This is a genomic window from Alteromonas marina, assembly GCF_000808575.1.
Classification (GTDB): Bacteria; Pseudomonadota; Gammaproteobacteria; order Enterobacterales; family Alteromonadaceae; genus Alteromonas; species Alteromonas marina_A.
The window spans coordinates 1-57,671 of record NZ_JWLW01000006.1; the positions used below are offsets into that span (position 1 = coordinate 1).

Sequence of the window (57,671 nt, forward strand, 5' to 3'; positions counted from 1 at the left end):
ACATTCACTAGAAGCTTTGCTTCTTAGTGACTCACCCTGTTCGAGTGAGGTGCGCATTATACGCTGGAAGTTTTTGTTGTCAACACTTTTTGAAAATTTATTTTCTGAAGCGTTTCTTCTAAACTCCCGTCTTTACTGGCCTATAAAGGTAGTAGAGACTTACTTCAGGAGGCTTGCTGTTTTGCTTTTCCCCCGAAGCGGATGCGCATTTTAGGGAAATGAGCGCTCACGTCAACAAGTATTTTAAAAAAATCCTTATTTTTCGATCGTTTGCATAAACAATGTGCAATACGTTCATAAAAACCACTAATTCACCGCGCTTTTCACGATCTATAAGGTTAGTTAATTGGTAAGTCACGCTGTGTACTATAAATTAATAGAACAGTATTTGAACGTGTACGTGGATTATTGAGGGGTTTGCATGAAGGTTTCTGAATTTAAAACCGCTGGAAAACTCATAACGGGTCTTGGCGCTATTAAAGCCCTCACGGATGAAATGGCGAGATTATCCATAAAGGAATGTGCCATCGTTACTGACAAGGGCGTTTCTTCATCTGGTCTTCTTGACCAACTACTCACACTATTACCCTCTTCACCCTTACTTATTATTGATGACATTCCACCAGAGCCTGAAGTGAATATCATAGAAGATAAGTTAGCGATACTTCGTGAGAAGCAAGTAGACGGAATTATTGCTCTTGGTGGAGGTAGCGCTATTGATAGTGCAAAAGTACTTGCAGCTACATACGATCATACTGGCCCCCTCAGTGAACTCTTCGGAGAAAATACGCTTTCGAAACGTCGTTTGCCTCTTATTGTTATCCCCACTACCGCCGGTACAGGTTCAGAAGTTACCAATATTGCTATCTTGTCAGATCCGATAGCACAGATGAAAAAAGGAATTGTTAGTCACTGCCTGCTACCCGATGTTGCGATTGTTGCACCGGAGATGACAAAAACATGCCCACAGTCCATTACAGCAGCAAGCGGTATAGACGCATTCGTTCACGCGCTTGAAGCCTATATAAGTGTAAATGCCAGCCCAATTACCGACGCATTAGCAGAGAAAGCACTGAAGCTTATCTTTAATTCATTACTTCACGCTTATAATAACGGTGAGAACTTATCAGCACGTGAAGATATGGCCACCGGCAGTTTAATGGCCGGTCTTGCGTTTGGAAACGCGGGCGTGGGGGCAGTACATGCCTTAGCTTATCCACTAGGGGGACGGTTTCATCTGTCACATGGCATGAGTAACGCTGTAATGCTACCTCATGTATTGAAAGTAAATGCGCCGTTCTGCCAAGACAAACTTTATTGTGTGGCTAAGCTTTTAAAGGTATGTGAGCGCCACCACTCAAAAGAGGAAGCTATTAAACTGTTATTAGTTGCTATAGAAAAACTGTGTCGCGACGTAGGCATTCCCGCTTCACTCACCCACTTTAATATTCCACCTTCTTGTGTAGGGGAGTTAGCAGAAGAGGCGAGTAAAGTAACTCGCCTTCTTCGCAATAATCCCAAGCAATTGAGTATTGAAGAGATTGAAGATATCTATCGGCTAGCTTTTTAAAGTGGTCTTACCCACATATTCTTAAAGCTTACTAAGTTACCGTGATCTTGTAATTGAAGCGGTGCGCATCCGTGAGCTTTGTACTTAGGCGCACCGATCCATTCTGTTGTACCTTGAATTTCCGTATGGTTCTGAACCACTACGCCGTTATGTATTACCGTAACATAGCCTCTCGTTGCTAGTTCTTCACCGTTAAAGGTTGGTGCTTTATATATGATGTCGTAGGTTTGCCATTCGCCAGGCGCCTTCATAGCGTTAACTAAAGGAATGGTTTGTTTATAAACACTTGCCGCTTGACCATTGGGATAGGTCTTATTCTGATATGAATCCAAGACTTGAATTTCATATCGCTGCTGCAGGAAGATACCGCTGTTATTGCGCTGCTGTCCTTCCATTCCCGCTTCTGGCTGCGGCGCTTTCCACTCTACGTGCAACTGTACATCACAAAACTCTGCTTTCGTTTTGATATCGCCTGTTCCCGGCTTCACAGTTAGTACACCGTTTTCCAGCGTCCACTTAGCATCACCTTCCTTTACTGAAGTCCAGTTAGACAGGTCATCACCAATTAAAGAAATGGCATCAGAGGGCACGCCTGCCTTATCAAAAGAAACCACTTCAGGAACAGGCTCCCATACTTCCGTTTTAGCAGCCTGCTGTTCGCGGGTTAAACGCGATTCGCTTTTTTCAGTTTGTGCATCTGCTGTAGCACATGCAGAAAGTGGCATGAGCAAAGCCACTGTTGAAGCGACGAATGTTCTATTCATAGTGTCAGTACCTTGTTTTATCCGTTATATAACTGTGTTGTGTTTGGCAGCTCGACAGCGCAGGCTCAAGTGGCCCACGCTTTATCGCCCTTCTTGTAAGGGAATGCACCGTCGTAGCGTCCAGGAATAGCCACATAACGAAGCACTTTAGTCGCGCCAACTTGAGACGTGAAAAAGCAATAAAGTGTTAGCTGTTTTAATAGCGTAAAGTAGTGAGGGGTTGGCTCATCGGTACCTGGCTCCCACTGACTTGGCTTTCCTGTTTCAACGCCTTGATAAACACCGTTAGCAAGGTTCGCCGCTTTCGCTTCTACATCCAGGTCGTTAAATAAAGTCTCTCGTTCTTGCTTGGTAAGCTGAACAAATTGTTTGTTGAAACGACTTTGACTTAACGAAGATATTTTCTTAATGCCATCAAGAAAGGTCTTCTGAAGCAAAGGTGTGTAGCAATCGGTTACCAGCACAGCCATTGTGGCACCAACGTTAGCCGCTTTTGCTCCAGGCGTGTCAGTTTGAGGAATGATCACTTCACCCATTTCATTCAGCGAGGCCACATCTTTTTCATTAAACAATGTGTCGCTAAGCGGTACAGCAGGCACATCTGTGTAAGCAAGCACATTACCTGCGAACAATGCTGTGCCTGTAGCAGTGGCTATGAGCTTAAGTAGTTCTCGGCGTTCCATTATAGATTTCCTCGCTTTAACTCTTCTACGGCAAAGTCTGCGGCTCTTGCCGTTAATGCCATGTAGGTCAGTGAAGGGTTAACACAGCTGGCCGATGTCATTGCCGCACCATCGGTCACAAATACGTTCGGTGCATCCCACACTTGGTTATGCGCATTAAGCACAGAGCTTTTTGGGTCTCTTCCCATACGCGCGGTGCCCATTTCATGAATGCCCATGCCAGGTGCGTAGTCAGCATCCCAGCCTTGAACATTTTTAAGGCCAGCCGCTTCAAACATCTCAATCGCGTCTTGCTGCATGTCCTTGCGCATCTTAAGCTCGTTTTCTTTAATCTCGACATCCATTGCGAGTACTGGTAAGCCCCATTTGTCGGTGACTTTTTTGTTCAAGTACACTTTGTTCTCGTGATACGGAAGAATTTCACCGAACGCTGTCATGCCTATTGTCCATGGACCAGGCTCGGTTATCGCATCTTTAAGCCCAGCACCTATACCAAGCTCAGCTATGTCTTTGCGCCAACCTGAACGGCTTGCGCCGCCTTGATAACCAAATCCACGCAGGTAGTCTCGTTTATCACTTCCCCAGTTTCTAAACCTTGGCACATAGAAGCCACTCGGCCTGCGACCGTAGGTATATTTGTCGTCAAAACCTTCAACTTCAGCTGAAGCACCGACTCTAAAGTGGTGATCCATAACGTTGTGACCCAACTCGCCGCTGCTGCTTCCTAAGCCACCGTCCCATACGTCTGTGGCAGAGTTCATCAGTACCCACGCCGAGTTAAGTGCTGACGCATTTACAAAGATGATCTTGCTTTTAAATACATAGGTCTCGTTGGTTTCTGCATCGATAATTTCAACGCCAGTCGCGCGCTTCTTGTCTTTGTCGAACAAGATCTCTTTTACTATCGAGAAAGGTCGAAGGGTTAAGTTACCTGTTTTAACCGCAGCCGGAAGCGTAGAGGCTTGTGTACTAAAGTAGCCACCGAAGGGGCAACCCAACCAACACTTATTGCGGTATTGGCAATGAACACGCCCTTCTTCAGGCTTGCTTTGTGTCATGTTTGAAGTGCGGCCATGTACCATGTGACGCGCGCCTTCATAGGCCTTTTTCACCCGCGCCGCGACACTTTCCTCTACAATATTCATTGGCATTGGCGGCTGGTAAACGCCATCAGGCAATACATCTAAGCCGTCGCGATTACCGCTGATACCTGCGAATTTTTCTACATAATCGTACCATGGCGCCAAATCTTCATAGCGAATGGGCCAGTCGACCGCAATGCCTTCTTTAGCATTGGCTTCGAAATCTTCTTTATTCAAACGATAGCTTTGACGCCCCCACAACAGTGAGCGCCCACCCACGTGGTAGCCTCTGTACCAGTCGAAGCGCTTGTCTTCGGTATAAGGATTTTCTTTTTCATTTGCCCACATGCCGTACGTTTTTTCATTTAGCGGGTAATCACGCTTAAGCACAGGGTAGTCAACTTTCATAGCCTGAGTAGGCAGATCTCGGTGAGGAAAATCCCAATCCTCTTTATGCGCATTTTTATAATCTTTAATATGCTCGATATTTTGGCCACGTTCTAACATGAGCACTTTTAGGCCCTTTTCAGTTAGCTCCTTAGCAGCCCAACCGCCACTGATACCAGATCCAATAACTATTGCATCATATTCGTTACTCGCCATAACACGTCCTTAAAACTTAATTCGTCGCTGTGCCTGTTCGCACGTTACACATCACAGATATGGATCGCTTGTTGTAGCGACGCTATTCTGTTGGCTTTGGTTTTCGGTGTGGGTATAAACTCTTGTGCTAAGTAGCCTTTAAATCCGGTCTCGACAATGGCTTTAGCTATTGCTTCATAATTGAGTTCTTGAGAAGCATCTATTTCGTGACGCCCAGGTACGCCGGCCGTATGGTAATGGCCAAAGTACTGATAGTTATCTCGAATAGTTCGGATGATATCCCCCTCATTAATTTGCATGTGGTAGATATCGTAAAGTAGTGAGAAGTGCTTAGAGCCTAGGCGTTTGCAAAGCTCTATTCCCCATGCAGAATTGTCGGCCATGTAATCAGGGTGGTCGACTTTACTGTTAAACAGCTCCATGAAAATCACTACATTGCGTTTTTCAGCATGAGGTAAAATGCGTTTTAACCCTTTAACCGCATTTTCCAGTCCGTCTTCTCGTGACATGCCTCGGGCATTGCCGCTAAAGCAGATAAGGTTTGTATAACCTGCATCAGCGACCAAATCGATGTGCTTTATATAACGCGCTTCTAGTTCATCGTGGAGCTCACTGTGAATGAAGCCGTCTTCAAGACTTATCTCGGCGCCGTTACACATAGAAGAGTCGATGCCGTACTGCTTTAGCACAGGCCAATCTTCAGGGCCTACCAAGTCAATGGCTCCAAACCCTAAATCCTTAACGGTTTGACACAACTCTTCAATGCTTAAATCGCCGTAGGTCCATCTGCTTACTGAGTGATTTACATTACCTTTAAGTGGCGTATTCACAGTATTACTACTGTTCGTTCCTTTTGTGCTCGCTACGGCGGGCATGGCAGTAACTAAACTAGCAGCAGCCAACCCTGTTCCGGCAATACCGGCTCCTGTCATTGCCATACTCTGAAGTAACTTTCTGCGGGTAATGTTATGCATCTGCATCCACCTTCTCTTTTCTGAACAGAATGGCGAATAGCACTAACACAACCGCGGCAAACCCTGCTGGGAATAACCAAACATGCTGCCAACTATGCGCACCTGTTTCCATCGTGTAGGTATCGGTAATTGCGCCAGCAACCGCGAAACCCACCAGCATACCTACGCCATATGTCGCTAAGGTAATTAGCCCCTGCGCTGCACTTTTTACGTTTTCTCCCGCCTTTGCATTGGTATAGATTTGCCCTGATACAAAGAAGAAGTCGTAACAAATACCGTGCAGTGCAATACCAACAATAAGCATGAACAAGCCTTCGTCAGCGTTTCCGAATGCGAACAGTGCATAACGTACAACCCACGCTGCCATGCCTATCACTAACGTGGCTTTAATGCCGAAACGGTTCAAAAATACCGGCAGGGCCAACATGAACAATACTTCGGAAACTTGACCTAGTGTCATTTTGCCCGTTGCATTTTCAACGCCTATTTCAGTAAGGAATGGGTTCGCATTCTGGTAGTAAAACGCCAGTGGAATACAAATAAGTACAGATGAAAGAAAGAATACAAAGAAGTTTTTGTCTTTTAACAGTGCCAACGCGTCCAAGCCAAGAATGTCGCGAATAGTTACCGCTTTACCGCTAGATTGAGGTGGCGTGTTTGGCAGTGTAAAACTGAATACGCCCAACATTAGCGAGGCAACGCTGCACAATAAGAACGTGTTTTTGAGCATACCATCGGCAATAGACTGGGCAGAATCCCATGAGAAGACATAGCTAATCATAAGGCCTGCCACAATCCAGCCGATAGTGCCCCACACACGAACTTTTCCGAACTCTTTGGATGGGTCAACCATTTGCCCGAATGACACTGAGTTAACCAAAGCAAGCGTAGGCATGTACGCAATCATGTATGCCAACACATAAGGGTAAAAGCTGGCGAAATCATTCGCTTGGTACATACAGTACATAAGCACGGCGCCAACAATGTGTAGTAAGCCGAGGATCTTTTCTGCATTAAAGAATCGGTCAGCAATAAGGCCCACTATAAAAGGGGCAATGATGGCGCCCCAACTTTGGGTTGAGAAGGCCATGCCAATTTGCCCACCATTGGCAGACAAGGTATTCGATAAATACGTGCCTAATGTTACAAACCAGCCTCCCCAAATGAAGAACTGAAGGAACATCATCAAACTAAGGCGTAGGGTTATCATAGTTATTGTTATCCTATTGATGGCGCTTAGCGCTCAAGGCCTAAAATACGATTATTCTTCGCTTCACTAACCTCTCCACCAGCAAAGTCGTCAAACGCATATTTGCTTGGCTCGATAATGTGTGAAGCGATAAACGGTGCACCTTCTGCTGCGCCTTGCGCACTGTCTTTTAAGCAGCATTCCCACTCAAGTACCGCCCAACCTGTGAAGCCATACTGGGTAAGCTTGCTGAAAATACCTTTGAAGTCGACTTGGCCGTCGCCAAGGGAACGAAAACGTCCCGCGCGGTCTTGCCAGTCTTGATAGCCGCCGTACACACCGTTTCTACCGTTCGGATTGAACTCAGCGTCTTTAACGTGAAACATTTTGATCCGGCTGTGGTAGCGGTCGATGAAGTCAAGGTAGTCAAGCTGCTGTAAAACAAAGTGACTTGGATCGAAAAGAATATTTGCTCGTGGGTGGTTATCTACAGCTTTTAAAAACTGTTCGAACGAAGCGCCATCGTGCAAGTCTTCCCCGGGGTGAATTTCGTAACATACGTCAACACCCGCATCGTCGAATGCATCGAGAATGGGTTTCCAACGCTTGGCTAATTCAGCAAAGCCTTGCTCGACCAAGCCAGCAGGACGCTGAGGCCACGGGTAAACCAAGTGCCACATTAATGCACCTGAAAAGGTAGCGTGAGCTTTCAATCCCAAGCGCTTACTGGCAATAGCCGCACATTTAAGCTGATTAATTGCCCATTCGGTTCGCTCTTGTGGCTTGCCGTGTAAATGCGCCGGCGCAAAGTTATCGAATAACTCGTCGTAAGCGGGATGAACCGCCACTAGCTGACCTTGTAAGTGCGTCGATAGTTCAGTAATTTCTACGCCAGCGTCTTTGCAAATTTTAGCGATGTTGTCGCAGTACTCTTGGCTCTCAGCTGCTTTTTCTAAATCAAACAGACTAGGATCGGTAGGTACCTGTATTCCCTTGTAACCAAGCGACGCTGCCCACTTCGCCATATTTTCGAGCGTATCGAACGGCGCTTCTTTTCCCATGAACTGAGCAAGGAAGATAGCAGGCCCTTTTATAGGTTGTTGATTAGTAGCCATAAGCGCTCACCTTTTTCGTTGTATGTTTTAATTGCATTACTGCGTTCCTTCCTGACTGACCGACTCCCATTTGGTGTCGCTGTCAGTACTGGCAAGCATGGCATCGATAAATACCATTCCGCGTATGCCTGAATTTATTCCTGGAACGCCATCAGCTTTGCCTTTTTGATTCGCGCGTACCGCTTTAGCAAAATCGGTATACAAATTTGCCATTGCTTCTAAGTAGCCCTCTGGGTGGCCAGCTGGAACACGACAACGTGCAGATGCAGCATCACATAACCCAACTTGACCCTGGCCGGCTCTAAACACTTGATAAGGGGCATCAACAGGGAGATAGATAACAGAGTTCGGCTCCATTTGACGCCACTCTAAACCGCCTTTGTCACCGTAGACACGGATCTTCAACGCGTTTTCTTCACCAGCACATACCTGCGAAGCAATCAGCACGCCCGACGCACCCTTCTTAGTTTTAATAAGCGCGGCGCCGTCGTCATCTAATCGGCGTCCTTCAACATGGGTGTTTAACTCGCCACATAGCGAGGTAACACTGTCGTTTAATACAAACTCAACAAGTCCAAAGGCATGAGTGCCGATGTCGCCCATTGCGCCCGTTGCGCCAGAAATTGCTGGATCGGTACGCCACTGCGCTTGCTTATTGTGCGTTTCTTCTTCGCCAGACAACCAGCCTTGCGGATACTCAACATACACTTTTCGAATTTTGCCCAGCTTACCGCTTTCAACGAGATGACGTGCTTGCCAAACCATAGGATAACCAAGGTAGGTATGAGCCAAGCCGTATAGCGATTCACTGGCGTGAATAACATCTTGAAGCTCTTTTACTTCTGCAAAGCTAACGCCTGCTGGTTTTTCACAGAAAACATGAAAGCCCGCCTTAATTGCGGCAAGTGAAATAGGTACGTGAAGATGATTAGGCGTTACGATAACCACAACCTGCATGCGCTGCTGCTCAGGTAATTTGGCTTCTTCTTCTAACATTGACTGCCAGCTATCGTATGTGCGCGATGTTGATACGTTCAATGCAGCAGCAGTACGCGTATTATTTTCTTCGTTGCGGCTAAATGCGCCACACACCAACTGGTAGTTCCCATCTAACCCTGCGGCATGACGATGCACGGCACCGATAAACGCGCCTTCCCCGCCTCCGATCATTCCCATTCGAATTGGTTGCATTGAAATTCCTCTGAGTGCAAACGCACTATTGGTGTTACTAATGCCACAAAATGTAACCCGTTACATTTTAATGGTCAATACAAAAAACAGCATTTTATTAATCTAAAGTTTACAAATAGCGAGGTAATACCGGGGCTTTACTACCTTTAACCGCCTATTCCTGCACCAAATTTGAACATAACACTAGCTCAAATTTACATAAATCCTACAAATAACCTTTGACGTTTTAATGAAAGTGCGTATTCTTTTGCTTAAAATGAAAACGGTTACATATTAATTTCACGTAAATTTTGAATTCGCTACCATCGTATAGACCACACCTCTACTGGGTTAGGTTTACAATGCGCGAGTGAATTAACAAACAACAATAACGTAAATGGCAAATATTAGAGATGTAGCAGATAGTGCCGGCGTGTCGGTCGCTACCGTATCAAGAACATTGCAACAACCTGAGCGTGTTTCTCCTAAAACGCGCAATAAGGTGATGGCCGCTGTTCAGGCAGTTGGATATAAACCTAACTTAATGGCAGTTAAGTTTCGTTCGGGAAAAACGCACAATTTAGTGGTACTGGTGCCTACGGTAGCGAACGTATTTTTTGCCCGTGTTATTAGCGGTATGCAGGAAGCGGCAGCCGAACTGGGCTATTCCATTTTACTTGCCAATACGCTTGGTAATAGTGAAATAGAATGCCATTACGCCAAGATGGTAAGTACTTCTCAGGCTGATGGGCTTATACAGTTACGTGCGCACAACCCATTTGATGCCACGATGATCAACGACAATGGCCTACTTCCCATGGTGAATGCCTGTGAGGTGATTGACGATGGCCAGTATCCTGTTGTGTCGTTAGACAACCGTGCTGCAGCCAAAGCAATGACCGAGCACTTAATTTCATTAGGCCATACCCGTATAGCCATGATCAAAGGACCTAATTCAAGTCCGCTTACCCAAGAACGCTTGGTTGGATATAAAGACGCATTAGCGCAAGCCAATATTGCCTTTGATGAGAGCTTGTTGTTCCCGGGGGATTTTACATTACAGGCCGGATACAACGCAGGGGAAACCATTAGTCACCTTGAAAGTAGACCCACCGCCGTATTTTGTGAGAACGACGAAACGGCTATTGGTGCCATGCAAGCCTTCAAGCAAGCCAACCTACATGTTCCTAATGACATATCGGTGGCAGGTTTCGATGACATTGCGTTTTCAGCATTTGTCGACCCACCGTTAACCACTATTGCCCAACCCGCAGAAGAGTTTGGCAGAACGGCAGTTACGCTACTGGTGGACTTACTCAACGGAAAAATTCGCAAGGCCCCCAAGGTTATTATGCCGTTTGAACTTATTGTGCGCGAGAGCACGGGCAAAGCTTTGGGTTAATTGATGATAGCGATGCGTCATCACCAATGTACCACTACAGAAAAGGAGCAAGCAGTGAATTTAAGTAAAACAAACTTAAGTAAAACAGCAATTTTAGACGCGGCCAGTAATATTGGCTCTGGCGTTTCAAGACGACAGTTCATTAAATATTCGTCTGGATTACTGGCGGCTATGAGCGCTCCTGCTGTTTTGGCACGTACTAGTTCGGTTCAGGGGCATGGCAGTGATAAAGGAGCTATGATGAAGGGCATGCATAAGAGTGCTGTTGGTCTGCAGCTTTACACGCTTAGAGATATTATGAAAGTAAGTGTGCCGGCTACGCTTAAACTGGTCGCTGATGTTGGTTATTCGGAAATGGAATTTGCAGGCTACTTCGACCACAGCGCAAAGGAAATTAAGCAACTTCTTGATGACAATGGCCTTACTGCGCCTTCGGCTCATATTCAGTTAGACGCGTTCGATACTAACCTGTCACAAATTTTAGATGACGCACAAACCGTTGGTCACAAGTACTTGGTAGTTCCTTGGCTTAGCGAAGCCCAACGTGGTACGGGCATTGCGCCATACCAAGCCCTTGCCGATAAGCTAAATACCATTGGTGAAGCGTGTAAGAAGGAAGGTATTACTCTTGCCTACCACAACCACGATTTTGAATTTGAAGTACGTGACGGTAAAACACCATTAGACGTGCTTATAACTCAGACCGACCCAGACCTTGTTGCCATGGAACTGGATTTATACTGGACGGTAAAAGCAGGTAAAAACCCCGTTGATTACTTTAAGCAGTACCCAGGCCGCTTTAAACTTTGGCATGTAAAAGATTTGGCTGAAGACGGCAGCTTTGCTGATGTGGGCACAGGCACCATTAACTTTAAAGAGATATTCGCGCACGGCAAGTTAGCCGGTATTGAACATAAATTTGTAGAGCGCGATCAAACCACCGACCGCATTGCCACTATTGAACAAGGTTTTAAAGCAGTAAGCGCACTTAATAAAGGCGTTAGCTAACGCTTTTGACCTTGCCGTGGTTATAATGGGCACACAGTAACAACATCATAATAGTAGTAATTTTATGAGTGAACTTTTCAGTGCCCTTTCTCGCGCCCTAAGCCCCTATTACACCGAAATGAGCATTATGCTTATGGCCACTATTTTAGTGGTGTACGGCGACCTGATTAACGGCCATGTGAAACGCATACTGGCACCTTACCATTTCACCATTCGCGTTAGTTTGTTTGTAGTGCTGTGTGCCTTTGGCTATGGTGCACTAACCTTGTACGGCGCTCCGTTCTTAAAACACACCCTAGCCTACTTGCCCTGGCAGTACCAAGGCGCAGGCTATGTGGCATCGTTTCTATTGATTGGCTTTTTGGCGGAGCGACGTAGGTATATTTAGTACTGTCAGATCTTGTCTTTACGCTACTGTTTTATTGTACTGTTCCACAAACTTTTTGGGCGGTAAGTTCATGACCTTTTTAAAGGACGTTGAAAAGTAAGCCGCAGTGCCAAACCCTACGTCCAAACAGGTATCTAGAATGCTATTGCCCTCGAGTAATAACGGAATGGATTTTTCAATTCTAAAGCGTGAAAGAAACTCGCTGAAGTTGTAGTCAAACAACTCTGACATCCGTCGGTTCAAGCTTCTTGGGCTTATCAATAACTGCGAGGCTGCCTGATCTCTATTGAATGACTCATTGTGATAGTTCTTTTCCAATACAGCGATAAAATTTAAATAGAACGCCATATCCTTTTCGTTATCAAACTCGGGAATTTTCAGGCATCCGAATTTAAATGCTGGCTCTTCACTTTCCTCTTCTTCTCGTTCTTTTGCTTCTCTGACCGACAGCAAATGCTCAACCCTAAGAGTAATTTCCTCATTAGATGCAGGCTTTGCCAAGAAATAATCCACCTTCTCTTCTAATGCTGATTTTTCTAGTTCAGCCCCTGTTTCAGCGGTTAGCATAAGTATAGGGATGTTGGCATAGCTAGTATTACTGCGAATTGCTTTTGTTAAACTCAGTCCATCCATTTCGTGCATCATTTGATCGGTGATGACTAAATCGACCAAGTAGTGCTGCATGACATCTAACGCCTGAACACCATTTCTCGCGACTAGACAGCGATACTTGCTAGAAAACATATCAAACAAATAAGAGCGAAACTCTCTGCTATCATCAACAATTAATAGTGATTTTTTATTCGACTTAGCGTTTGCTGGTGACAATTTTTCAGCATGTGAATTTACGTATTCAATATCGTCAATGGGTAAAATGACGGTAACTTTTGTTCCAACACCTTTTTGACTCTCTAAAGCAATTTCTCCTTGGTTCAATTCAACTAAAGTTTTGACCATTGCTAAACCGATGCCAAGACCTTCGTTTTCGCCGCTCCCTTTGGTAAACCTTTCGAATACTTTATTTTGTAGATGGTCTTCGATTCCTTCTCCATCGTCACTTACGATAATTTTAAGCATTTTGCTATCTTGTGTAGCAACGACTTTTATCGTGCCAAGCTCTGGAGTGAACCTAATTGCGTTTTGAATTAAGTTTGCCAAGATTTTCTCTAAACTGTCATTGATAAGGGAAATCTCTTTTTTCCCCTTAATGCGCACCTCCAAGCTCTGTCTTTTCTGCTTAGCTAATGGCTCCAATGACAATGCGATAAACTTTATATTATCTGGAGAGTAAGACCTGTAGTAGTCGGCAGCTGCCGAAGCCTTAGGCACATCCTGACTCATTTGATTTACTAACTGCTCAACTCTCTTCATGTTGTCCTGAACGCAAATTAGTTCTTTACTCGCTAAATTGGACGTATGAGACATGTTTTCTAACGAACCGTTGATGAGTTGGATAGGTGTGCGAAGTTCGTGAGTGATTTCGTTAATGAATCGCTCTTTACTACGGAGCATTTTTTCAAATTTTGATTGCCCATCTGTTATTTCGTAGCGGGTAAGATGGTTGTAGGCTTTGGTTGTTTTGAATTTCTCATATAGCTTACTTAACACACCCACTCTCCATAGGCATAAAACCACTGCTAAGGTAACCAAATATATTGTATACCCAATATAAGAAGTCCAAATCGGTGGTTCTATTTGGAAGTGAATTGTCAGCTCTTTTGAAGGCTCTTTATCAGTTGGAATGCTTACTTTGAGGGTATGAGTACCAGTATTCATGTCACTCAATGTTAAATTCATCGCTGGTTTGTTATGAAAAACCCAAGCGTCGTCATCCAATTTAAATTCAATGCCCCTACTTTTATTGTAGAAATCACTGACAACAAAGTTAAACGTTACTTCCTTAAAACTTCTGTCGAATTTAAAGTCGAAAGACTCAGGAAAATAAACGATATGTTGTCCTTCTCCATCGCTCCACTGAACGTAACTAAGAACAGTCGACACATCCATAGCTGAAAACGTATTGAGACTTTCAATTAGCTTTTTCTCATCCAGTAAGTAACTATATTTATCTCCTTTGACTAGCACTTTCTCATTTAACTGTTCGAAGCTTTTGTACTCAAAGTCTGTATCAAATAGTCCAAATTGAATACCTACTTTAGAAGCTGACTCACTGTGATGGGGCTTAATAAAAAGGCCCATATTAGATGCAATCCAAAGGTGGTTTTCTTCAGTAACCATGGCTCCTCTAATAAATCTTAAGCTTTCTAGGCCTGAAATCGCCGAAGTACTCACAGAACCGCTTTTCTTATCTATTTCTTTTAATCCAGCACCTGATGTACATAGTAAATATTGTTCTTCTAACTCTATTAAACACTGGAGTCCAAACCAGTGGCCTTCTTCAGCAGTAATCGTTCGCCAATTAAATTTAGATAACTGAAAATGGACGTCATCAAACTCATCAAATGCAGCGAGCTCTCCACCGCTCAAGAGGACACTGTAGACAACTCTCTTAGGTGCTTTAATGATGTCTTGTATAGTGTTATCAACGACATAGTAGTAATTCGCCTCCTCTCCATCATCAAAGTAGAAATAAAAGGCGTTTTTACTCTCGATGATAGAGTGTGCGAAGCTACTCTTACAGAGTAATGAAGGACTAAGTTCTTTTAGCTGTAGAAAAATTTTCTCTTCTCTGGAAGTGCAAAAGTTTGTGTCCTTTTTTTCTGAGAATTTATTTACCAATTCTCCATTTCGCTCGTTTAGCGTAAAAAGGCCATTCTCAGTTCGAACAACTGTTTCGGTTTCGTTTGTTGATGTTTTCTGAATATTTTCTCTTAAAACACTACCTTTAAATGACACTAAATTTGTCACTACCTTTGTTTTAGGTAATGAAATTAAACCTAATTGAGATGAAGCAATTAAAATTGAATTGAAACGGCCTATTGCTATCTTGGTTATCGATCTAATCGATTCAGACGTAAGTATTGGATTCATGAAAGAAGGGGCCGAAAACTTCTCGCCTTCTAGCATTAATAAACGACCATCGGAAACCCAAATCTTTCCATCATCGTCTTTGACCACATCATGAATGAAAGTCCCGCTAATTCCTTCGGTTGGAATATAACGCTCCTTTCTACCTAAAATATATAATCCTTCTGTACCGCCAATATATAACTCGTTATCTATAACCTTAATGAAGGTTGCACTAGAAAGTAGTGGTAGTGTATCGACCAGCTTAAATTCTTGAGGGCTATTTTGAGTCCCTTCAATTGAAATATAACCTTTGTCGGAAGCAATATAGACATCGCTGTTGTTGGCAAAAAGAGAGTAAACACTGTTCAATTTAAAGGTTTTTAGTTGAGAATTTATACTCGTTGACCGCCCTGTTTTTCTATCTACTTTAATAACATCGTCAATTAATGAAAAATAAAGGTGCGTGGGTGTCATCGCCATACTCCAAACAGAGCTCGACCAATCACGCTCGCTGAACATTTTTTGCGACTTTTTGGTTTTTAAATTAACTTTAAAAACGCCCACTCCGTACTCAACAATCCACAGGTCAGAGTCATTCATATGAATATCAGAGATAATTCCCGTAGCCTGATCGAATGTATTGAACTCTAACTTCTCGGATTCATTTCCAATTACCTCAAATACACCGTTTTCAGCAGCTACATAGACTACTTTATCGGATACCTCCAAATCGCGAATAACACCTGAAGGAATCCCATCGAATGAAGTCACTCCTTCCAAATTAATACCAATTGCCTGGCTCAATTTTGGAATAATTAGCAAACAAAATAGAAGTATTGAGACACAAGCGTGGATTTTCAGCCGAAATTGATAAACTGTCTCAGTAAACATGTCTTACATCCCTGTCCAACTATTACTTTATGAATGCTCACTCGAGCTTGAGAATCAATGATATAAAAAGGAAAAGACATGAATATCGAACAAAAAACAAACATGCAAGAGCTTGCAGACGAAGAGTATACTAAAGTATATGGTGGAGCCATTTCATCAGCATTTAGTAAAGACTTTTACGTGATTTTGCCGATAGGACCTATAAAACCAAAGAAACCGGAAGTTAATGATTGATATCTAAACCAAAAACCACTTCATCCCAGCATTCTCGGCGGCTTGCTGGTCATAAATAAAGTCGCCTACATACAGGCAGTCTTCAGGTTGAAGCTGCCATGTGTTCGCCACTATCAATAATGCGGTTGGGTCGGGTTTGGCCGGGGCATCTTCACGGGTTAGCACGTAGTCGATGGGAATGCCGTTATTGGCTACCTTAATGGCGGTGGCTTGTCGGCAGTTGCGGGTAACGATTGCCATGGGGAGCTTGTGTGCCTGCACCTTTTCCACCATGGCTTTGCCAATGGGTAACCACTTCGCATTTTGCGCATCGTCAAGTTCGTGCTGCAATATAGCTCGGTGTGCATTCGCTTTGGCTTCGGCGCAGCTAAGGGCATTAACAAAGGTAAGAATATCTTCGTTTTGTGGGCAGCCTACGTCGGCGCGCATTTGCGTGAAGTTAAGGCTAGACTCTACCAAGGTGCCGTCTAAATCGAATATTACACCTTTAATGCCGGTTAAGTTCATCTGCTCTACGCTCACGCTTTTCTCGTCCTTTTACTTCACTGTTATTCTTAGAGTTTGGTTAACGCCCACTCAATTGAGTACAGCGCTTAACTTACTCACGAATCTTACCGCCGACATAATGCCACGAAAGCCTTTAGCCTTCCGTTACGTTTGCTTAAGGCTTCAATATATTTCGTTAAAAACTACTGATGTGATTTAAGTTTACCCCGCCCACACCTTGCATTAGCATAGCCGCTCTTTTTGGCAAGCTACTTATTTACCCCAGCATTTTGGGGCAAAGTTTTAACAGGTAATTTATGGGTGTTTTTGCTGCGCTAGGTACAGCGCTTTGTTGGGCAATTGCTGCGCGTTTATTCCGTGGAACGGGTAACGCATTTTCGCCACTCACCATGAACTTTTGGAAGGGGCTTATTTCTATTGCCATTTTGGCAGTGGTTTTAGTAGTAGTTCAGCCAACGGGGCTTAGTACTCATGCTGTTTTGTGGTTATTGCTTAGCGGGCTTATTGGTATAGGCATTGGCGACACCTGCTTTTTTAAAGCCTTGCAAAGCATTGGCGATAGCCAAGCGGTGCTGGTCGCCGAAACCCTTGCGCCTTTATTCACTGCCCTTTTTGCTATGGCGTTTATTGGCGAATGGATTACCTGGCAGCAGTGGGTTGGCGTTGCAGTAGTACTGTTTTCGGTAGATATGGTTATAAAGGTACGCAAACGCAGCACTACACACGTGTTTGCAACCAGTGGCTATTTGTATGGTGTGGGCGCGGCGTTATGTCAGGCGGTTGGCGCCGTAGTTAGCCGCGACATTTTAAGTGCCGGTGAAATTGACGCGGCCAGCGCTGCGTTCTTGCGATTAGTTGGCGGTATGGTATTTGTGGTGCCATTTATAGCCATAACCAAAACGCGCTACATGCCCGTTATTAACTACCAAAGCAACAGTGGAAAACGGGTATGGCCTGCTTTTGTGTTAGCCACGTTACTTGGCACTACTGCTGCTATTTACCTACAAATGTTTGCGTTTGCTTATGCGAAAGCGGCCGTGGTTCAAACCCTTATTGCTACAAGCGCATTAATGTCGCTAGGGGTTGCATGGGTACTTGGTGAACGGGCGACTAAGGCAACTATTGTATGGTCTGCCGTTGCCTTGGTTGGAGTAGCTATATTAGTTAGTTTTGGGTCGCCTACCCATTAGCAATGTAGGGTAAATACTTAACACGTGCCTATATAGCCCAACGTTTTAGAGAATAGTAGACGCATTAAGATACAAAAAATACGTAACTTTTAGGTGCCCCGTGTAGTAGTTCTGGGCTCAAATCGATATTATGAAGAAAAAACAAAAACGTTATTTCTCATGTTTCAAAGGTTATCTTTAACAGTATTCTCTTTTTTGAGCGTTGCGCTAGCTTCTTTTGCCGCGTTGGCAAACGACAACATCGATGCCGTTATCGAAAAGGTACGCACGCCTTCGTATGATTGCCCTAATCAGTCTCTACTTCCAGAGCTTGAAGACACACTTGCTCTTGAGTCGCTTACATCACAACAACGTTTTGCCTTAACCGTAGCCAAAGGGCAGTTTTTAATTTGCCGTGGTAAGTACGAAGAAGCTGAAACTATGCTGCTTAAAGCCATTATGCAAAGCAATATTGATGAAAGCTCTTATGCGTTTGCATCGGCTATTTATCAAATTGGCTTTTCTTATGACGCCAGAGAAAACCCTGCACGCTGTAAGTACTACCAACAAGCCCAAGAACTATCATCGCCCGAGCGCCACAGCGATATTTTTACCAGCTCTTCTTTAGGCCTAATTAACTACTGTTCAGAAACCACTTCACCTGAAATAAGATTAGGTAAGATGTTTGGTGTGCTTAAGCGTTATTCAAACGACGGCAGCCCCGGTGAGTTAGCGCATATTCACAACGCAATTGGTTTACTATATGGCGATTTAGAGCAACATGCCTTAGCAGCAGAGCAATATCTAAAAGCACATGAAATGGGCTTGCTTGTATATGAAGGCAGTAATAAGGTAAGTATTCTTATTAGTGCTATTGTATCGCTGTTAAGTAGCGGCCAAACTGAGCGCGCCTACCAAAGCATTCTAGAACTAGGTGTACTCAATAGCGAAATAGACACACCGCTAACCAACTTCTTGTATCAGTATGCACTGTCTATTTACTATAGAAAAACAGAAAACTACAACCGACTTACCTACACCCTTCCCGATTTAGAAAAAGCGTCTTCGAACATCTCGAGTTCGTTAGGCGAGCTTCTTGTTAACTGGCACAAAGCTGAGATTTGCTTATATGACAACGATCTCACCTGTATTAAGCAGTATATATCAGGTATTGAAGCGTTAAATGATGACGCGATACCACCGGTCTTTCGTTCAAATTTGGATTACCTTAGCTTCAACGTATCCATGTATATCGCACTGCAGGACTTAGCTAAGGCGAAAGAAGCGCACGAGATTTATTCTAAAGAAGTGACTAAGCGCCGTGAAGTTACTCAAGACTCGGCCTTAATTATTGGTGCAGCTAACTTGTATACCCGCATTTATGATTTGGAATCTGCGATTGAACAAGCGGAACAGCAACGAAAGAACACGCTGTATACCGCTATTGTTATTTTTCTTCTGGTAAGTGGTATTACTGGCTATGTACTTCGTAGAAAACACCTTGCGCGCAAAGCCATCGATCCCGTTACTCTGCTGCTTAATGCGAATTCGGCGATAGCCCGCATTAACAAGCTTGATGCGCCGAAAAAAGGCCGAGCCATTGCCATTGCTATCTTCGACATTAGTAACCTGCGTGAAATAACGCGGAAAATGGGGTCAACAAAAGGTGATTTAGTATTACGACAAATTGCACAAACTCTTCAAAATGTTACCCGCGGTAACGATATTTTAGGGCGATTTGGTACCGAGCAATTTATTTTATGTCTGCACAATATTGAAGAACGAAGTGCGCGACAGTTTTTCGACCGCGTACAGAGCGCGTTAGACAATACCTTTGAAAACGATGCCACTTCCGACCATATTGTGGTTGAGTCGCAGATGAGCGTATTTATCGCTAACGAGAAAATTACGGGACTAAACGACATACTCGATGATATTGCCATGTCGATTGATATGGGTAACCGCTCAGGGAACAATTAATATCTACACTACCAAAAAACGCGCGGCCCGTTGTTACGGTACCGCGCGTTTTTGTTTTAACCGAAGCTTGTTTACTGGTTCAGATATGTCTGAAAACGGGTATACACGCCATTGGTCCACCCGAAACCTAGCTGAACGTCGTATTCACCGCCGCCTGCTTTTATTTCCGGTTCACACACATTGTACTTTTCAAGTAGCACACCGCTTGATGCAAAGTGACGCTCAATGGTTTTACAAAAGCGCAGCATGATGGTTTGAGCCTGCATTTCAAACCCATAGTTGCGCAGCCCTTCAACGGCAAACAGTTGAAGCGGTGCCCAGCCATTTGGCGCATCCCATTGTTGCGACGTCGCGTTTGAAGTAGTTACCACGCCACCTTCTTTTAGCAAGGTGTTCATTACCGCAGCCCGCACTCCCTCTGCCTGTTGTTCATTTGCGATACCAACGAACAACGGCACACACATAGCCGCTGACACTACATCGGTTTGAGTTTGTGTGGGGAAGTGATAGTCAAAATAGCCTGCCTTTTCAGCATTAAACAAATAGGTGTTTATTGCGTTAATTCGCGCTGTAGATGCCGCACTGTAGCGCGCTTGCTCGGCACCTTTAGTCACGCTTGCCAAAGTCTGTTCAAGCGTTACTAAAAGCGCATTTAAATCTACGGGAATTATTTCAGTTGTACGAATACTTGCTAGTGAATTGGGATTAGCTAGCCAGCGCGAACTAAAGTCCCAACCCGATTCGCAAGCCGCGCGAACATGCTGGTAAAACTGACTTTTGTCAGCGCCTATGTGCTCTGCTGTTTCTATGTCTTCTCGATAAGACTCAGGGCGAGGCGTAGGCTCGGTGTCGAAGTAACGATTAAGTGTAGCGCCACACGGCATGGTAACCGTGCGCAGTTGTGCTACGCCCTTCTGTAACGCGTTCTCGCCCGCTTCATTCATCCAAAACTGGTATTCTTTCTTTAAGCCCCAGATAACGTATTCTTTTTGCTGGTCGCTTAATGCGTCTTTAAGCAAATTATAAAACAACGCCAAAATAGGAGGCTGACTGCGAGAGTAGTAATAGGCGCGGTTGCCATTAGGAATGCAGCCTACTTCATTTAAAATATCTACAAAGTTCACCAACATGTTAATTGCCATGTCGGTGCGCCCCGCGTCAATTAGACCCAACGCGGTAAAATATGTATCCCAGTAATAGATTTCGCGAAAGCGTCCACCCGGCACTATGTATGGGCGGGTTAGCGCTATCAAGCTGTCTTTCTGCTCAGTGTCGGGGGTACGCGTTAGCACCTGCCACATATGCTCAATATAATCGGCCACATTTTCAAACTTGGTTTGCGATGTTGCGCTAATCATTTCTGGAATATCGAAATGGGTATTAACAAACGTAGCTAAGTCTACTGCTTCGCCGCTTTTCTCAGCATCTAAACACGCTTGTTCATAGGCCGCTAAAACGGTATTGAGATCGGTTTTAACAATAGCGTCAGCGAAGGTTTTGCTGTCTGGGAATAGCTGTGCCATTTGCACATGTTTAAACAGGTCGCTGGCAAAAAACGACAAGCTGTCGCGCCAGTTGTGTGAAGAAGAACTCATAGTTACTGCGCACCTTTAGGCGATAGAGAAGAAGACGCTCGTTTAAAGAAGAATAGGGTTACCACTAATGCACCGATTGGAATAAGCGATAGATAAAATGCTTGTTGGCCCCCTACTGCGTCGAAAATAAATCCAGTCACAATAGAACCAGTGGTTCCCCCAAGAGCCGAAAATACAACAATTAGCCCTGTCATAGGTGCATGTTGATGTTGAGGTAGCGCGGTTAGCATTACCGAGTTTAATACGGGGTAAATAGGCGCCATCATCAATCCAATTAATGGAATAAGGAACGCAGCTATTGGTGCATCAACCCAGCTGGCTATTGTGCTGTCAGCCACGTTTTCGGCAAGCGGTAAGCTTAGTAGCATTACCGTAGCCATACCCGCCAAACAGATATTTAAGAAGGGATACCAGTTCATTCGCGTAAGTACTGCGCCCGCAGTTAAGCGCCCAACGGCCAGCGCTATCGCAAAGATACTGGTTATTTGAATGCTGACTTGAGTAGGTAAGCCCAGCACCTCTTTGTTAAAAGTTGGCAGCCACGAACCTATGCCCTGCTCTATTAACACGTATAAGAAAATAGAGAAGATAAACACCAGCACTATCGGCTTATAGGCCAATTTCAGCATGCTGAAGAACTCGCTTGCAAGGCCTTCTGATTGCGCTTTTTCCACAGGCTTTATAGGCGCCAATGCCACAACGATTAACGTAAAACCAACCAGCGCAGCTAGTAAGTAGTAAACGTTCAGCCAAGATAAAGAAGCGTCGTTATTGGGGTCGATAAACCCAGCGAACACCCAGTAGCCAGACAACACGCCCAACATAAAAATACCTTCAATGGTGTTCATTAACGATGAGTGCGCTTTAGTGGTAGACGACAGCTGACCAATAATGGCGTACACCGACACTTTCACTAGCGCAAATGCAGTACCTATGCAGGCAAACAACACTTTAATGAACCAGAAACTTGCGATAGAAGGCGTCAGCGCACAGGCAACGGCCACTAATGCTAACCCAAGTAGCATTGAAAGCTTGTAGCCAACTCTTGGAATGAAGCTGGCCACTAGGAACGAGACAGCAGCAATAGAAAGGTCTTTAAAGCCTTCTAATGTGCTTGCCTCTGGCTTACTAATGTCGAAGCTATTGATCGATTGCAGAATAACAGTACCCACACTGTTAAGTAGTATGGCAAATACGTAGTAGCTAATGGCAATGGCTGCAATGACCATGAATCGAGACATGTGTAAACACTCTGTTAACTGAATTATGCAGGAGTGTAGTCGTAAGAAAATAAAAATGCAAACGTTTGCAAAACACTATTATTTTTTCGTTAGAGCTTAATATCGACACCCTGTTACCGTTAAATAATAGCGTTTATGCAGTAAAAAGCTGATAAAAAAGCGAAATATTAGTCGCTGTGCTGCGTAGAGCGACGGGCAATTAAGGTTGTTTCCACTACCTGGCTTTCTGTAGGTTTGTTTTCAAACTGGTTTAATAGCTGCGTAACCATCTCTATTGCGGCTTGCTGAGTATTCTGACGCACTGTTGTTAACGACGGGTGCATGAGTTCAGCAAGTGAAATATCGTCGTACCCCACTATGCCAACATCGCTTGGAATACCAACGTAGCGCTCTTTAAGCGCTTTCAATGCGCCCAACGCTACCATGTCGCTTACGCATACGATCCCGTCGAAGTCTAAGCCATTCGCTTTTATGCGCTCGTTAATATATTGGTAAGCCGCTTTAGAGGTAATGTCTATAGCGCAAGTGCACTGCGCATCTATTGGCACGTTAGCGTCTTTATGTGCCTGCGCATACCCTTTGTGGCGCTCTTGCATTTCAGCGTGCTCAGAGTCACCTAAAAACAAGATGCGTTTAGCGCCGTGGCTTAGCAAATGCTGGGTTGCCGTGTAGCCGCCAAGATAGTTGTCGCCGCCAATGATAGGATACGGCGCTTCTGTTTTCGCATCGCCCCACACTACAATGGGAATGCCCGACTGTGCCGCTCGGTCGATTTTGGCCGTAGATTTGCCTTGTCCAATGACAATAATGCCGTCGGCACGCTGGCTACGAATAAAGTAGTTCGCCCAATCGTCAGATGCCATAAATGAGTTAGACAGCAGTAGCTCGTAGCCTTTGGCATTTAGCGCCTGATTTAGCTCTCCCACCAGCTTAAGCAGGAATGGGTCTGTGGTGCTTTGTTCGGTGTTGTCGATTAGATTTAGAATCACCGCTATCACGTGAGTTTTCTGCGTTCTTAAGCGGCTAGCGGCCGCGTTAATACTAAAATTGTGCTCTTTAGCTAGTGCCTGAATTCTGCTTCGGGTTTCCTGCTTAATAAGCGGGTTGTCTTTCAGTGCCCGTGATGCTGTCGATGTTGATACACCAGCAATATCAGCCAGCTTCGCTAAGGTGAGTTTTGTTTCAGAAACCAATGTGACCATTCTCTAATAATTTTCGGTATATCGGGTTACCCGTGATAGCACTACAAAATATAAGCGTAAAACCGCTACCTAAACCGGATAAATCGTCGACTCTACAGCCGAATTCACAATATAGCGCGAATCGTCTTGGCGTAAAACCATGTTAACAACAATAAACAAAAAATTTGCAAACGATTGCATTTTATTCTTGCAATCGTTTGCAAACAGATCTATTTTGTTTCGCAATCGTGATGCGTATAACAATTTTTAAACCTGTTTAACGCATTCAGTTAACAACGCAATAGAACATTTTCGGGAGCACACACCATGAAAACGTTGTTTACAAAAGGAATGCTGGCGAGTGCAGTAGCGGTAGCACTAACGCAGCCTGCCATGGCACAAGAAGACGTAAAACAACAAGCGAAAGACAACGCAGAGATCATTGTTGTCAGCGGTACGCCAGGCGGCGCAGGGATTAGAAAGATTGACGCAAGCTTCGCGGTAACCAACATCGACGCTAGCGACATTGAAAAATTGGCACCTAAGTCTACGGCCGATTTGTTTAAAGCCATTCCAGGTGTTTGGGTTGAAAGCTCAGGCGGTGAGTCGGGCGCGAACGTATTTGTACGTGGTTTCCCAGGTGGTGGCGATGCGCCGTTCTTAACGATTGCGCTTGAGAACTCTCCTATCTACCCTGCGCCTACGCTATCTTTCCTTGAGAACTCTCAGCTGTTTCGCATAGACGATACCATTGAAATGGTTGAAGGTTTACGCGGTGGTCCAAACCCAGTAGTGAGCAACGGTCAACCAGGCCTTACAACAAACTTCCGCCTTAAACGTGGTGGCGAGTCGACAGAAGCGTCAGCCAAGTACACTATTTCTGACTACGGTCTTAACCGCGTAGATGTTGTCGCGAGCGGCGCACTAGATGATGACTTGTACTACATGGTAGGTGGCTACATTAAGAGCTCAGAAGGTATTCGTGATGCCGGCTTTAACTCTGAGCAGGGTAACCAGTTCACCGTAAACATCACTAAAGTTTTCGAAAAAGGCGAGCTTAACCTTTATACCCGTCAAACTGACGATCGCGGTACTTGGTACTTACCTACACCTTTAAACGTTGAAGGTATCGACGCAAACTATACGCAAATTGGTCCATTGAATCGCCAAGGCACCATTACGTATGGCCCTAATGATACCACTGAGTCATTCGACTTTGGCGAAGGTCGTGGATGGGACGGTCACGTAAGTGGCGGTAGCATTAAGCTTGACTTAGGCAACGACTGGCAGCTAGTTGACCGCTTTAACCTTACCAAAGGTGAAGCCAATACTTTTGGTCTTGTACCGAATGGTTCTGCAACTACCGTTGCAAATGTTGCCGACAATGGCGAATCAGCCACTGGCGCAGTAACTGGCACAGTGTATGACGGTGATACGCCTATTCAGCAAATCGGCCGTTGGGTAGTACTTAAAGATATTGAAGCTTTCACTAACGACCTTGCTGTGTCGAAAAGCTGGGAAGACTTCGATACATCATTTGGTATTTACAGTGCATCAACCAAAGCTAATGACTGGTGGAGCATTGGTAACACGGCTTACCACGTGTTGCAGCCAGGCGGCGAATTGCTAGACGGGATCGAATGTAACACCGACGCACAAGGCTGCGATTGGAACTACGACATCAGCTCTGTAGGTGATGCAAGCACGTTCGCACTTTATGCAACGGGTACGTGGTACGCAACCACAGACCTGAGCATCGACTTAGGGCTACGCCGTGAAAATCACGAAGTGAACTATTCGGTAGATGAAGATCTTGACGGCAAAATAACTAAAGCACTTGAGTACGATGAAACCAAAACGTCGTGGACAGTAGGTGCAAACTACGCGCTAAATGACACTAGCGGTGTATTCGTTCGCATGAACCGAGGCTATAAAATGCCTTACTTCGACGATTTCAGAGACAACTGGGGTGCTTACACTGGTGGTAACGACCTAATTAAAGAAGTTACTCAGGGTGAACTTGGTTATAAGTTCATGAATGACAGCATTCAGTTCTTTGCAACTGCATTCGCTAACGAAGTAAAAGGCGATACGTTTGTACGCCGTCCGGGTGCGCCGGCTGAAATTCTTACTAACGAAGCGTACGGTTTAGAACTTGATGGTCGCTATAGCCACGATTCAGGCTTCTCATTAAGCGTTAATGCGACTATCCAAGAAACTGAAATTACTGCCAGCGCCAATAACGAAGGCAATGAATCTCAGCGCCAGCCGGGTTGGCAGGTACGTGTAACGCCTAGCTATGGCTTCGATATCGGCGATATGTATGCCACGGTATACGGAACACTATCAGCGGTTGATGATCGCTTTGGTAACAACGAAAACACGGTTGTACTAGAGGGCTACGAGAAAGTTGATGTAGGTTTAACGCTAGAGCCAACTGAGTCACTTCGCCTTCAGTTCTCTGTTGATAACCTGACTGACGAACAAGGTATTACCGAGGGTGACCCGCGTAATCCAGATTCACCAAACGGCCGCTACATTATGCCTCGTAGCATGAAGCTTAGCGTTTCTTACTTGTTCTTCTAAGAACAAAAAGCGCAACACCTAAAAATAAAGCCGGCCTTAGTGCCGGCTTTTTGTTGTTCGTTTCTCTCAATATATTTCGTTCAGGGTTTATGACGCTATTGCAGCCTTTTCTTGCCCCCTTTCTTGTGAGATTCTTCTTATATCCTGTCAGCGTTAATTCATCGACATTGGTCGTACTGTGCTTTAGCAAAACCAATTCTGTTTTACAGTGGTATATGCAACGAACAAGCTAAAAACGAAACGTACCGTTTACTATCATCAACTATAGGAAGGTGAATCGTGACGCCAAAGGTTATTTTCTTCGATATTAATGAAACACTACTAGACATGCAGGCCATAAAAACAGGCTTAGCGTCGGTGCTAAACGGCGATGAGACACTGGTAGACTTATGGTTTGCTAACTTATTGCATCACAGTTTAGTGGATGTTGCGTCTGGACAGTTTCACGATTTCATTGATATTGGAGCCGCAGTGCTTACCATGGTAGCTCACAGTAAGGATATATCTGTTGATGAGGCTACCGCAAAAGATATCATCAAACAGCATATTACCCGATTGCCAGCGCACGACGATGTTGTTCCTACATTAAAGGCGCTTCAAAGTGCTGGTGTAACCTTGGTCGCCCTTTCAAACTCATCTAAAGCCGGACTAGACGCACAGCTTGAGTTTGCCAATATTAAGCCCTATTTTTCCCATGTATTAAGTGTGGAAAGTGTACGTACCTACAAACCACATGCTGCGGTTTATCACTGGGCCTGCCAACAGGCTAACGTAAAGAACAAAGACGCCATGATGGTGGCTGCACACGGATGGGATGTGAGTGGTGCTAAAGCGACAGGTATGCAAACCACATTTGTAGAGCGCCCGGGCAAAATGATGTACCCGTTGGGACTCGCACCTGATCATAGTATTGGTTCGCTTACCGAACTTATCGCAGTAATAAGATCGCAATGATTCAGCTTGATGAAAGCATGAACGGCGGTTACTGCCGCGCCGCTTTTTAAATTGCAACGTAATAAAAGTTACTCAAGCACAAACAAAAAAGTCTTACCGTGGTAAGACTTTTTTCATGCGAAGTACAACATGTTTAAACTTTTGCTAGCTCTGGCTGGTTTGGTTTAAAACCTTGAGTGCTACAAGAATTGCGTTTCGTTTCTAGTGCGCTTAATTGACGCTTAAGCCATGACTTCTGAATACCTGACTTAGCTGCGTCCATTTCAGTGCTTACGCGAGTGATTTCTTTTCCGACGTTCACGCATGCTTTCTTATTCGGTTCAAAGCCGCCATTAGCCAAAACAGAAGAAGAAAACATTAAAGCTGATACTGCTATAAGCGTTTGCTGTTTCATAAGAGTCCCCAACTACTCGTTATAATCCCGGGTTAGTGTCATACCGTAAGAATGAGCATATATTTGCTCTAAAATCTGTAAGAAATATAGCAGACCTTTTATTCTAGTTAGGTACTACAAAACATACTCAGTAATAAAACTTCGCCTACCTTGCTTTTGCTAACACACATAAGCCATTGTCTTTTATATTATTATGTCGACAATGATTTACCTTACCATGTCACTTACGTATCGATTTTTATATTTTTACGCACTAAATAGTGAGCCTATCCATAGTATCGGCTACAGCAACAGCATTCTGTAGCAGCATTACCCACTATTAAGCGTAGCTATTAAAACACCTTAGCTTTGCTGGAACAAGAAAAGTTATAACAAACCTTTTACAGGTTTTAGGACAGAAATTGCATTTTGTAAGTATTTACTCACTACACTTACAAACGACTACCAGCCGAAAGCTTCTCTACTGTTTGCATGACGCTTCTGCCCATATCATCTAAGCTCACTACGCGCTTCGCTGCCCCTTTTTCAATGGCAACTTTGGGCATACCAAAAACAATGCAGCTTGCTTCATCTTGGCAAAATGTTTCACAGCCGGCGTTAAACATTTCGTGTAGACCACTAGCGCCATCACTGCCCATACCGGTAAGCAAAACCCCTAATGCATTGCTGCCAGCACTTTTGCATATAGAATTAAATAGCACGTCCACTGAAGGCTTATGTCCCGACACACGAGCACCGTCGGTCAATCTAATACGGTAGTCAGCACCGCTTCTTTCAATTTCCATGTGCTTATCGCCTGGTGCAAGATACGCCTGTCCTGGTAGTAAACGCTCTCCGCCTTTAGCTTCTTTAACCTGCATTTGACAGACAGAGTCTAACCGACGTGCATAGGTAGACGTAAACCCAGCAGGCATGTGCTGAGTGATCACCGTGGCAGGCGCGTTAGCAGGGAAGGTTCGCAGCACCTCTTTTATGGCTTCGGTACCGCCAGTCGATGCGCCTATAGCAATGAGCTTTTCTGTACCTGAGTAACTGACTTTATTTACAGAGGTAGCCTTAGCAGGCGACGCTTTCTTTACTTTTGAGCGTGCGGCAGTACGAATTTTATCAACAATTAATTCGTGATATTCCGCCATACCTTGTGCCACGCCAATTTTAGGTTTGGCAACAAAATCTATTGCCCCTAGTTCCAGTGAGCGTAAGGTGGCGTCAGCTCCTTTTTCTGTCAGTGTTGAAATCATTACCACCGGGGTTGGCTTAGCATTCATTAGCACCTCTAGAAACCGTAAGCCATCTACTTTTGGCATCTCAATATCTAGTGTAATTACATCGGGCGACTTTTCGAGTACCAGCTTTTTGGCGACAAACGCATCTGGTGCGGCACCTACTAATGCCATGTCTGGCTCACTTTTAATTATTTCGCTGAGTATTTGGCGAATAAGCGCTGAATCATCAACTACCAACACTTTTATTGTCATGACTAGTCCTCAAATAAATCTACACTGCCGCTTGGCGCTTGCTTTGATAGCTCCCAGCGGTGCTGGCTTTCTCGCTCTATAATGGTTGCGTTGTTTAGCTCGTGAATGCGCTTCATCAACACCTTGCCGTTACTTGGAAAAAAGTACACTTTACGAGCGTACATATCACACAAGTCGCTCGCTAAAATTGGTATGCCCTCGATTTCTAAGAACTGGGTTACAAATTCAGCATTAAATTTACCCACATCATTTTGAACGAAAGAGGGCACAACCTTCCCTCCTCCAAAGACTTTTGCTTTGAGTCGTTCTTTTTTTGCGCCTACTTTAACAAGTTCGTTAATTAGAATTTCCATTGCATGCACACCATACTTTGCTGCCATTCCCTGCGCTTTCTCAAATTCGCCAGCCGACTTATTCACACTTGGCAGCATAAAATGATTCATACCGCCTATTCCCGTAGTAGGGTCGAACAAACACGCTGCAACGCACGAACCGAGTACCGTGACCAACATTTTGTCCTGAGAGGTTACAAAGAACTGTCCAGGTAACAGCTTTACCGCTTCTATAGAAAAACGCTTGTCGTAGTAGCTTATAGGCTGTTCAAAATTGGGCGACGCCACTGTCTCTCCTAATCGACGGGGCGATAAATGGTTTTCCCCACCGGTCTCACAAGATTAGTATACATATTGAAATTTTCAGAATGTCCGGCCATATATAATCCCGATGGCTTCAACATGCCGACCATTTTTTGCAATACTTTTAGCTGCGTTGGCTTATCAAAATAAATCATCACATTTCGGCAGAATATAACGTCAAGCGGCCCCTTAACGTCCCATTTAGCATCGGTCAGATTCAGTTTTTTGAACTGCACCATGTTACGAAGCTCATCCACCACTTTTACTTTGCCTTCGTTAGCCCCTTTTCCTTTGTGGAAGAACTGCTTTTGTCGGTGCAGAGGAATTTTCGCAATAGAGGCTAAGGGGTAAACGCCAGCCTTAGCTTTAGCCAGAACTTTACTGTCTATGTCGGACGCAATGATCTTTACCTGCGTTTTAAAACTGCCGTACGCTTCAGCCACTACCATAGCGATTGAGTAAGGCTCTTCGCCGGTTGAGCTGGCAGCGCACCAAATGTTAGTAACGTTATGCTGACTAAGATAATCAGCCAGCGCAGTAAAATGGTGCGGCTCTCGAAAAAAGGACGTTAGATTCGTGGTTAACGCATTGATGAACTGCTCTAACTCCGATTCCGACTTGTTGACTAAAGCTAGGTAGTCATTAAAGCTACGCAGATTTCTTGCCCTTATCCTACGTGCAAGCCTGCTATACACCATCGCTTCTTTCGCGTCAGATAAGTTGATCCCTGCTTTTTTGAACAACATTTGCTGCACGTTTTTGAAGTCCGCCTTTTCAAAGGCGAACTCCCTAGTGCTGTCTTGTTTTGAAACAACCGTAGTCATCAGAATGATTCCCACTCGGCTTCGTCAGGCATAGCAGGCGTGAGTGCCTTAGCCTGAGGCGTACGCTGCACCTGTGCTGTCGGTAGGCGCTGAGGTTGACGAAAATTACCATGAGTCAGTGCCGCGACGTGCTGCTGGTCACTGCTTAGCCCCTTGCCTACTTCAAAGACAGAAACCCGTTCATTTAACTGTAATGACTGCTGCTTGAGGCTATCAGCCGCTGCCGCAGCCTCTTCCACCAGCGCGGCGTTTTGCTGAGTCATTTCATCCATTTGAATTACGGCTTTACTCACCTCTTCAATGCCAGCGGCCTGCTCGGCAGACGCCGCAGCAATTTCTGACATTATGTCGTTCACTCGTTTAATAGAGGTCACCACTTCAGCCATGGTCTCACCGGATTTCACTACCAGCTGATTACCGCTTGCAATTTTACTCACCGAGTCAGAAATAAGCTCTTTAATGTCTTTTGCGGCTTCTGCAGAACGCTGCGCTAAGTTACGCACTTCAGAGGCCACAACGGCAAAACCACGCCCCTGCTCCCCTGCTCGCGCAGCTTCTACGGCGGCGTTTAACGCCAGTATGTTAGTTTGGAAAGCAATACCGTCGATAACACCGATAATGTCTGAGATTTCCTGAGCAGAGTCATTTATTTGTGTCATGGTATCAACAACTTCACTGATAACCTCTCCCCCCTGGGACGCTATTTGGCTTGCCTGCGCTGCAAGGCCATTGGCTTGCTCGGCATTCTCGGCGTTAAGCTTAACGGTTCCAGTTAGCTCTTCCATGCTCGACGCTGTTTCTTCAAGACTTGAAGCTTGTTGCTCTGTGCGGCTTGATAAGTCGGCATTTCCAGTCGCAATCTCGCCCGATGCAACATTAATGGTTTCTACCGCTTCATTAATGCTGGTGATCGTACCGCGCATTTCATTAATGAATTGGTTGATTGCTTCACCCAAGACAGCAAAATCTCCGTCTAGCGCGTGGTCGATATTAACGGTGAGATCGCCCTCTGTAAGCTTGGTCATTACATGCTTAATTTCCTCTACTGCTTGAGTTCGGCCGGTAATATCGGTAGCAAATTTGACGACGCGGAATGGCTTGCCATTGTGGTCCAAGATAGGGTTGTAGGTAGCTTGGATAAAGATTTCTTTACCGTTTTTACCGACTCTACGATACTCACCAGATGAATAAGTGCCGCTACGCAGCGCATCCCAAAATGCGGCGTATTCTGGGCTTGCGCGGTAAGTTGGGTCGACAAACATGCTGTGGTGCTTACCTTTAATTTCTTCTAAGGTGTAGCCCACCGTATTTAAAAAGTTTTCATTGGCATCCTGAATAATGCCGTCCATATTGAATTCTATGACCGCTTGTGACTTACCAATGGCGGCTAACTGCCCTTCAAAATAAGCATTTCTTACTTTTTGTTCGGTAATGTTGCTAGCGTATTTCACCACTTTTACTACATTGCCACTCATATCTAAAATGGGGTTGTAGGTTGCTTGAATCCATACGTCTGAACCATCTTTAGCAACACGATGAAATTCACCAGAATAAAACTGGCCTTCTGACAACTTCTTCCAAAAGGTGCGATATTCTTCAGATTCACGTTCCTGTTTAGTGACAAAAATTCTGTGGTGCTTTCCTTGGATCTCATCTAGTGCATACCCAACCGTGGCCAAGAAATTATCGTTTGCGGTCACAATATTGCCGTTGGGGTAAAATTCGATGACGGCTTGCGATTTACTTATCGCATCTATTTGACCTGTGTTAAATGCATTCTGCAGTTTTTGTTCAGTGACATCGGATGCGTACTTCACCACTTTCTGGGGCTGACCGAACTCGTCAAAAATAGGGTTGTAAGACGCCTGGATCCAAAGCTCGCTACCGTCTTTTTTTACTCGCTTAAACTCGCCTGACTTAAATTCACCCTTTTTCAAATCACGCCAAAATGCCGCATATTCGGGGCTCATTTTGTAATTGGGCTCAACAAACATACTATGATGTTGACCTTGAATTTCACTCAAGTCATAGCCTGTAGTAGCACAAAAGTTTTCGTTAGCGTGTTGAATCACTCCATCTAAGTCAAACTCGATGACAGCTAACGATTTATCGATGGCGTTAATCTGACCTTCATAATCTGCGTTCTTACGCTTTTGCGCTGTGATGTCGGTAGCAAATTTAACAACGCGTACAATATTACCTAATTTGTCATAGATAGGATTGTAAGAAGCTTGGATCCAAATTTTGTCTCCGTTTTTTGCTACGCGGCAATACTCACCGCTACTGCGTTCGCCATTTCTCAGCCCTTCCCAAAACTGGTTGTATTCGTTAGACACGCCATAATCTGGCAATACGAATAGGCGGTGATGCTTTCCTACAATATCCTCTTTTGAATAACCCGTTACTTTAAGAAAGTTGTCGTTGGCATCTTCGACAATACCTTCCGGTGTAAATGAAATAATGGCTTGGCAACGGTCCAGCCCATCAAGCACGCCCGACTTATGCTGTAACTCTTGATCGTTTATCCACTCCACCATTGTGCCAAGCTTCTCACCCTCCACGCTTTTTATCGTGGTCAGGTTCAATGTAAAAAGTAAGTCGCCTACAGGCAGTAGAAAGGTATCGCTACTATTACAGGTGTTATACCGCTGACTTAAGTCACTGCTATTTGCGAAGAAGCCTGCAATCGAGGTGCCGGTAAAATTTTGAAGGTTGATGTTAGGAAGCGAGCGTGAAAACTGCGCTTCATATTCTGCCGCAAGCTGTTTGAATGCTTTATTAGCAAACGTAATTGTGCCTTCTGCATCGACCAACATTAAGCATGCAGTGCTTTCACTTAATGCTTGCTCTTGAAAGCGTGAAAGACTTTGCGCAGCAACCAACTCTTCATTGTGAAATATATTAAAAACACCCATAACATCACCTATTTTTTGTAGCGCTACGTGCTGAAGCGCTGAATAAAATTTTAAGTAATAAAAAAGGCGAATTCCCTTTTTGAGAATTCGCCTTTCGTTAACTAAAAAGACTCCCATTCGTCATTGTTTGGCACTTTTGGAGCTAACTTCTTATTTGTTTTTAGCATGGACACTGAAGCCACTTTTTTATCTGTTAATACATGAGGCTTTTTTTGCGGTTTAGCTTCTTCAATATCCGCTTTACCACCAATGTTAAATGTCGATACACGTTCAGATAAATTGCCCGCTTGCTGCTGTAAGCTTTCTGCAGCCGCCGCCGCTTCTTCTACCAGCGCTGCGTTTTGCTGCGTCATTTCATCCATTTGTACTACCGCTTTACTCACCTCTTCGATGCCTGAAGCCTGTTCAGAACTCGCCGCCGCAATTTCCGACATTATGTCGTTTACCCGCTTGATAGAGGTCACCACCTCTTCCATTGTCTCACCAGACTGATTGACGAGTTTATTGCCCCCATCAATTTTGCTCACCGAGTCTGAAATAAGCTCCTTAATTTCTTTTGCCGCTTCAGCAGAGCGCTGAGCCAGGCTTCGTACTTCTGACGCAACAACGGCAAAGCCGCGTCCCTGCTCCCCCGCTCTTGCTGCTTCTACAGCGGCATTTAGCGCAAGAATGTTGGTTTGAAATGCAATGCCGTCGATTACACCGATAATGTCTGAGATCTCTTGTGCCGACTCGTTGATTGACGACATAGTGTCGACGACCTGACGGATTAATTCACCGCCACGCGACGCTATTTCACAGCTTTGTGACGCTAAACTGTTGGCTTGTTCCGCGTTTTCAGCGTTGAGTTTTACTGTACCGGTAAGCTCTTCCATACTCGACGCCGTTTCTTCTAGGCTTGACGCCTGCTGTTCAGTGCGACTTGAAAGATCAGAGTTTCCTGTGGCTATTTCAGATGAAGCAGTATTAATGGTTTCTACTGCTTGGTAGATGGAACCAATAGTGCCAGACATTTCGCCAACAAACTGATTTATAGCATCGCCCAATACTTGGAATTCGCCTTCAAACTGCTCATCAAGTTCAGCAGTTAAGTCACCTCCAGATAAACGGGTCATCACATCGCTGATAGAACCGATAATACGGCGCATGTCATCTATAAAGCGGTTGATTGATGTGCCAAGCTCTTTAAACTCACCGTCAAACTCATGCTCGATACGACAATCTAAATTCCCCTGAACCAGTTCACCCATGGCTTTTTTGATATCGCTTATAGCTTGCTTTCTACCCGTGATATCAATGGCATATTTCACTACGCGATGGGGTCTGCCGTTTTGATCCAAAATAGGGTTATAAGATGCCTGGATCCACACCTCTTTACCGCCCTTGCCCACGCGCTTAAACTCGTCGGTGAACTGCACGCCTTGGCGTAACTGTTCCCAAAACTGGCTATATTCAACGCTACGCTTGTAATCATCATCTACAAACATGCTGTGATGTTTGCCTACAATCTCATCAAGACTGTAGCCAACCGTATTGATGAAATTTTCGTTGGCGTTCAGAATTTTTCCTTCAAGGTCGAATTCAATAACCGCTTGAGCTTTGTTAATTGCGTTTATTTGTCCTTCGAAGTAGGCATTGCGCAACTTTGTTGCTGTAATATCTGTAGCGAATTTAACAACGCGAATAACCTTACCTTCGCCATCAAGAACAGGGTTATAAGTGGCTTGGATCCAAATCTCTTTGCCCATTTTGTCAAAACGGCAAAACTCACCGCTTTGCGGCTTGCCCGATTTTAGGTCACGCCAAAACTGCGCGTACTCTTCAGAGCGGATGTAATGGTTATCGCAGAACATTTTGTGATGATTGCCTAAAATTTCGTTAAGGCTATAGCCAAGCGCATTCAGAAAGTTGTCGTTTGCATTTTGGATAACACCATCAGCATTAAATTCGATAACAGCCTGAGCTTTGTTTAGCGTATCTAACATGGCACTTTTTATCAGTAACTCAGACTGGTCGACCCACTCAACCATAGTGCCTATATTTTTGTTGTCTTGGTCGAAAAAGGGCGTAAGCGTGAGTTTGAAGTTCAAATCGCCAATACTAATTGTAGAAGTCATCGTTGACTTCAGTTCAGCTAGAATATTGCGCTGATGAGACGGGTTACGGTGAAACTGATCGATATTCTGACCTTCCAGGTTGTCAGCAGAAAAACTGGGAAGAACAGCCTGTAATTTCTTTTCATTCTCTTTAAGCAATGTTTTCACAGACTGATTAGCATAGATGATGTTTCTATCGGCATCGGCCATCATGATGCAGCAGGTTGTAGCATCAAGCGCCTGCTTGTTTCTCAATGCTTGGTTTACATCCGTTGCTTTGGTGAAGTCTTCCAACCACGTCATAATCCCCATTGTTTCAACCCTCAACCACTTGTGTTTTTGTTTCAACTAAGCCCAATTCATTACTTGTAATTAAGCTCTCAATATTCACTAGAATCACCATATGCTCTTCAACATCTGCCAACCCGTGAAGGTATTTGCTATCAAACGCAACCCCGAACTCTGGTGGCGGCAACATGTCTTCTTCGGATAGGCGAATTACGTCAGACACCCCGTCAACGACAATCCCAACAATCCGGTCGTGGACGTTTAGCATGATGACGATAGTAAAGTCGTTGTAGGTGGCTTCACCGACGTTGAACTTAATGCGCAGATCCACAATAGGCACAATGTCGCCACGCAGATTAATTACTCCTTTAATAAAGCTTGGTGCGTTAGCGATCTTGGTGACTTGCTCGTAGCCTCGAATTTCTTTCACCGTTGTGATATCTAGGGCGTAGTGTTCTTCGCCCAACACGAAACTTAAAAATTCATTCTCTTTCGACGCACTGACGGCTTGCTGTAGGGCTGCTTCGCTCATAGTGAAACCTCTTCATTTGGAATGGTGGTACAGTTTGCCGCTACCGAGTCGGCATCCAAAATCATGGCTACCTTGCCATCCCCCATAATGGTGGCACCGGCAATCCCTGCGACTTTTTTGTAATGTTGTTCTAAGCTCTTGATGACGACTTGTTGTTGACCTACCAAAGAGTCCACCAGCACGCCATAGCGTTTCTTGCTGCTTTCTAGTAGCACGACGATGCCTTTGGTTGGCTCAGTGATGCCGTCATCGACTTGCATTAACTGGGTAAGCGACACCAGTGGCCAGTACTGGTCTCTAATCCACAGCACTTTATCATTGCCAAGTGTTTTCACTTGGGAAGCCGTGGGCTGGAAGGATTCGATAACATTGAGCAGTGGAATAACAAAAATTTGGTCGCCGACCGACACGCACATGCCGTCTACAATGGCCAATGTAAGCGGTAAGTGGATGTAAAACGCTGATCCCTCGCCTTGCGACGATTCAATTTCAATGCGTCCGCCAATCGATTCTATGTTTCTGCGAACTACATCCATACCGACGCCACGGCCGGACACATCGGTAACCTCAGCTGCGGTAGAAAAACCCGCTTGGAATATAAGCTGCCAAATTTCGCTGTCTGGCATGTCTGGCGTAACTGCCAAGCCGTTTTGCGTGGCTTTCTCTAAAATACGTGCTTTGTTTAGGCCTGCACCGTCATCAATAATACCGATGATGATGCTGCTGCCTTTCTGTTCTGCACTTAAAATAACCGTACCGTTTTCCGATTTACCTGCTTCAAGGCGCTTTTCAGGGCTTTCGATACCATGGTCAATACTGTTTCTGACTAAATGAGTGAGCGGGTCGACTAATTTTTCAATAAGGCTTTTATCAATTTCAGTGTTTCCCCCTTGAATCACCAGATCCACTTTTTTGCCTAGCTTCGATGACAAATCACGTACCACGCGAGGGAAGCGGTTAAACGTCATATTCACCGGTAGCATACGCATGGACATCACCGATTCTTGAATTTCACGGGTATTGCGCTGTAACTCATCTATTGCTAGCTGCAGGCGTTCACCTACTTGCCCTTCAACTTCTTGACCTACGTTAGAAAGCATGGATTGCGTAATAACGAGTTCACCGACTAAGTTAACCATTGCATCAATCTTGGTAGTGTCTACCCGAATTGATGCGGCTTCTTTTGTTGCCGCTTTTGGCTTAGTTTTTACCGGTTTCACAATCGGCTGTTTAGGGATGGCCGACTGGGTGACCTCTGTTTTTACGGGAAGATTTTCTGGTTCAAAGAAACCGAAGCCTTCATCAACCTTGCTGGTGTCACGGTTTGTTTCTGCGTCAGCCTGTGCGTCGCTAGATGTCGCTTCATCGTCAAAGAGCCCAAAACCTTCGATATCGCCTGCGCTATTTTCACTTTGCGCTTGAGCTTCAGACTCATCCTCATCAAAGAACCCGAACCCCTCAATCTCGTTGACTTCATCTTCGGCGTGTTGTTCGCAAGAACCCTGAGCTTCTTGCACAGACTGGCCTGATGCGCTCGCAAGTGTCTCTTCGAGTACTTTAATACTGGCATCAATTTGTTCTTGAGGAAGTTCTGTTTGCTCTTTGTAAGCAGACAAGGTGTCTTTGAGCACATCGAGGGTTTGAAGAAAGATATCAACAATATCAGACGTAACTTGGATTTCTTGGTTACGCGCCTTATCAAGCAGGTTCTCCATAACATGAGTAAGATTCATTAAAGCGTCGAAGCCAAAGATTCCGCTACCGCCTTTTATGGAATGTGCTGCCCTAAAGATACTGTTCAACTCTTCGGGGTCGGGAGCGTCCACATCCAAAGTCATGAGCAACTGCTCCATGTCTTGAAGGTGTTCGTCACTCTCATCAAAAAACACACCGTGGAACTGGTTTACATCAATGGTCATGATTGACTCCCGCTTGCCCTATTAAAACCGATGTTCGATTAGCCCAACACTCGCTTCATCACATCTAACAGCTTGTTTGGATCAAAGGGCTTGACCATCCACCCTGTAGCCCCCGCCGCCTTACCTTTGGCCTTCATATCATCGCCTGCCTCTGTGGTGAGCATCACAATTGGCGTCGAGCGAAAATTAGCTAACCCTCTTAGCGATTTGATTAGCGTCAATCCATCCATGCGAGGCATGTTTTGATCGGTAAGTACGAAATCAAATCGAGCACCCTGACATTTGTCTAAAGCATCCTGGCCGTCTTGTGCTGTAGTAACGTTGTAGTTCGCTGACTTAAGGGTCATTTCAACCATCTGACGAATAGATACTGAATCGTCAACAATCAATATGCTTTTGCTCATAATTCCATCACCTTTTGAATTGTCAAAATTGTTCTTACGTTGCTTTCTAGATGTTTTTCTTGCTGCTAAAAAAGTTCGACGTCGCCTGCATCCATGGAAGTGGCAGAAACTGGGTTGTGATCCGCTTGGCCTTTTTCTGTCAACGAATGTTGGTAGTTTTCTAGGTTTTCTCGCACTCGGCTTGCGCTTTCAGGGCTCAGCGTTGACAGCTGTTCTATAACGAATTCGATGATTTCACGGGTATACGTAAGGTTTTGCCCGTTAATATCACCAAACTGTAAACCTCTTATTGCCGCTGCTGTTGCATCAGCCAACTGTTGCCGAATAGCCTCGAGCTCACTAGCACCTTGTATGTCTGCTTCTGCTTTTTTTATGATCCCTTTAAGCTGTTCGCTAATCGCATCTTTTGCATTAACAACGTGAGAAATATCCTGAGAAGCAACAACTTCAGCAGTTTCGGTAAGTTTGTCGATAAGTGACCGAATGTTTTCTATTTGGGTTTTTATTACGTCGCTAAATTGTGTAGAACGGGTAGAAAGCGCACGAACCTCATCAGCAACAACGGCAAATCCTCGGCCGGCCTCACCTGCACGCGCCGCTTCAATGGCCGCATTCAAGGCCAGCAAGTTTGTCTGAGAGGAAATATCATCAATCCCACTTAGTGCTTCGATGACAGTAGGCATTGCCTGTTGGATGGTTTGGACCTGGGTTTCTAACGCTCTTGTAGAGTCTGTCATCTCGCTGGTCGAAGCGATAAATTGGGTTAGCGTAGCGTCTGTATCAGAGGCAAATGTGCGCATTTTGTCGGCGTAGGCACAGTCACTATTTTCATCATCGTTTAGCAGATTATTGATACTCGTTTCCTGTTGCCCCAGTAATGTTTGAAGTGAAATGAACGATTCGCTTAACGTACCCACCGCATCGCTTTGCGTAGAAAAAATATCACCAAGGTTAGATGAGGAGACCGACAATATGTCGCTAGCCTCAGATATTGCAATAGACATAGCATCTGTGTCTGAAAAAGTAGCGGGGGATGTGGAATGTTGCACTGCAAAATGGTTAGCGCCGGAAGTTTCTGATGTCTGGCTTCCATTTGTCACCTTCAGTAATACAAATAAAAGAAAAACCACACAGGCAGAGCTCAGTGCAAGGCCCAAATGCGCTGCCGATGTAAAGGATAAAGTCCAACTCCCCAACATCATTAAAAACGCGACTATGAAAGCGTTGCTCTTATTAGAGAAAAAGTTGTCCAGATAATTTGCTGCGATGGCGGCCACAATTTCACCTCAGTTATTACTACCGAGCTAACGGCTGTACAAAACACGATCAAATTATGATTTAATTCCAATATTCAACAATTATACTTTTGAATACTTTTATCAAACTATTACTTTGGTGACATTTGCGACACCTTAATTAAGACAAGAAAACATGAGGTTTGAATAGGGTGGTTGGTAAAGAAATTGTTAGAGCGCTAGGGGAAGCGATGAGGGTAAAAACACCTTAAAGCCGACTACCCGCTCCTATTGCTTCGAGAGTATCTAGTATAGCGTCTGAAATTTCGTCTAAAGGCTTTATGAAACTCGCAGCTTTCATTTCTACGGCGGTTTTCGGCATGCCGTAAACAACACAGGTTTTTTCATCTTGGCAGAAAGTGACAGAACCTTTAGTGTGCATGTTCTTCATACCTTTTGCTCCATCACGCCCCATACCAGTAAGTAATACACCCACTGCGTTTGCACCTGCATGCTCAGCGAGTGAATTAAACATCACATCAACAGAGGGCTTGTGCCCTGAAACCTTAGGGCCATCATCAAGAGTTAAGCGATAGTCAGCCCCACTTCGCTCTACTTTTAAATGTTTATTACCTGGCGCTAAATACGCAAACCCAGGCAATAAGCGCTCTCCTCCCTGAGCTTCTCTTACGGTTATTTCGCAGAGGCTATCAAGTCGTCTGGCATAGGTGGTAGTGAAGCCTGGTGGCATATGTTGGGAGATTATAGTTGCCGGGGCATTGCGAGGAAAATGCATGATGACATCTTTAATCGCTTCGGTTCCCCCGGTTGAAGCACCTATACCAATCAGCTTCTCTGTGCCCGTATACCGCATGGAAGCATGCTTAGTACAGCGAGTTTCAGTAGGGTGACCTAACTTTGAGTGGGCTGCTGCTTTTATCTTTTCAACGATAACTGCGGCATATTCGGTCATACCTTGGGCAACACCTAGCTTTGGCTTTGCGATAAAATCCACGGCCCCCAGCTCCAATGCGCGCAGAGTTGCATCGGCCCCTCGCTCAGTAAGCGTAGAAATCATCACCACCGGGGTTGGCATTGCCTTCATCATCACTTCTAAAAATCGGAGCCCATCTACCTTTGGCATTTCAATGTCGAGGGTTATAACATCGGGCCTAAACTCTTGAACCATTCGCTTTGCTACATAGGCATCGGGCGCCGCCCCCACCAATGTTAACTCTGGGGCTTGCACCACTATCTCTGAAAGAATTTGGCGAATTAACGCAGAGTCATCAACAACGAGGACTTTTATGGGCATGTGACTGTTCCGAAAATGAAATAACACCTTTTTTAGCTTGCTCAGAGAGTAGTACGCGATGCGCAGACTCACGCTCGTAGAGCGTAGCATTATTGAACTCCCGAATTCGCTTCATATAAACATTTCCGTCGGCCGGAAAGTAATAAATTTTGCGTGCATAGTTAGACATTAAATCGCTGCTTATAAGCGGAATATTGGCATTATCTAGATATTCTAGAACAAACTCGGCGTTTACTCGCCCAATGTCTTGCTGCACAAATCCTGGTAGCACTTTGCCTCCTCCGAACGCCTTAGCGACAAGTTTATCGCGACGTGCACCTAAGTGAACAAGCTGCTCTATAAGCATATTCATAGCGTGTACGCCATATTTTGTGGCTAAGCAGGCGTCTAAATTGGTAGCGAAATTGAGATCGGGCAACATGAAGTGATTCATGCCGCCAATTTTCTTGTCTTTATCGAAAATACAGGCTGCTACACAAGAGCCAAGAATGGTCACCAATGCTTTGTCTGAAGCCGTCGCGTAGTACTGTCCAGGCAGAATTTTCACCGCTTCTTTTTGAAGACGGTTATCAAAGTAACGTATGGGGGTTTCGTCCTGACTCATACTACAACTTCCTTTTTAAACAACAGGTCGGTAAATGGTTTTCCCCATGGGAGCGACAAGTTCAGGATACATGGTGAAATTTTCAGAGTGCCCTGCCACATACATGCCGTCGCTATGCATCAACCTCACCATGCGCGCTAAAATCTTGCGCTGAGTAGGTCGGTCAAAGTAGATCATGACATTGCGGCAAAAAATTACGTCTATCGGCGCCTCTAAGCACCAGTTTGCCGACATTAAATTTAGCGTCTCGAACTGCACCATTTTTCTCAGTTCATCTACTACCCTTACTCTACCGGTTTGTGCGCCTTTACCTTTGTAAAAAAATTGCGTTTTATAATCGTGTGAAAGCTGGCTAATACTGTTTTGGGCATAAACGCCCTCGCGGGCCTTCTGCAGTACTTTGCTGTCGATGTCTGTGGCGAGTATTTGCACGTTGGGCGTAAAGGTGCCAAATACCGATGCCACGGTCATCGCAATACTATAAGGCTCTTCACCCGTGCTGCTCGCCGCACACCAAATACGTTTAGTTTGAGATCGCTTTCGAAGGTAATTGGCTAGCGCTTCAAAGTGGTGCGGCTCTCTGAAAAACGCAGTGAGGTTAGTGGTAAGCGCATTAATGAAGTGCTCCATTTCATCTTTACAGCTTCCTACATACGCCAGGTACTCTTTAAAGCTGTGAATATTGAGCGTGCGTAGCCGCCTAGCTAGGCGGCTGTAGACCATTGCATCTTTAGAGTCGGCTAAATTAATGCCTGCTTGTTTAAATAGCAGGCTTTTAACCCGCTCAAAGTCTCTTCGGCTATATGGAAATTCCCTTTGCGCATCCGTGCTTTGTATTGCTGACATACACTAAAATGCCTCCCAGTCTGACGCATCCGGTGCGGCTGGATTAAGTGCTTTTATCCGTTGCTTGGGCACTTCGCGTTCTTTGGGTAATGCATTACTGCCGTTTAACGAGCGTGCGGTAGAATCCTGTTCGGGCTTTCGATTACTGCCTACTTTGAAAACCGATACCCGCTGTGCAAGCTCACCTGACTGCTGTCTCATGCTGTCAGCAGCCGCCGCTGCCTGCTCAACTAATGCAGCATTTTGCTGGGTCATTTCATCCATTTGCACCACCGCATTACTCACTTCCTGTATTCCAGTGGCTTGCTCAGATGATGCCGCAGCAATTTCAGACATAATGTCGTTAACGCGTTTAATTGCAGTGACGATATTAGCCATGGTCTCACCAGACTTATTCACCAATACATTGCCATCGCCAATTTTATCAACCGACGCCGAAATGAGTGCCTTAATATCTTTTGCCGCTTCGGCAGAACGCTGAGCCAGCGTTCTTACTTCAGAGGCAACGACAGCAAACCCACGGCCTTGCTCGCCCGCTCTTGCGGCTTCAACTGCTGCGTTTAGCGCAAGAATATTGGTTTGGAAGGCAATGCCGTCGATAACACCTATGATGTCTGATATGCGCTGGGCAGAATCGTTAATTTCACCCATGGTATGCACCACTTGTTCAATGACTTTGCCGCCCTCAGACGCCACATCCGACGCTTGGCTGGCTAACCCTTTGGCTTGATCGGCATTCTCTGCATTTAACTTTACTGTGCCCGTTAACTCTTCCATCGCAGAAGCAGTTTCTTCAAGGCTTGACGCTTGCTGTTCGGTACGACTAGACAAATCGGCGTTGCCTGTAGCTATTTCATTTGAAGCCGTATCGATGGTTTCCACAGCGGTGTGAATTTTCACTATGGTATCGCGCAGTTCAATAATAAAGTGATTAATCGATTCACCAAGCACTTTAAAGTCGCCATCTAACGGCTCTTCAATCGTTTTCAGCAAGTCGCCGTCGGTTAGACTCGCCATAATAGACTTAATACTTTCAACGGCTAACGTTCTTCCCGTCACATCTGTGGCATATTTCACTACTCTAAACGGCTTGCCGTTTTGGTCTAAAATAGGGTTGTAAGAGGCTTGGATATAAACTGGTTTTCCTGCTTTATTGAAACGCTTATATTCACCGCTTGCATAAACGCCTTGGCGCAGCTGCTCCCAGAATGCCGCGTATTCTGGACTGCTTTTAAAAGCAGGGTCTACAAAAATACTGTGGTGCTTTCCTTTTACTTCATCAAGGGTATAGCCCATAGCGGCTAAGAAATTGCTGTTCGCGTTTAAGATCACACCTTCTAGGTCAAACTCAATGACTGCCTGAGACTTACTAATCGCGTTCAACTGACCTTCAAAATAAGCGTTTTTCAACTTCTCTTCGGTAATGTTAGTCGCGTATTTGACCACCCTAAACGGGTTGCCATTCATGTCTTCTATAGGGTTGTAAGAAGCTTGGATCCAAACGGCTTTTCCTGCTTTGCTTATGCGCTTAAATTCTCCTGAGAAGAAATTACCCTCTTTAAGTTCAGACCAAAAGCGCTGGTACGACTCTGACTGTCTGGTTTCTTCATCCACAAATAGCTGGTGATGTTTACCTTTGATTTCGTCTAGTCGGTAGCCCATGGTGTTGAGGAAGTTGTCGTTAGCAGTAATGATAGTGCCGTCGACATCAAACTCGATCACAGCCTGAGATTTACTGATAGCGTTAATTTGTCCTTCGAAATACGCATTTTTTAACTTGTCTTGCGTTACATCGGTGGCAAATTTAACGACTTTAAATGGCTTACCCGAGCTGTCGAAAATGGGGTTGTACGATGCGCGGATCCATATTTCCCTGCCACCTTTTGCAATGCGTTTATACTCACCCTCACTGTGCTCTCCGGCTTTTAAGCTTTGCCAAAAAGCAGCATATTCAGCGCTTAACTTATAGCTTGGGTCAACAAACATGCTGTGATGCTGCCCTTTAATTTCAGACAGGCTATAGCCCATTGCGGCGAGGAAATTTTCATTGGCATTTAAAATGTTCCCCTCAAGATCAAACTCGATCACGGCCTGTGATTTCTTAATGGCCGTAATCTGCCCTTCGTAGTCAGCATTTTTTTGTTTTTGCGCTGTAATATCAGAGGCAAACTTGATGATGTAATCTACGTCACCGTTGTCATCAAATACTGGATTGTAGGTCGCTTGAATCCACACCTCTTCGCCTTGCTTGTTTATTCTGCAAAACTCTCCGCTGTGTACATCGCCACTTTTAAGCTTTTGCCAAAACTGTTTGTATTCGTCGCTTTGTGCATAGTTACTGTCGACAAAAATACGATGATGCTTTCCCACCACCTCACTTTCGCTATAACCCATTGCGGATAAAAAGTTATCGTTGGCGGACAAGATTTCTCCATCTGTCGTAAACGATATCACCGCCTGACTTCGCATAATGGCATCGACCATACCTTTATTGCGTTTATTTTCAGTGTTGTCCTGCCACTCGGTGACATAAAGCTGAGTGCCGTTCTCATCTATCTTTATTGTAGATGCACTTACACAAAAACCGTGCTCTGCAAGAGAAACGAGTTGCTTATCGCCCGAAGTATGGGTAAGTAAATAGGACAGGTTTTCTGAAGCGCTTGCCCCATTTGCAATGTCGTCTATGTGCTTTCCTGATAGTGAAGACTCGCCATCGTTGACAGTAAAGTCCTTAGAGTAGGCCTTTGTCATTCGCAGGAATGCGGGAGTGTGATAGTGAATAACCCCCGACTTGTCGATAACCAACAAGTTTGAGGCACTGGCCTTTAGAATATTCGACTTCAATAGCGAGTCGTGCTTCGCTATTTTTAACTCTTCGCCGTTCAGAAAATTAAATACGCCCATAACTAATATTTCCCAATCTCAGGTGTTTGTGTTTAGTGAAGGACCTTGTAACTACGCGTCGTCTTTTACGCTCTCAGGTGCGACTAAACCCAGCTCTTCGCTGGTTATTAAGCTTTCTATGTTCACCAGAATGACCATGTTTTCATCTACATCAGCTAAACCGTGTAGATACCTACTGTCAAAAGCTACGCCAAACTCTGGTGGCGGAAGTACTTGTTCTTCAGACAAGCGAATAACATCGGATACACCATCTACCACGATGCCAACAATACGCTCTTGAATATTCAGCATTATCACTATTGTGAAGTCGTTATATGTGGCCTCGCCTACGTTAAACTTAATGCGCAAGTCCACGATAGGAACGATGTCACCACGCAAATTAATCACGCCTTTTATGAAGGCTGGCGCATTCGCAATCTTAGTGACTTGTTCGTATCCTCTAATTTCTTTTACTGTGGTGATGTCCAAGGCGTAATGCTCATCGCCAAGCACAAAACTCAAGTATTCTTTGTCCTGTCCGCCGGTAACCGCTTGATGCAAGGCAGTTTCACTCATGAAAGTAACTCCTCTATTTGACTGGAGGTATACGTTGTAGCAATGGAGTCTGCATCGATAATAAGTGCGACTTTTCCGTCGCCCATAATGGTTGCCCCCGCTATTCCAGCCACCTTACGGTAATGCTCTTCTAAGCTTTTAATCACCACCTGCTGCTGACCGACGAGCGCATCAACCAAAACACCAAAGCGTTTTTTACTGCTTTCAAGCAACACCACAATGCCTTCTGTGGGAGAAAGCGCAGCATCCTCTACTTCCATGAAGTCGTAGAGGGGCACCAAAGGCCAGTATTGATCTCGTATATAGAGAACGGTGTCGTTGCCCAAGGTTTTCAGCTGCTGCTTAGTAGGCTGGAAAGATTCAATAATATTTAAAAGTGGGATCACGAAGATTTGCTTACCCACCGACACACACATGCCATCAACTATGGCTAACGTAAGCGGCAGGTGAATGAAAAACGCTGAACCTTCACCGGCACTAGACTCGATATCGATACGACCGCCAATCGATTCGATATTGCGGCGCACCACATCCATGCCTACCCCTCTTCCCGATACATCGGTAATGGCTTCGGCAGTTGAAAACCCAGGTTGGAATATAAGCTGCCATACTTCTGAATCAGGCATGTCATCAGATACGGTGAGCCCGCTACTTCGCGCTTTATCGATAATTTTGTCGCGGTGAAGACCACCGCCATCATCAATAATGCTGATAATAATGCTACCGCCTTTCTGCTCGGCACTTAGAATAACCGTGCCTTTTTCTGGCTTGCCAGCAGCGACGCGTTTGTCGGGCATTTCTATGCCGTGATCGATGCTGTTGCGAACGAGATGGGTAAGGGGGTCGACGATCTTTTCAATTAAACTTTTATCAATTTCCGTGCTGCCTCCCTGGAGCACCAGTTCTACCTGCTTACCTAACTTACCAGCCAAATCTCTTACTAAGCGCGGAAAACGATTAAAGGTTGCGGTTAGCGGGAGCATGCGCATAGACATCACTGATTCTTGAATTTCCCGGGTGTTGCGCTGCAGCTCATCAATAGCTAGCTGTAGCCGCTCGCCAACCTGCCCTTCAACGTCTTGCCCTATCATAGACAGCATTGACTGGGTGATAACCAGCTCTCCGACTAAGTTAACCATGGCATCAATTTTAGTGGTGTCTACACGAATAGAGGCCGATTCACGGGCGGTGCTTTTTTTCGCGGAAGGTTTTGTCGGCGTTTTGGCTTGTGTTGTCGTGGGGGCAACGCCAGTAGTTGGCGCTTTATCATTGTTAGATGTTGTTGCTGTATTTAATTGAGTACTCGCGCTTTGCGCGTTATTACTACTCGCAATTTCTAGGGAAGTATTGATATTGGTAGCTGACGGTGCGTCTTCGAAAAAACCGAAACCTTGTTCTTCTTCAGCTGTTTCGGTTTTAGTCGTTTCAGTTTGTGCGTCGACTGTATCATTCGATATTTCATCATCGAAGAAGCCAAAGCCGTCATCGTCATTATTATCACTTTTAGTGTTGTCGTCGTGAGAATGCGCTTCGTTAACTGGCTCGTCGTCGAAAAAACCAAAACCGTCGTCAGCGGCTTCAATAGCGCCATTAGGCTCATCGTCAAAGAAGCCAAAGCTGTCATCTTGAGCGCTTTCGTTTTGCGCATTCACGCTTACTTCTGAAGGATCGTCACCATCGCCAGGGGCTGCGTCTGTAGATTGACCGTTGATTACGCCATTTAGAATTTTTATGCGCTCGGCAATACTGTCTTCTGGTACGGGGGTCTCATCGCGGTAGGCGTTAAGCGTGTCTTTTAAAACATCAAGAGTTTCTAAGAGCACATTTACAATATCAGCGGTAACACTAAGCTCATTGTTGCGAGCCTTATCTAACAAGTTTTCCATCACGTGCGTTAAATTCATTAACGCATCAAAGCCGAAAATGCCGCTACCACCCTTAATAGAGTGAGCAGCGCGAAAAATGCTATTTAGCTCTTCAGGATCAGGGGACTCGACATCCAAGTTCATCAATAGCTGTTCCATATCGTCGAGATGCTCGTCGCTCTCGTCGAAAAATACGCCGTGGAACTGTTCAATATCGATGCTCATTCTGAATCCTTCCAGACTTAAGGTTTTAGTAGATTGGCTTAACCCAAGACGCGCTTGGTTACATCAAGAAGTTTATTTGGATCAAAGGGTTTTACCATCCAGCCAGTTGCCCCTGCAGCTTTACCTTTTGCTTTCATATCGTCGCCCGCCTCTGTGGTAAGCATCACGACTGGGGTTCTGCTATATGCGCCTAGGCTACGCAAATTTTTAATTAGGGTTAATCCATCCATGCGAGGCATGTTTTGGTCTGTCAGTACAAAGTTAAACTGCTGACTCTTACATTTATCGAGCGCATCTTGCCCGTCTTGGGCTGTGGTGACGGTATACCCTGCCCCCTTTAGGGTCATTTCTACCATTTGACGAATCGATACAGAATCGTCGACAACTAAAATGTGTTTGCTCATATGCTCACTTCTCCAATGTAAGTCATTACTGACGATGCTTCCTGTTCCTTTCTTAGCTTAGAACAATTCAACTTCTCCAGCGTCCATAGAAGTTGCAGACACCGGGTTGTGGTCATTTTTACCTTTCGCAGCGATCCCTTTTTGGTACTCGTTTAACGCTCTTACAAAGCTTTCGATACTGTTAGCATTCAATGTTGCCAACTGCTCTAAAATAAATTTGATCATATCTTGGGTATACTCGATGTGCTGGCCGTTAATATCACCAAATTGCATACCCCGAATGGCTGCGTTTATTGACTCGTCAAGCTGAGAACCAATCTCTTCAATTTGTTTTGTGGTAACAAGGTCCGCTTCTGCCTTACGAATGATTTCCGATAGCTGCTCACTAATGTGAGCTTTGGCATTTACCACTTGCGAAATATCTTGCGAGGCTACAAATTCTGCCGTATCTGTTAGTTTGTCTACTAAACTTCGGATATTCTCCACTTGGGTTTTAATTACGTCGCTAAATTGCGTTGAACGAGTTGATAGTGCTCGCACCTCGTCAGCCACAACGGCAAAACCACGGCCCGCTTCCCCCGCCCTTGCCGCCTCGATAGCAGCGTTTAACGCCAGCAAGTTAGTTTGCGCTGCAATGTCGTCAATGCCGCTAAGTGCCTCTATAACTGTGGGCATCGCCTGCTGAATAGTTTGCACCTGCTCCATAAGGTGCTTAGTTGACGAGGACATTTGCTCGGTTGAACCGATAAATTGGGTAAGGGTTCCGTCGGTTTCTTGCGCAAACGTACGCATGCGTTCTGAATATGATTGCGTTTGCGTGCTATCAACGCTCAATAACGCGTCAATACATTGTGTTTGCTGTGCTACCAGTGCCTTTAGACTGCTAAAAGCATTGGAAAGGGTTTCAACAGCGTCGTCTTGAGTAGATTTAATGGACGATAAATTGGTATCGCACGTGCTCAATGATTGGGAGAGCTCTTCGCTCGCTTTTTTGATGTCAGCGCTACCCTCTGATTCGTCCTGCGCCAGACTTTCATAATTGGGATAAATCTCGTCGACCTCATCCGAGCTTTGTGAATAGACAAATACGCTAAAGACAACCACGCCCGTAAGTACCGCAAGCGCTGTAAGCGCAGATACAAAAAAGAATAAAGTCCAAGAAGCAGCTATGCCAACTCCACAAAGTACATATATGCTCTTTAAAGCCCCTTGCTGCATCGAAGGTAAGTTATTAAATGACAAAAAAACTCTCCTTGAAAAAACACTGTGACTTGAAATCAACAGCACTCATTCATGCTTGTGCACGTTACTTTGTTTGAGAAATACATCGTGCGGCGCACTAATGACTCGTGCCGAAAGACGCCATTGTCTAGCACAAAGAAAACATAAAGTTGCTAGTCATAACAGGTATCAGCCTTATGTTTAGCCAGCTTTGTTCACATTAAGTAAGCGTAGTACCCATTTTGAAAAGTAGGCAAGAACATGCATAAGTTTTTTATTAAAAAAGCGTTTTAGCCGCTATTTGTGTCTAACATCCAAATAAATGCTGTTAGCAAAGTACCGAATTGACATGCACAAAGCATAAGCCGAAACCTCTAGGCTTGTTGCCCCGTGATGATGATTATGTGCGAGCGACGTTTTAGCGACCCTCTAAGCGCTTGATGTAAAACATGACTATGTAAACTTCTAAAAATGGCCAGCTTGATTACAAGCTGGCTATTTTGTGTTTTTGTGTTTTTGTGTTTTCGCAACTCGAAATTACACACCGCGGCTTGGCGGACCTAAATGCATCCATTGTTTTAGCTGGATAACTTCACCACCGAGTTTGATCGCTGTTTTATCAGTCGACTGGTTTAGTACTTTTTTTGGTCACTGACAATTCATCGAGCTCTTGTTCTGCTAGCTTTGCCCGTTCCGCTTTAGAAATATAGGTTGGCTTATTGCTTTTATGAAGTTTAGCTTTGGCTTTCTTATCTTTCTTCTTAAGCGTAGTGAAAATTTTCTTACGACGATTCATGCCCTTCGCCCTTAATAAGTTTCGCATATTTATCGCATTATACGATGTTCACTGCTTAAGCAGCCATATGTCTTTTCGCGAGCACAAATTTCAAAATAGAGGAAAAAGGTTTGGAATCAAAAAAGCCCCGCATTTTCATGCAGGGCTTTCTGAATAATGGTGCCTCGACCCGGGATTGCAACGCGCGGCGCAGCCGCAGGGGCACGTTAGCGTGTGCCTGTGTTTTCAACCACCGGGATCAAAAAAGCCCTCGCATTTCTGCAAGGGCTTGAATGGTGGTGCCTCGACCCGGGATCGAACCAGGGACACGCGGATTTTCAATCCGCTGCTCTACCAACTGAGCTATCGAGGCTGAAACTTGTTAGCGTTCTAGGCGTTTGCTGCCTGTCCTGCTGTGGGTGCGTATTAAACGGTTTTCGCCTTCACAAGTCAACCGTTTTTCTCGCTTTTTTTGCGCTTTTATTACTGTTTGCGCATTGTTTGCTCAAAAAACGCTTTTTTGCTTATTTTTCAGGCGGAACATAGCCTTCAATCGTAGGCTCTACGTCGTCAAACAAGTAGGCCGACATTTTTTCTTCTAAAAACTTACGGGCATTCGGCTCCATCATATTCAACTTGTGTTCGTTAATCAGCATGGTCTGTTTCTTTTGCCATTCAGCCCATGCTTCTTTAGAAATGTTGTCGAAAATACGCTTACCCAGTTCACCCGGATAAAGTTGGAAATCTAAGCCGTCAGCTTCTTTTTGAAGCTTGCGACAAAATACCGTTCTTGCCATGTTATTTCCTTTCGTTCGCTATCTGCTTAGCAAAAAATGTTGCGTTGGGCTTAAAACGCCTAACGCATTAACTGCTGAATAATCTTGGTTGTAGGTGCCGCCAAACCAACTTCAATAGGCTCGTTCAACGAAAACCAACGAAATGCTGTTTCGGCTACGCGCTTTGATGGAGCAGAGTTTACCACGGCCACTACCGGGGTGATATCTAAATGAAAATGGCTAAAGGTATGACGGAACCCTTCAAGCGTTCGGGTTTCGTCGACACTGATACCTCGCTTGGCCAACTGCTCCATCCCCTCTTCTATTGAAGACACCTCAATAAAACCATATAGACCACCCCACAGCCCTGTTGAGGGACGCTGCTCTAAATACACTTGGCTGTTAAACTGTGCCACCATCATATAGGTGGACTTCTCGGGTAGCGCCTTTTTCGGCTTCTTACCCGGGTAGTCGGCTTGCGCGCCTTGTGCGTAGGCAATGCAGTCGGCTTGAAGCGGGCACTCATCACACTTTGGCTTGCTTCGCGTACAGATCATCGCGCCCAAGTCCATCATCACCTGCGTATAGTTGGCACAACGTCCGCCTTCTGAATTGGTGGGCGTGTTTTTCTCGGCCACTTCCCAAAGCTGATTCTCTACCTTTTTCTGTCCCGGCCACCCGCCAATTGCATAGTATCGCGCCAGCACACGCTTCACGTTACCATCCAATATAGGAAAGCGCATATTGCGAGATAGCGAAAGTATCGCCCCAGCGGTAGAGCGCCCTATGCCGGGCAAATCCATAACTTCTTCTAGACTATAGGGAAACTCGCCGTTGTATTTTTCTACCAGCGTATTCGCAGCTTTGTGAAGATTTCTTGCTCTTGCGTAGTAGCCAAGCCCTGTCCAATGATGAAGCACGTCGTCTTGAGAAGCCTTAGCTAAGTCGTGCACGGTGGGAAAAGACGCCATAAAGCGTTTAAAGTAGGGAATTACCGTGGTGACTTGAGTTTGCTGCAGCATTATTTCCGACACCCACACCTTATAAGGCGTAACGTCTTGTTGCCAAGGCAAATGCTTTCGCCCGTGTTTATCAAACCATGCGAGTGCTCGCTCTGCAAAGCTACCTGTATATTGTTGTTCTGTCATAATCGTCTGTATGGGCAGTTACTACCGCTTGGTCGTTTTCTACTTAGCGACCATTCATTAAAAAGCGCGCTATGGTAGCATGTAACTAGCCAGTTTATTGTTAAGGAGCACACGTGTCTGTGCAGAACCCTGTTTTATTTTTTCCCGGTACGCTCTGCGACGAGCGCGTATTTCTACCGCTTTGGCGCGAACTAAATATTGCACAACGTCGTTATGTACCGCTTCAATGGGCAGCATCGCTAGAAGAAATGCTGGCATTAAGTGAAGATCGCATTCTTGATAACGAAAAAGTGCACCTTGTGGGTTATTCGATGGGCGGGTTTATAGCTGCATTAGTAGCACAGCGCAATCCTGCCAATATTGCTTCGATAACCTTAATCGGTTACAACCCAGAAGGGTTATCAAAAGAAGAAATTGCAAAGCGTAAGCAGCTTACTACTATGCTTAAGCAAGGTAACTTTAAGCCCGACAACGACGCTTATCTCTCGCGATTTATACACCCTTCCCGCTTAGCGGATGAAAACGTGGCTGGTGTTGTAAAATCGATGGCGCAGGATTTAGGTAAAACAACGTTACTCAACCACACGCTAGCAACTACGCCACGAGAAAGTACCGTTAAAGCACTCGCAAAGGTCAATGCGCCAGTGACGTTTATCACTGCACAGCATGATGCAATTGCCCCTGCAGAAGCAATACAGCAACTTAAAAGTATGCTGCCTAAAGCAAGCTTCCACACCGTAAGTGATGCAGGGCATATGCTAGTACTTGAGAAAACTGACGCCGTAGCGTCTATTATTGCTAAACAAATTGGCGTATAAAATTACAGCATTTTTGCCACGATAGCGTTGCATAAGCCGTGGGTAAGTGGATAATGCGCCACCATAAAATTGGGTAAGAAAGGCATTGCAAATGAGGCAATTCAAAAGTCAGGCGGAAGCAGAAGCCGCTGGAGTATACGTAAGCAAGGTAAAAAGCTTCGTGAAACGCGAAGGTAGACTTACCAAAGCACAAGAAAAAGCGTTAGAAGATCATTGGCCAACCAAGGGTATTGACTACGCTGAAGCACCGTTATCGCTTTCAGAAATTTTTGGCCGAAGTGCGCCTGTTGTTGTAGAAATTGGCTTTGGTATGGGCAAGTCATTGGTGGAAATGGCCGCAAATGCTCCTGAGAAAGACTTTCTCGGCATTGAAGTTCACCGTCCAGGCGTTGGCGCATGCTTAGCTGAAGCAAGCGAACAAGGCGTCGAGAACTTGCGTGTAATGGACCATGATGCGGTAGAAGTGCTTAAAAATATGATCCCAGACGGTTCGTTGTCTCGCCTACAGCTATTTTTCCCAGACCCTTGGCACAAGAAGCGTCACCACAAACGCCGTATTGTTCAACCTGAATTTGTTGAGCTGGTTCGCACCAAATTAGCTATTGGCGGTTGTTTTCATATGGCGACGGATTGGGAGCAATATGCTGAGCACATGTTAGACGTTATGAGCAATGCCGACGGTTACACCAATACAGCCACTGATGGTGACTATGTACCTCGTCCGGACTATCGCCCTATTACCAAGTTTGAAACCCGCGGCCAAAAATTAGGTCATGGCGTTTGGGATTTAATTTTCGAGCGTACTAAGTAATGATTTTATCTCCTCAAAGCCAACTGTTAGAACGTAATATCGCGCTTTTCGACGAAGGTCAGTGGGCATTTATCAACCCTTCTGATGCGTATTTCCTAGACGGTCTTAAATCGCAGGAAGTCACGGTGATTCACCAGTATTTCGATATTTTTTCAGAGTGCGTAAGAGTCGTACCTTCGGTATCGTTTGATAGCCGAGATATTACGCGCACAGGTTTTGAGGTGACGCAAAAAGTCGGAAATCATATCCATATATTTACGCCTTTCGTGGCACTAGAGAAATCTCACACTGACGTGATGATTTTCTTACCCAAAGCAAAAACCCATTTTCAGATGCTATTGCGAATGGCGGCCAGCATGGTGGGTCAAAATGGTCGTATTCACGTGGTAGGTGAAAATAAGGGCGGTATAAAGAGTGCTGCTAAGTTGATGGACCAATACGGCCCAACCCAAAAGGTTGATTCTGCTCGCCACTGCAGTCTTATCACCGTTTTAGTTGAAGAGCCACACCTTGCCTTTGAACCCGATGCATGGCTTGATATGAACACTTATCATGTTGAGGGCACAGCTTGGCAAGTGGCTTCTATGCCTGGCGTATTCAGCTACAAAGAACTGGATGCAGGCACTGAGTTATTATTAGAAAAACTTTCAACGTCACTAAGCGGTGAAATACTTGATTTCGCATGCGGCGCAGGGGTAATAGCCAGTTATATAATGCTGAAATACCCGCATTTAAAGCTTCATCTTACTGACGTAAGCGCACTTGCAGTTTACTGTAGTGCACTCACCCTAGCAGAAAACGGATTATCAGCAACACTCTATGCTGCGGATGGATTGCACGGTTTTACCCAAAAAGTACAGCATATTGTCACCAACCCGCCATTTCACACAGGTATTAAAACTGACTACACCATCACTAAGCGCTTTATTTCAGATGCTAAAGCAAGCTTAAGTCGTGGCGGTACTATGCAGATGGTGGCGAACCGATTCTTACCCTACCCAGGTTTACTCGCTGAGCACTTCCAAACGGTCTATACCACAGCACAAACGTCGCAATTTTCTGTTTATCAAGCGGCTTTGTAATTAAAAAAGCCAATAGCTTGTGCTAACTTAGTTTTTCTACCTGTTGTTCATGCCATTGTGAAAGCCTCACGATGGCACACGGCGCTTTTTCCTTACATTGTATCAAGCATAACGAGTAAACTTTACGTGCGCTTTGGGAGATCACCTGTGAATATTGTATTTGCTATTTCAGAAGTTGAAGAGTTGGTAAAAACCGGCGGTCTTGCAGATGTTGGTAAAGCACTGCCTCTCGCACTAGATGGTTTGGGCGAAAGCGTTACAATTGTTATGCCTTATTACCAAGTACTGGCAGAGCAATTTGAACTGCCCACGATAACCGAGCAACAAACCCTGTTTACTGAAGGTCAGGTGTACCATTTTGATATTCGCTACATGCAATGGCACGGTATTCCTATTTACTTTGTAGACTCATCTGAATACTTTATGCGTGAAGGGCTATACGCCAACGCATTTGAGGCATATGAAGACAATGGTGAGCGCTTTAGCTTTTTCAGTGGCGCTGTACTCCAAACGCTGAAAGCTATCGATAAAAAGCCTGACATTATTCACTGTCACGACTGGCATGCGGCCATGCTGCCGTTTTTGCTTACCCACGACAAATCTGGGTATTTTGACGGTACTAAAACCATATTTACTATTCATAATGCCGCTTTTCAAGGCGTGCATAAGCTTGAGTGCATTCCCTTTCTTCGCCATCATCCTAACATTCTGGCGCAAGTGCACGGCGGTTACATCAATATGCTTCAGAGTGGAATTGAGTTTGCCACGAAAGTGACAACGGTAAGCCCTAATTATGCAAGCGAGTTACTCACAGACTTGGGCAGTCACGGCCTGCACGAGCGGCTTGTAAATCGTCAAGCCGATTTAAGCGGTATTCTAAATGGATGTGACTACACTCAGTGGAATCCCGAGACAGATACATTTCTCCCTGAGAACTACGGTGTAGAGAATCTTCATCCGAAGACTACATGTAAACGAGCATTACAAGAGAAGTCAGGATTACCTGAGAATGGCAACGTACCACTTATTGGAATGGTGTGCCGGCTGACTGAACAAAAAGGCTTCGGTTACATACTGCCAATCTTGGATGACCTTATTAAGCACAATATTCAAATAGTAATAGTGGGCACGGGCGATCCTAAAGTATGTATGGACCTTGGCGAATTCGCTCAACAACACCCTGACCAATTCGCGTTTATAAACGGTTTTAGTTCCGAGCATGCCCATCTGGTAGAAGCCGGCGCTGATTTTTTCCTAATGCCTTCTCAGTTTGAGCCGTGCGGATTAAACCAAATGTACAGTTTAGCTTATGGGACCATACCTATCGTTCGCTCTGTAGGAGGACTTAAAGACACGGTTATTGACTACAGCAATGACAACGATGGAACCGGTTTTGTGTTTGATGAGCCTACACCGCACGCGTTACTGACTTGCATTCGGCGAGCACTGCTAGCTTATTACGAAGATACTGTTAAGTTTAGAGCAATGCAGCAGCGAGGAATGCGAACGCAATTCACATGGGAAGCAGCGGCGAAAAGTTATCAGCAGTTGTATTTAGCAGCCGTTAATTAGGCTTTATTTTTTGCTTTGTTTTACAGCAACATATCCACTTAGGTGTAAATATTTGTGATGGGTGTGTTCTACATTAATTATTGTTTATAAGCACCTTTCCTTTTGTCCATTTTTGCGCCACTATTAAAAAATGGACGATGTAGATGGACGGTACACAAGGCGGGTATGACGGATAAGGCAGTTAAGCTTTCTATAAAGAGCCTCTTTCTCTGGGTGGTGATGTCTATTGCTACCTTTTCACTTGCGGTTTTAACAACGCTTACAGTTTATACACAGATAAAAACTTATCGCCACGAGCTTGAGTCGAACGCACTGATACTCGCCAAACTAGTTGCCAGAAGTTCTGCCACTTACCTCTACGATGAAACGCCTGAACGCATTGAATTTGCATTAAATAACCTCACTGCCGCTGAGCATGTGCTTAATGCTCATGTTTACAAAGCAAAAAGCGGAGCGGCAGAGCCTGAGATTTTTGCTTCATACAATAAAGAAGGGCAGCTTTTGTTAGGTGGCAAAGAAAGTCAGTTAGCTTCCATGGTTATGAACCCAGTACTAGCAGATAATGGTCGCTACCTTGAACTCAGTGCAAAAGTGTTCGATACAGAAACTAACATTCAGTTGGGCTGGGTGTATCTAAGGGTTTCATCAGAAAACTTTAATCAGTTGGTTGGAAAGTCAATTTGGCTTAATTTAGCCGTAGCCTTGGCGTTATTGCTTATAAGTTTTTATTCCGCACTAAGAATGCAGCGTTTTGTGACAGGCCCAGTTGAAGGT

At 44.9% G+C, this 57,671-nt stretch carries 47 protein-coding genes and 1 tRNA gene (1 of these 48 running past the window's edge); 14 read left to right on the forward strand and 34 right to left on the reverse strand.

The genetic code is table 11. The annotated features are described in order from the left end of the window. Positions 1-421 precede the first annotated feature (421 nt). Positions 422-1,570, forward strand: a complete 1,149-nt coding sequence (locus tag RJ41_RS03790; RefSeq protein ID WP_039217142.1) for an iron-containing alcohol dehydrogenase — start codon at positions 422-424, stop codon at positions 1,568-1,570. On the opposite strand, the gene RJ41_RS03795 is transcribed toward RJ41_RS03790, so the two are convergent. The 7 genes from RJ41_RS03795 to RJ41_RS03825 all read right to left on the reverse strand — a co-directional run bounded on the left by RJ41_RS03795 (position 1,567) and on the right by RJ41_RS03825 (position 9,171). After that, a complete protein-coding gene (locus RJ41_RS03795; protein ID WP_039217143.1) occupies positions 1,567-2,334 on the reverse strand; it encodes a 3-keto-disaccharide hydrolase in 768 nt (255 codons plus the stop codon). The genes RJ41_RS03790 and RJ41_RS03795 overlap by 4 nt on opposite strands. 65 nt (positions 2,335-2,399) lie before the next feature. After that, positions 2,400-3,017, reverse strand: coding sequence for a gluconate 2-dehydrogenase subunit 3 family protein (locus RJ41_RS03800; protein ID WP_039217145.1), 618 nt, complete (start codon positions 3,015-3,017; stop codon positions 2,400-2,402). Further along, positions 3,017-4,702, reverse strand: a complete 1,686-nt coding sequence (locus tag RJ41_RS03805; protein WP_014997055.1) for a GMC oxidoreductase — start codon at positions 4,700-4,702, stop codon at positions 3,017-3,019. The genes RJ41_RS03800 and RJ41_RS03805 overlap by 1 nt, the downstream gene beginning before the upstream one ends. A 44-nt stretch (positions 4,703-4,746) precedes the next feature. Beyond that, on the reverse strand, positions 4,747-5,676 hold the full coding sequence (locus tag RJ41_RS03810; RefSeq protein ID WP_039217152.1) for a hydroxypyruvate isomerase family protein: 930 nt from the start codon (positions 5,674-5,676) through the stop codon (positions 4,747-4,749). Next, positions 5,669-6,886, reverse strand: coding sequence for a nucleoside permease (locus tag RJ41_RS03815; protein WP_039217154.1), 1,218 nt, complete (start codon positions 6,884-6,886; stop codon positions 5,669-5,671). Before RJ41_RS03815 ends, RJ41_RS03810 begins: the two co-directional genes overlap by 8 nt. Before the next feature lie 26 nt (positions 6,887-6,912). Then, the gene (locus RJ41_RS03820; protein WP_039217156.1) at positions 6,913-7,980 is read right to left on the reverse strand and encodes a sugar phosphate isomerase/epimerase family protein; all 1,068 of its coding nucleotides are present in this window, start codon (positions 7,978-7,980) and stop codon (positions 6,913-6,915) included. Positions 7,981-8,016: 36 nt separating this feature from the next. Beyond that, positions 8,017-9,171 (reverse strand): Gfo/Idh/MocA family protein, encoded by a 1,155-nt coding sequence (locus tag RJ41_RS03825; RefSeq protein WP_039217159.1) that lies wholly within the window; start codon positions 9,169-9,171, stop codon positions 8,017-8,019. A gap of 376 nt (positions 9,172-9,547) precedes the next feature. Between RJ41_RS03825 and RJ41_RS03830 the strand changes: the two genes are divergently transcribed. The 3 genes from RJ41_RS03830 to RJ41_RS03840 all read left to right on the forward strand — a co-directional run bounded on the left by RJ41_RS03830 (position 9,548) and on the right by RJ41_RS03840 (position 11,948). After that, a complete protein-coding gene (locus RJ41_RS03830) occupies positions 9,548-10,552 on the forward strand; it encodes a LacI family DNA-binding transcriptional regulator (protein WP_039217162.1) in 1,005 nt (334 codons plus the stop codon). A gap of 54 nt (positions 10,553-10,606) precedes the next feature. Further along, on the forward strand, positions 10,607-11,560 hold the full coding sequence (locus RJ41_RS03835; protein WP_039217164.1) for a sugar phosphate isomerase/epimerase family protein: 954 nt from the start codon (positions 10,607-10,609) through the stop codon (positions 11,558-11,560). 64 nt (positions 11,561-11,624) lie between these two features. Beyond that, on the forward strand, positions 11,625-11,948 hold the full coding sequence (locus RJ41_RS03840; RefSeq protein ID WP_014947959.1) for a DUF3392 family protein: 324 nt from the start codon (positions 11,625-11,627) through the stop codon (positions 11,946-11,948). 18 nt (positions 11,949-11,966) lie between these two features. Here the strand turns inward: RJ41_RS03840 and RJ41_RS03845 are convergent, their stop codons facing one another. Continuing rightward, positions 11,967-15,809, reverse strand: coding sequence for a hybrid sensor histidine kinase/response regulator transcription factor (locus RJ41_RS03845; protein ID WP_039217185.1), 3,843 nt, complete (start codon positions 15,807-15,809; stop codon positions 11,967-11,969). A gap of 78 nt (positions 15,810-15,887) precedes the next feature. Here RJ41_RS03845 and RJ41_RS19145 point away from each other — a divergent pair, with 78 nt between their 5' ends. Continuing rightward, positions 15,888-16,043: a hypothetical protein gene (locus RJ41_RS19145; RefSeq protein WP_014997047.1), complete on the forward strand. Its 156-nt coding sequence runs from the start codon at positions 15,888-15,890 to the stop codon at positions 16,041-16,043. A 3-nt stretch (positions 16,044-16,046) separates the two neighbouring features. Here RJ41_RS19145 and RJ41_RS03850 read toward each other — a convergent pair whose 3' ends face one another. Beyond that, the gene (locus RJ41_RS03850) at positions 16,047-16,565 is read right to left on the reverse strand and encodes an HAD family hydrolase (RefSeq protein ID WP_039217188.1); all 519 of its coding nucleotides are present in this window, start codon (positions 16,563-16,565) and stop codon (positions 16,047-16,049) included. Positions 16,566-16,846: 281 nt separating this feature from the next. Between RJ41_RS03850 and RJ41_RS03855 the strand changes: the two genes are divergently transcribed. Beyond that, a complete protein-coding gene (locus RJ41_RS03855) occupies positions 16,847-17,740 on the forward strand; it encodes a DMT family transporter (protein WP_039217192.1) in 894 nt (297 codons plus the stop codon). Between the two features lie 159 nt (positions 17,741-17,899). Beyond that, positions 17,900-19,699 (forward strand): GGDEF domain-containing protein, encoded by a 1,800-nt coding sequence (locus RJ41_RS03860; protein ID WP_039217195.1) that lies wholly within the window; start codon positions 17,900-17,902, stop codon positions 19,697-19,699. 71 nt (positions 19,700-19,770) lie between these two features. On the opposite strand, the gene RJ41_RS03865 is transcribed toward RJ41_RS03860, so the two are convergent. The 3 genes from RJ41_RS03865 to RJ41_RS03875 all read right to left on the reverse strand — a co-directional run bounded on the left by RJ41_RS03865 (position 19,771) and on the right by RJ41_RS03875 (position 23,737). Next, positions 19,771-21,294, reverse strand: a complete 1,524-nt coding sequence (locus RJ41_RS03865) for a trehalase family glycosidase (RefSeq protein ID WP_039217198.1) — start codon at positions 21,292-21,294, stop codon at positions 19,771-19,773. A gap of 2 nt (positions 21,295-21,296) precedes the next feature. Beyond that, the gene (locus tag RJ41_RS03870) at positions 21,297-22,535 is read right to left on the reverse strand and encodes an MFS transporter (RefSeq protein WP_240485724.1); all 1,239 of its coding nucleotides are present in this window, start codon (positions 22,533-22,535) and stop codon (positions 21,297-21,299) included. A gap of 167 nt (positions 22,536-22,702) precedes the next feature. Beyond that, positions 22,703-23,737, reverse strand: a complete 1,035-nt coding sequence (locus tag RJ41_RS03875; RefSeq protein ID WP_039217201.1) for a LacI family DNA-binding transcriptional regulator — start codon at positions 23,735-23,737, stop codon at positions 22,703-22,705. 306 nt (positions 23,738-24,043) lie between these two features. Here RJ41_RS03875 and RJ41_RS03880 point away from each other — a divergent pair, with 306 nt between their 5' ends. Together RJ41_RS03880 and RJ41_RS03885 are read left to right on the forward strand one after the other, a co-directional pair. Further along, on the forward strand, positions 24,044-26,302 hold the full coding sequence (locus tag RJ41_RS03880; protein ID WP_039217204.1) for a TonB-dependent receptor: 2,259 nt from the start codon (positions 24,044-24,046) through the stop codon (positions 26,300-26,302). 279 nt (positions 26,303-26,581) lie between these two features. Further along, positions 26,582-27,256 (forward strand): haloacid dehalogenase type II, encoded by a 675-nt coding sequence (locus tag RJ41_RS03885; RefSeq protein WP_039217207.1) that lies wholly within the window; start codon positions 26,582-26,584, stop codon positions 27,254-27,256. 133 nt (positions 27,257-27,389) lie between these two features. Here RJ41_RS03885 and RJ41_RS03890 read toward each other — a convergent pair whose 3' ends face one another. From RJ41_RS03890 to mutY, 22 genes are all read right to left on the reverse strand, one after another. Continuing rightward, positions 27,390-27,650, reverse strand: coding sequence for a hypothetical protein (locus RJ41_RS03890; protein ID WP_014947949.1), 261 nt, complete (start codon positions 27,648-27,650; stop codon positions 27,390-27,392). A 431-nt stretch (positions 27,651-28,081) separates the two neighbouring features. Continuing rightward, entirely contained in the window at positions 28,082-29,128 is a 1,047-nt protein-coding gene (locus RJ41_RS03895) for a protein-glutamate methylesterase/protein-glutamine glutaminase (protein ID WP_039217211.1), read from the reverse strand. A gap of 2 nt (positions 29,129-29,130) precedes the next feature. Further along, positions 29,131-29,748, reverse strand: a complete 618-nt coding sequence (gene cheD, locus RJ41_RS03900) for a chemoreceptor glutamine deamidase CheD (protein WP_039217214.1) — start codon at positions 29,746-29,748, stop codon at positions 29,131-29,133. Positions 29,749-29,756: 8 nt separating this feature from the next. Further along, a complete protein-coding gene (locus RJ41_RS03905; protein WP_039217215.1) occupies positions 29,757-30,587 on the reverse strand; it encodes a CheR family methyltransferase in 831 nt (276 codons plus the stop codon). Further along, positions 30,587-33,502 carry a methyl-accepting chemotaxis protein gene (locus tag RJ41_RS19455; RefSeq protein WP_039217411.1) on the reverse strand — a complete coding sequence of 972 codons (2,916 nt, stop codon included), beginning with the start codon at positions 33,500-33,502 and terminating at the stop codon, positions 30,587-30,589. The genes RJ41_RS03905 and RJ41_RS19455 overlap by 1 nt, the downstream gene beginning before the upstream one ends. A 101-nt stretch (positions 33,503-33,603) precedes the next feature. Next, positions 33,604-35,910: a methyl-accepting chemotaxis protein gene (locus tag RJ41_RS03915; RefSeq protein ID WP_039217217.1), complete on the reverse strand. Its 2,307-nt coding sequence runs from the start codon at positions 35,908-35,910 to the stop codon at positions 33,604-33,606. A 4-nt stretch (positions 35,911-35,914) separates the two neighbouring features. Then, positions 35,915-36,418, reverse strand: coding sequence for a chemotaxis protein CheW (locus tag RJ41_RS03920; RefSeq protein WP_039217220.1), 504 nt, complete (start codon positions 36,416-36,418; stop codon positions 35,915-35,917). Next, positions 36,415-38,337, reverse strand: a complete 1,923-nt coding sequence (locus tag RJ41_RS03925; protein WP_039217222.1) for a chemotaxis protein CheA — start codon at positions 38,335-38,337, stop codon at positions 36,415-36,417. The genes RJ41_RS03920 and RJ41_RS03925 overlap by 4 nt, the downstream gene beginning before the upstream one ends. Before the next feature lie 38 nt (positions 38,338-38,375). Next, positions 38,376-38,741 carry a response regulator gene (locus tag RJ41_RS03930; RefSeq protein WP_039217225.1) on the reverse strand — a complete coding sequence of 122 codons (366 nt, stop codon included), beginning with the start codon at positions 38,739-38,741 and terminating at the stop codon, positions 38,376-38,378. 65 nt (positions 38,742-38,806) lie between these two features. Continuing rightward, positions 38,807-40,018, reverse strand: coding sequence for a methyl-accepting chemotaxis protein (locus RJ41_RS19460; RefSeq protein ID WP_039217228.1), 1,212 nt, complete (start codon positions 40,016-40,018; stop codon positions 38,807-38,809). Between the two features lie 226 nt (positions 40,019-40,244). Continuing rightward, positions 40,245-41,291 carry a protein-glutamate methylesterase/protein-glutamine glutaminase gene (locus RJ41_RS03940; RefSeq protein ID WP_039217230.1) on the reverse strand — a complete coding sequence of 349 codons (1,047 nt, stop codon included), beginning with the start codon at positions 41,289-41,291 and terminating at the stop codon, positions 40,245-40,247. Beyond that, on the reverse strand, positions 41,266-41,895 hold the full coding sequence (cheD, locus tag RJ41_RS03945) for a chemoreceptor glutamine deamidase CheD (protein WP_039217233.1): 630 nt from the start codon (positions 41,893-41,895) through the stop codon (positions 41,266-41,268). Before cheD (RJ41_RS03945) ends, RJ41_RS03940 begins: the two co-directional genes overlap by 26 nt. A 15-nt stretch (positions 41,896-41,910) precedes the next feature. Continuing rightward, positions 41,911-42,741, reverse strand: coding sequence for a CheR family methyltransferase (locus RJ41_RS03950; protein ID WP_039217236.1), 831 nt, complete (start codon positions 42,739-42,741; stop codon positions 41,911-41,913). A 3-nt stretch (positions 42,742-42,744) separates the two neighbouring features. Further along, on the reverse strand, positions 42,745-45,225 hold the full coding sequence (locus tag RJ41_RS03955; protein WP_476692293.1) for a methyl-accepting chemotaxis protein: 2,481 nt from the start codon (positions 45,223-45,225) through the stop codon (positions 42,745-42,747). Between the two features lie 471 nt (positions 45,226-45,696). Beyond that, the gene (locus RJ41_RS03960; RefSeq protein ID WP_014947935.1) at positions 45,697-46,200 is read right to left on the reverse strand and encodes a chemotaxis protein CheW; all 504 of its coding nucleotides are present in this window, start codon (positions 46,198-46,200) and stop codon (positions 45,697-45,699) included. After that, a complete protein-coding gene (locus RJ41_RS03965; RefSeq protein WP_039217242.1) occupies positions 46,197-48,290 on the reverse strand; it encodes a chemotaxis protein CheW in 2,094 nt (697 codons plus the stop codon). Before RJ41_RS03965 ends, RJ41_RS03960 begins: the two co-directional genes overlap by 4 nt. A 38-nt stretch (positions 48,291-48,328) precedes the next feature. Next, on the reverse strand, positions 48,329-48,694 hold the full coding sequence (locus RJ41_RS03970; RefSeq protein ID WP_039217245.1) for a response regulator: 366 nt from the start codon (positions 48,692-48,694) through the stop codon (positions 48,329-48,331). Between the two features lie 57 nt (positions 48,695-48,751). Continuing rightward, the gene (locus RJ41_RS03975; protein ID WP_420805478.1) at positions 48,752-49,912 is read right to left on the reverse strand and encodes a methyl-accepting chemotaxis protein; all 1,161 of its coding nucleotides are present in this window, start codon (positions 49,910-49,912) and stop codon (positions 48,752-48,754) included. 622 nt (positions 49,913-50,534) lie between these two features. Continuing rightward, the gene (locus tag RJ41_RS18840; protein WP_084081755.1) at positions 50,535-50,711 is read right to left on the reverse strand and encodes a DUF2986 domain-containing protein; all 177 of its coding nucleotides are present in this window, start codon (positions 50,709-50,711) and stop codon (positions 50,535-50,537) included. Positions 50,712-50,987: 276 nt separating this feature from the next. Beyond that, a tRNA-Phe gene (locus RJ41_RS03980) sits at positions 50,988-51,063 on the reverse strand. A gap of 151 nt (positions 51,064-51,214) precedes the next feature. Further along, positions 51,215-51,487, reverse strand: coding sequence for an oxidative damage protection protein (locus RJ41_RS03985; protein WP_014947929.1), 273 nt, complete (start codon positions 51,485-51,487; stop codon positions 51,215-51,217). Between the two features lie 59 nt (positions 51,488-51,546). Then, positions 51,547-52,614, reverse strand: coding sequence for an A/G-specific adenine glycosylase (gene mutY / locus RJ41_RS03990; RefSeq protein ID WP_039217250.1), 1,068 nt, complete (start codon positions 52,612-52,614; stop codon positions 51,547-51,549). 113 nt (positions 52,615-52,727) lie between these two features. Between mutY and RJ41_RS03995 the strand changes: the two genes are divergently transcribed. The 5 genes from RJ41_RS03995 to RJ41_RS04015 all read left to right on the forward strand — a co-directional run. Further along, positions 52,728-53,432: an alpha/beta fold hydrolase gene (locus RJ41_RS03995; RefSeq protein WP_039217252.1), complete on the forward strand. Its 705-nt coding sequence runs from the start codon at positions 52,728-52,730 to the stop codon at positions 53,430-53,432. A gap of 91 nt (positions 53,433-53,523) precedes the next feature. Further along, on the forward strand, positions 53,524-54,243 hold the full coding sequence (gene trmB / locus RJ41_RS04000) for a tRNA (guanosine(46)-N7)-methyltransferase TrmB (RefSeq protein WP_039217255.1): 720 nt from the start codon (positions 53,524-53,526) through the stop codon (positions 54,241-54,243). Then, positions 54,243-55,325, forward strand: coding sequence for a methyltransferase (locus tag RJ41_RS04005; protein WP_039217259.1), 1,083 nt, complete (start codon positions 54,243-54,245; stop codon positions 55,323-55,325). Before trmB ends, RJ41_RS04005 begins: the two co-directional genes overlap by 1 nt. A 147-nt stretch (positions 55,326-55,472) precedes the next feature. After that, on the forward strand, positions 55,473-56,897 hold the full coding sequence (gene glgA / locus RJ41_RS04010; RefSeq protein WP_039217262.1) for a glycogen synthase GlgA: 1,425 nt from the start codon (positions 55,473-55,475) through the stop codon (positions 56,895-56,897). 165 nt (positions 56,898-57,062) lie between these two features. Then, on the forward strand, positions 57,063-57,671 hold the beginning of the coding sequence (locus RJ41_RS04015; protein ID WP_039217264.1) for a sensor histidine kinase. The gene runs 1,038 nt beyond the window's last position; only the first 609 of its 1,647 coding nucleotides appear in the window; the start codon lies at positions 57,063-57,065; its stop codon lies beyond the right edge, outside the window.

Bases quoted from the DNA above. Each gene is read 5' to 3' on its own strand.
- RJ41_RS03790 (WP_039217142.1), top strand. From the start codon at position 422: ATGAAGGTTTCTGAATTTAAAACCGCTGGAAAACTCATAACGGGTCTT.
- RJ41_RS03795 (WP_039217143.1), bottom strand. From the start codon at position 2,334: ATGAATAGAACATTCGTCGCTTCAACAGTGGCTTTGCTCATGCCACTT.
- RJ41_RS03800 (WP_039217145.1), bottom strand. From the start codon at position 3,017: ATGGAACGCCGAGAACTACTTAAGCTCATAGCCACTGCTACAGGCACA.
- RJ41_RS03805 (WP_014997055.1), bottom strand. From the start codon at position 4,702: ATGGCGAGTAACGAATATGATGCAATAGTTATTGGATCTGGTATCAGT.
- RJ41_RS03810 (WP_039217152.1), bottom strand. From the start codon at position 5,676: ATGCATAACATTACCCGCAGAAAGTTACTTCAGAGTATGGCAATGACA.
- RJ41_RS03815 (WP_039217154.1), bottom strand. From the start codon at position 6,886: ATGATAACCCTACGCCTTAGTTTGATGATGTTCCTTCAGTTCTTCATT.
- RJ41_RS03820 (WP_039217156.1), bottom strand. From the start codon at position 7,980: ATGGCTACTAATCAACAACCTATAAAAGGGCCTGCTATCTTCCTTGCT.
- RJ41_RS03825 (WP_039217159.1), bottom strand. From the start codon at position 9,171: ATGCAACCAATTCGAATGGGAATGATCGGAGGCGGGGAAGGCGCGTTT.
- RJ41_RS03830 (WP_039217162.1), top strand. From the start codon at position 9,548: ATGGCAAATATTAGAGATGTAGCAGATAGTGCCGGCGTGTCGGTCGCT.
- RJ41_RS03840 (WP_014947959.1), top strand. From the start codon at position 11,625: ATGAGTGAACTTTTCAGTGCCCTTTCTCGCGCCCTAAGCCCCTATTAC.
- RJ41_RS03845 (WP_039217185.1), bottom strand. From the start codon at position 15,809: ATGTTTACTGAGACAGTTTATCAATTTCGGCTGAAAATCCACGCTTGT.
- RJ41_RS19145 (WP_014997047.1), top strand. From the start codon at position 15,888: ATGAATATCGAACAAAAAACAAACATGCAAGAGCTTGCAGACGAAGAG.
- RJ41_RS03855 (WP_039217192.1), top strand. From the start codon at position 16,847: ATGGGTGTTTTTGCTGCGCTAGGTACAGCGCTTTGTTGGGCAATTGCT.
- RJ41_RS03860 (WP_039217195.1), top strand. From the start codon at position 17,900: ATGTTTCAAAGGTTATCTTTAACAGTATTCTCTTTTTTGAGCGTTGCG.
- RJ41_RS03865 (WP_039217198.1), bottom strand. From the start codon at position 21,294: ATGAGTTCTTCTTCACACAACTGGCGCGACAGCTTGTCGTTTTTTGCC.
- RJ41_RS03870 (WP_240485724.1), bottom strand. From the start codon at position 22,535: ATGTCTCGATTCATGGTCATTGCAGCCATTGCCATTAGCTACTACGTA.
- RJ41_RS03875 (WP_039217201.1), bottom strand. From the start codon at position 23,737: ATGGTCACATTGGTTTCTGAAACAAAACTCACCTTAGCGAAGCTGGCT.
- RJ41_RS03880 (WP_039217204.1), top strand. From the start codon at position 24,044: ATGAAAACGTTGTTTACAAAAGGAATGCTGGCGAGTGCAGTAGCGGTA.
- RJ41_RS03890 (WP_014947949.1), bottom strand. From the start codon at position 27,650: ATGAAACAGCAAACGCTTATAGCAGTATCAGCTTTAATGTTTTCTTCT.
- RJ41_RS03895 (WP_039217211.1), bottom strand. From the start codon at position 29,128: ATGACAATAAAAGTGTTGGTAGTTGATGATTCAGCGCTTATTCGCCAA.
- RJ41_RS03905 (WP_039217215.1), bottom strand. From the start codon at position 30,587: ATGACTACGGTTGTTTCAAAACAAGACAGCACTAGGGAGTTCGCCTTT.
- RJ41_RS19455 (WP_039217411.1), bottom strand. From the start codon at position 33,502: ATGGGTGTTTTTAATATATTTCACAATGAAGAGTTGGTTGCTGCGCAA.
- RJ41_RS03915 (WP_039217217.1), bottom strand. From the start codon at position 35,910: ATGGGGATTATGACGTGGTTGGAAGACTTCACCAAAGCAACGGATGTA.
- RJ41_RS03920 (WP_039217220.1), bottom strand. From the start codon at position 36,418: ATGAGCGAAGCAGCCCTACAGCAAGCCGTCAGTGCGTCGAAAGAGAAT.
- RJ41_RS03925 (WP_039217222.1), bottom strand. From the start codon at position 38,337: ATGACCATTGATGTAAACCAGTTCCACGGTGTGTTTTTTGATGAGAGT.
- RJ41_RS03930 (WP_039217225.1), bottom strand. From the start codon at position 38,741: ATGAGCAAAAGCATATTGATTGTTGACGATTCAGTATCTATTCGTCAG.
- RJ41_RS03940 (WP_039217230.1), bottom strand. From the start codon at position 41,291: ATGCCCATAAAAGTCCTCGTTGTTGATGACTCTGCGTTAATTCGCCAA.
- cheD (WP_039217233.1), bottom strand. From the start codon at position 41,895: ATGAGTCAGGACGAAACCCCCATACGTTACTTTGATAACCGTCTTCAA.
- RJ41_RS03950 (WP_039217236.1), bottom strand. From the start codon at position 42,741: ATGTCAGCAATACAAAGCACGGATGCGCAAAGGGAATTTCCATATAGC.
- RJ41_RS03955 (WP_476692293.1), bottom strand. From the start codon at position 45,225: ATGGTCGATGCCATTATGCGAAGTCAGGCGGTGATATCGTTTACGACA.
- RJ41_RS03960 (WP_014947935.1), bottom strand. From the start codon at position 46,200: ATGAGTGAAACTGCCTTGCATCAAGCGGTTACCGGCGGACAGGACAAA.
- RJ41_RS03965 (WP_039217242.1), bottom strand. From the start codon at position 48,290: ATGAGCATCGATATTGAACAGTTCCACGGCGTATTTTTCGACGAGAGC.
- RJ41_RS03970 (WP_039217245.1), bottom strand. From the start codon at position 48,694: ATGAGCAAACACATTTTAGTTGTCGACGATTCTGTATCGATTCGTCAA.
- RJ41_RS03975 (WP_420805478.1), bottom strand. From the start codon at position 49,912: ATGCAGCAAGGGGCTTTAAAGAGCATATATGTACTTTGTGGAGTTGGC.
- RJ41_RS18840 (WP_084081755.1), bottom strand. From the start codon at position 50,711: ATGAATCGTCGTAAGAAAATTTTCACTACGCTTAAGAAGAAAGATAAG.
- RJ41_RS03985 (WP_014947929.1), bottom strand. From the start codon at position 51,487: ATGGCAAGAACGGTATTTTGTCGCAAGCTTCAAAAAGAAGCTGACGGC.
- mutY (WP_039217250.1), bottom strand. From the start codon at position 52,614: ATGACAGAACAACAATATACAGGTAGCTTTGCAGAGCGAGCACTCGCA.
- trmB (WP_039217255.1), top strand. From the start codon at position 53,524: ATGAGGCAATTCAAAAGTCAGGCGGAAGCAGAAGCCGCTGGAGTATAC.
- RJ41_RS04005 (WP_039217259.1), top strand. From the start codon at position 54,243: ATGATTTTATCTCCTCAAAGCCAACTGTTAGAACGTAATATCGCGCTT.